At 53.0% G+C, this 53750-nt stretch carries 58 protein-coding genes; 22 read left to right on the top strand and 36 right to left on the bottom strand.

The features are described from left to right. Window positions 1–80 precede the first annotated feature (80 nt). The 4 genes from ACT3RU_RS08630 to ACT3RU_RS08645 form a co-directional block, all read right to left on the bottom strand. Entirely contained in the window at window positions 81–311 is a 231-nt protein-coding gene (locus tag ACT3RU_RS08630; RefSeq protein ID WP_087111569.1) for a hypothetical protein, read from the bottom strand. 10 nt (window positions 312–321) lie between these two features. Next, on the bottom strand, window positions 322–1506 hold the full coding sequence (locus ACT3RU_RS08635) for a Na/Pi symporter (protein ID WP_225733826.1): 1185 nt from the start codon (window positions 1504–1506) through the stop codon (window positions 322–324). A gap of 181 nt (window positions 1507–1687) precedes the next feature. After that, window positions 1688–2308, bottom strand: a complete 621-nt coding sequence (locus ACT3RU_RS08640; RefSeq protein WP_192527707.1) for a histidine phosphatase family protein — start codon at window positions 2306–2308, stop codon at window positions 1688–1690. A gap of 110 nt (window positions 2309–2418) precedes the next feature. Next, on the bottom strand, window positions 2419–2886 hold the full coding sequence (locus tag ACT3RU_RS08645) for a hypothetical protein (RefSeq protein WP_192527708.1): 468 nt from the start codon (window positions 2884–2886) through the stop codon (window positions 2419–2421). 84 nt (window positions 2887–2970) lie between these two features. On the opposite strand from ACT3RU_RS08645, the gene ACT3RU_RS08650 reads away from it, so the two are divergent. Further along, window positions 2971–3282, top strand: a complete 312-nt coding sequence (locus tag ACT3RU_RS08650; RefSeq protein ID WP_192527709.1) for a winged helix-turn-helix domain-containing protein — start codon at window positions 2971–2973, stop codon at window positions 3280–3282. A 21-nt stretch (window positions 3283–3303) separates the two neighbouring features. Here the strand turns inward: ACT3RU_RS08650 and ACT3RU_RS08655 are convergent, their stop codons facing one another. The 4 genes from ACT3RU_RS08655 to coxB are packed head-to-tail and all read right to left on the bottom strand — an operon-like array spanning window position 3304 to window position 9454. Next, entirely contained in the window at window positions 3304–5481 is a 2178-nt protein-coding gene (locus ACT3RU_RS08655; protein ID WP_225733827.1) for a heavy metal translocating P-type ATPase, read from the bottom strand. A gap of 17 nt (window positions 5482–5498) precedes the next feature. Continuing rightward, entirely contained in the window at window positions 5499–5855 is a 357-nt protein-coding gene (locus ACT3RU_RS08660) for a hypothetical protein (protein WP_087111579.1), read from the bottom strand. 3 nt (window positions 5856–5858) lie between these two features. Then, window positions 5859–8387 carry a cytochrome c oxidase subunit I gene (gene ctaD, locus ACT3RU_RS08665; RefSeq protein ID WP_192527710.1) on the bottom strand — a complete coding sequence of 843 codons (2529 nt, stop codon included), beginning with the start codon at window positions 8385–8387 and terminating at the stop codon, window positions 5859–5861. Further along, window positions 8384–9454: a cytochrome c oxidase subunit II gene (gene coxB, locus ACT3RU_RS08670; protein ID WP_192527711.1), complete on the bottom strand. Its 1071-nt coding sequence runs from the start codon at window positions 9452–9454 to the stop codon at window positions 8384–8386. The genes ctaD and coxB overlap by 4 nt, the downstream gene beginning before the upstream one ends. A 35-nt stretch (window positions 9455–9489) precedes the next feature. Here coxB and ACT3RU_RS08675 point away from each other — a divergent pair, with 35 nt between their 5' ends. After that, a complete protein-coding gene (locus ACT3RU_RS08675) occupies window positions 9490–9951 on the top strand; it encodes a DUF2231 domain-containing protein (protein ID WP_087111585.1) in 462 nt (153 codons plus the stop codon). 21 nt (window positions 9952–9972) lie between these two features. Here ACT3RU_RS08675 and ACT3RU_RS08680 read toward each other — a convergent pair whose 3' ends face one another. The 8 genes from ACT3RU_RS08680 to ACT3RU_RS08715 form a co-directional block, all read right to left on the bottom strand. After that, entirely contained in the window at window positions 9973–10398 is a 426-nt protein-coding gene (locus ACT3RU_RS08680) for a CopD family protein (protein ID WP_192527712.1), read from the bottom strand. Window positions 10399–10481: 83 nt separating this feature from the next. Beyond that, complete coding sequence (locus tag ACT3RU_RS08685; protein WP_225733828.1) at window positions 10482–11327, bottom strand: DUF2797 domain-containing protein; 846 nt, start codon at window positions 11325–11327, stop codon at window positions 10482–10484. Then, window positions 11311–11595, bottom strand: coding sequence for a YeaC family protein (locus tag ACT3RU_RS08690; RefSeq protein ID WP_087111591.1), 285 nt, complete (start codon window positions 11593–11595; stop codon window positions 11311–11313). Before ACT3RU_RS08690 ends, ACT3RU_RS08685 begins: the two co-directional genes overlap by 17 nt. Before the next feature lie 10 nt (window positions 11596–11605). Then, window positions 11606–12457: a rhomboid family intramembrane serine protease gene (locus tag ACT3RU_RS08695; RefSeq protein WP_192527713.1), complete on the bottom strand. Its 852-nt coding sequence runs from the start codon at window positions 12455–12457 to the stop codon at window positions 11606–11608. 232 nt (window positions 12458–12689) lie between these two features. Continuing rightward, complete coding sequence (locus ACT3RU_RS08700; protein WP_192527714.1) at window positions 12690–13676, bottom strand: metallophosphoesterase; 987 nt, start codon at window positions 13674–13676, stop codon at window positions 12690–12692. A gap of 2 nt (window positions 13677–13678) precedes the next feature. Further along, window positions 13679–14611: an NAD(+) kinase gene (locus ACT3RU_RS08705; protein ID WP_192527715.1), complete on the bottom strand. Its 933-nt coding sequence runs from the start codon at window positions 14609–14611 to the stop codon at window positions 13679–13681. An 85-nt stretch (window positions 14612–14696) separates the two neighbouring features. Then, window positions 14697–15566, bottom strand: coding sequence for a carboxylate/amino acid/amine transporter (locus tag ACT3RU_RS08710; protein ID WP_087111599.1), 870 nt, complete (start codon window positions 15564–15566; stop codon window positions 14697–14699). An 89-nt stretch (window positions 15567–15655) separates the two neighbouring features. Then, window positions 15656–16240 carry a YqaE/Pmp3 family membrane protein gene (locus tag ACT3RU_RS08715; RefSeq protein WP_483392658.1) on the bottom strand — a complete coding sequence of 195 codons (585 nt, stop codon included), beginning with the start codon at window positions 16238–16240 and terminating at the stop codon, window positions 15656–15658. 218 nt (window positions 16241–16458) lie between these two features. On the opposite strand from ACT3RU_RS08715, the gene ACT3RU_RS08720 reads away from it, so the two are divergent. The 6 genes from ACT3RU_RS08720 (at window position 16459) to ACT3RU_RS08745 (ending at window position 24241) form a co-directional block, all read left to right on the top strand. Beyond that, window positions 16459–16866, top strand: a complete 408-nt coding sequence (locus ACT3RU_RS08720) for a CBS domain-containing protein (RefSeq protein WP_087111601.1) — start codon at window positions 16459–16461, stop codon at window positions 16864–16866. A 240-nt stretch (window positions 16867–17106) separates the two neighbouring features. Beyond that, the gene (locus ACT3RU_RS08725) at window positions 17107–17466 is read left to right on the top strand and encodes a hypothetical protein (RefSeq protein ID WP_192527717.1); all 360 of its coding nucleotides are present in this window, start codon (window positions 17107–17109) and stop codon (window positions 17464–17466) included. Window positions 17467–17497: 31 nt separating this feature from the next. Continuing rightward, window positions 17498–18331, top strand: coding sequence for an AraC family transcriptional regulator (locus ACT3RU_RS08730; RefSeq protein WP_087111605.1), 834 nt, complete (start codon window positions 17498–17500; stop codon window positions 18329–18331). Window positions 18332–18481: 150 nt separating this feature from the next. Beyond that, window positions 18482–21673, top strand: coding sequence for a bifunctional proline dehydrogenase/L-glutamate gamma-semialdehyde dehydrogenase PutA (gene putA, locus ACT3RU_RS08735; RefSeq protein ID WP_192527718.1), 3192 nt, complete (start codon window positions 18482–18484; stop codon window positions 21671–21673). A gap of 294 nt (window positions 21674–21967) precedes the next feature. Beyond that, entirely contained in the window at window positions 21968–23458 is a 1491-nt protein-coding gene (putP, locus tag ACT3RU_RS08740) for a sodium/proline symporter PutP (RefSeq protein ID WP_192527719.1), read from the top strand. Window positions 23459–23614: 156 nt separating this feature from the next. After that, window positions 23615–24241 carry an OmpW/AlkL family protein gene (locus tag ACT3RU_RS08745; protein ID WP_192527720.1) on the top strand — a complete coding sequence of 209 codons (627 nt, stop codon included), beginning with the start codon at window positions 23615–23617 and terminating at the stop codon, window positions 24239–24241. Window positions 24242–24307: 66 nt separating this feature from the next. Here ACT3RU_RS08745 and ACT3RU_RS08750 read toward each other — a convergent pair whose 3' ends face one another. Next, window positions 24308–24640 carry a YqcC family protein gene (locus ACT3RU_RS08750; RefSeq protein WP_087111680.1) on the bottom strand — a complete coding sequence of 111 codons (333 nt, stop codon included), beginning with the start codon at window positions 24638–24640 and terminating at the stop codon, window positions 24308–24310. A 286-nt stretch (window positions 24641–24926) separates the two neighbouring features. Between ACT3RU_RS08750 and ACT3RU_RS08755 the strand changes: the two genes are divergently transcribed. The 4 genes from ACT3RU_RS08755 (at window position 24927) to ACT3RU_RS08770 (ending at window position 27923) form a co-directional block, all read left to right on the top strand. Further along, window positions 24927–25961, top strand: a complete 1035-nt coding sequence (locus tag ACT3RU_RS08755; protein WP_192527721.1) for a DUF3549 family protein — start codon at window positions 24927–24929, stop codon at window positions 25959–25961. A 37-nt stretch (window positions 25962–25998) separates the two neighbouring features. Further along, window positions 25999–26439: an ATP-dependent zinc protease family protein gene (locus ACT3RU_RS08760; RefSeq protein ID WP_087111616.1), complete on the top strand. Its 441-nt coding sequence runs from the start codon at window positions 25999–26001 to the stop codon at window positions 26437–26439. A gap of 40 nt (window positions 26440–26479) precedes the next feature. Further along, the gene (rimK, locus tag ACT3RU_RS08765; RefSeq protein WP_087111618.1) at window positions 26480–27388 is read left to right on the top strand and encodes a 30S ribosomal protein S6--L-glutamate ligase; all 909 of its coding nucleotides are present in this window, start codon (window positions 26480–26482) and stop codon (window positions 27386–27388) included. A gap of 88 nt (window positions 27389–27476) precedes the next feature. Next, window positions 27477–27923, top strand: coding sequence for a hypothetical protein (locus ACT3RU_RS08770; RefSeq protein ID WP_087111620.1), 447 nt, complete (start codon window positions 27477–27479; stop codon window positions 27921–27923). A gap of 3 nt (window positions 27924–27926) precedes the next feature. Here the strand turns inward: ACT3RU_RS08770 and ACT3RU_RS08775 are convergent, their stop codons facing one another. The 12 genes from ACT3RU_RS08775 to ACT3RU_RS08830 all read right to left on the bottom strand — a co-directional run bounded on the left by ACT3RU_RS08775 (window position 27927) and on the right by ACT3RU_RS08830 (window position 37170). After that, a complete protein-coding gene (locus ACT3RU_RS08775; RefSeq protein WP_192527722.1) occupies window positions 27927–28649 on the bottom strand; it encodes a SanA/YdcF family protein in 723 nt (240 codons plus the stop codon). 18 nt (window positions 28650–28667) lie between these two features. Beyond that, window positions 28668–29237: a putative Fe-S cluster assembly protein SufT gene (gene sufT, locus ACT3RU_RS08780; RefSeq protein ID WP_087111625.1), complete on the bottom strand. Its 570-nt coding sequence runs from the start codon at window positions 29235–29237 to the stop codon at window positions 28668–28670. Between the two features lie 26 nt (window positions 29238–29263). Next, on the bottom strand, window positions 29264–30529 hold the full coding sequence (locus tag ACT3RU_RS08785) for a cysteine desulfurase (RefSeq protein WP_192527723.1): 1266 nt from the start codon (window positions 30527–30529) through the stop codon (window positions 29264–29266). 27 nt (window positions 30530–30556) lie between these two features. Continuing rightward, on the bottom strand, window positions 30557–31900 hold the full coding sequence (gene sufD / locus ACT3RU_RS08790; RefSeq protein WP_087111629.1) for a Fe-S cluster assembly protein SufD: 1344 nt from the start codon (window positions 31898–31900) through the stop codon (window positions 30557–30559). Continuing rightward, the gene (gene sufC / locus ACT3RU_RS08795; RefSeq protein ID WP_087111631.1) at window positions 31897–32646 is read right to left on the bottom strand and encodes a Fe-S cluster assembly ATPase SufC; all 750 of its coding nucleotides are present in this window, start codon (window positions 32644–32646) and stop codon (window positions 31897–31899) included. The genes sufD and sufC overlap by 4 nt, the downstream gene beginning before the upstream one ends. 79 nt (window positions 32647–32725) lie before the next feature. Beyond that, window positions 32726–34168 (bottom strand): Fe-S cluster assembly protein SufB, encoded by a 1443-nt coding sequence (gene sufB, locus ACT3RU_RS08800; protein ID WP_172118324.1) that lies wholly within the window; start codon window positions 34166–34168, stop codon window positions 32726–32728. Between the two features lie 96 nt (window positions 34169–34264). Then, window positions 34265–34729, bottom strand: coding sequence for an SUF system Fe-S cluster assembly regulator (locus ACT3RU_RS08805; RefSeq protein ID WP_172118325.1), 465 nt, complete (start codon window positions 34727–34729; stop codon window positions 34265–34267). Between the two features lie 254 nt (window positions 34730–34983). Further along, window positions 34984–35325: a zinc ribbon domain-containing protein YjdM gene (locus ACT3RU_RS08810; RefSeq protein ID WP_087111636.1), complete on the bottom strand. Its 342-nt coding sequence runs from the start codon at window positions 35323–35325 to the stop codon at window positions 34984–34986. A 77-nt stretch (window positions 35326–35402) separates the two neighbouring features. Next, the gene (locus ACT3RU_RS08815; RefSeq protein ID WP_192527724.1) at window positions 35403–35879 is read right to left on the bottom strand and encodes a YbhB/YbcL family Raf kinase inhibitor-like protein; all 477 of its coding nucleotides are present in this window, start codon (window positions 35877–35879) and stop codon (window positions 35403–35405) included. Window positions 35880–35945: 66 nt separating this feature from the next. After that, window positions 35946–36482 (bottom strand): hypothetical protein, encoded by a 537-nt coding sequence (locus ACT3RU_RS08820; RefSeq protein WP_192527725.1) that lies wholly within the window; start codon window positions 36480–36482, stop codon window positions 35946–35948. Window positions 36483–36522: 40 nt separating this feature from the next. Continuing rightward, a complete protein-coding gene (locus ACT3RU_RS08825) occupies window positions 36523–36894 on the bottom strand; it encodes a thiol-disulfide oxidoreductase DCC family protein (protein WP_192527726.1) in 372 nt (123 codons plus the stop codon). A 60-nt stretch (window positions 36895–36954) separates the two neighbouring features. After that, window positions 36955–37170 (bottom strand): hypervirulence associated TUDOR domain-containing protein, encoded by a 216-nt coding sequence (locus ACT3RU_RS08830; protein ID WP_192527727.1) that lies wholly within the window; start codon window positions 37168–37170, stop codon window positions 36955–36957. A gap of 233 nt (window positions 37171–37403) precedes the next feature. On the opposite strand from ACT3RU_RS08830, the gene ACT3RU_RS08835 reads away from it, so the two are divergent. Continuing rightward, window positions 37404–37874, top strand: coding sequence for a flavodoxin family protein (locus ACT3RU_RS08835; protein WP_192527728.1), 471 nt, complete (start codon window positions 37404–37406; stop codon window positions 37872–37874). A 53-nt stretch (window positions 37875–37927) separates the two neighbouring features. On the opposite strand, the gene fadA is transcribed toward ACT3RU_RS08835, so the two are convergent. Continuing rightward, window positions 37928–39106: an acetyl-CoA C-acyltransferase FadA gene (gene fadA / locus ACT3RU_RS08840; RefSeq protein ID WP_192527729.1), complete on the bottom strand. Its 1179-nt coding sequence runs from the start codon at window positions 39104–39106 to the stop codon at window positions 37928–37930. A gap of 24 nt (window positions 39107–39130) precedes the next feature. Next, window positions 39131–41308 carry a fatty acid oxidation complex subunit alpha FadB gene (fadB, locus tag ACT3RU_RS08845; RefSeq protein WP_192527730.1) on the bottom strand — a complete coding sequence of 726 codons (2178 nt, stop codon included), beginning with the start codon at window positions 41306–41308 and terminating at the stop codon, window positions 39131–39133. Between the two features lie 273 nt (window positions 41309–41581). On the opposite strand from fadB, the gene ACT3RU_RS08850 reads away from it, so the two are divergent. Next, complete coding sequence (locus ACT3RU_RS08850; protein ID WP_192527739.1) at window positions 41582–42736, top strand: DUF5924 family protein; 1155 nt, start codon at window positions 41582–41584, stop codon at window positions 42734–42736. A 74-nt stretch (window positions 42737–42810) separates the two neighbouring features. Beyond that, on the top strand, window positions 42811–43263 hold the full coding sequence (gene slyA, locus ACT3RU_RS08855; protein WP_192527731.1) for a transcriptional regulator SlyA: 453 nt from the start codon (window positions 42811–42813) through the stop codon (window positions 43261–43263). A gap of 9 nt (window positions 43264–43272) precedes the next feature. Here slyA and ACT3RU_RS08860 read toward each other — a convergent pair whose 3' ends face one another. Further along, window positions 43273–43812, bottom strand: a complete 540-nt coding sequence (locus ACT3RU_RS08860; protein WP_192527732.1) for a preprotein translocase subunit YajC — start codon at window positions 43810–43812, stop codon at window positions 43273–43275. Between the two features lie 148 nt (window positions 43813–43960). On the opposite strand from ACT3RU_RS08860, the gene ACT3RU_RS08865 reads away from it, so the two are divergent. Beyond that, entirely contained in the window at window positions 43961–44413 is a 453-nt protein-coding gene (locus ACT3RU_RS08865; RefSeq protein WP_087111656.1) for a universal stress protein, read from the top strand. A 115-nt stretch (window positions 44414–44528) separates the two neighbouring features. Here the strand turns inward: ACT3RU_RS08865 and ACT3RU_RS08870 are convergent, their stop codons facing one another. Further along, window positions 44529–46448 (bottom strand): ATP-binding cassette domain-containing protein, encoded by a 1920-nt coding sequence (locus ACT3RU_RS08870; RefSeq protein ID WP_192527733.1) that lies wholly within the window; start codon window positions 46446–46448, stop codon window positions 44529–44531. Between the two features lie 133 nt (window positions 46449–46581). Here ACT3RU_RS08870 and ACT3RU_RS08875 point away from each other — a divergent pair, with 133 nt between their 5' ends. Together ACT3RU_RS08875 and ACT3RU_RS08880 are read left to right on the top strand one after the other, a co-directional pair. Continuing rightward, the gene (locus tag ACT3RU_RS08875; RefSeq protein WP_192527734.1) at window positions 46582–47433 is read left to right on the top strand and encodes a TatD family hydrolase; all 852 of its coding nucleotides are present in this window, start codon (window positions 46582–46584) and stop codon (window positions 47431–47433) included. Between the two features lie 13 nt (window positions 47434–47446). Further along, window positions 47447–47926, top strand: a complete 480-nt coding sequence (locus ACT3RU_RS08880) for a hypothetical protein (RefSeq protein WP_087111662.1) — start codon at window positions 47447–47449, stop codon at window positions 47924–47926. Here ACT3RU_RS08880 and ACT3RU_RS08885 read toward each other — a convergent pair. Beyond that, window positions 47923–48507, bottom strand: coding sequence for an elongation factor P hydroxylase (locus ACT3RU_RS08885; RefSeq protein WP_087111684.1), 585 nt, complete (start codon window positions 48505–48507; stop codon window positions 47923–47925). The two genes, ACT3RU_RS08880 and ACT3RU_RS08885, sit on opposite strands and share 4 nt — an antisense overlap. 139 nt (window positions 48508–48646) lie before the next feature. Here ACT3RU_RS08885 and ACT3RU_RS08890 point away from each other — a divergent pair, with 139 nt between their 5' ends. The 3 genes from ACT3RU_RS08890 (at window position 48647) to ACT3RU_RS08900 (ending at window position 51866) form a co-directional block, all read left to right on the top strand. Continuing rightward, on the top strand, window positions 48647–50065 hold the full coding sequence (locus ACT3RU_RS08890; RefSeq protein ID WP_087111664.1) for an MATE family efflux transporter: 1419 nt from the start codon (window positions 48647–48649) through the stop codon (window positions 50063–50065). Between the two features lie 3 nt (window positions 50066–50068). Beyond that, the gene (locus ACT3RU_RS08895) at window positions 50069–51061 is read left to right on the top strand and encodes a DUF3080 family protein (protein WP_318779697.1); all 993 of its coding nucleotides are present in this window, start codon (window positions 50069–50071) and stop codon (window positions 51059–51061) included. Between the two features lie 109 nt (window positions 51062–51170). Next, complete coding sequence (locus ACT3RU_RS08900) at window positions 51171–51866, top strand: hypothetical protein (protein ID WP_087111668.1); 696 nt, start codon at window positions 51171–51173, stop codon at window positions 51864–51866. Between the two features lie 88 nt (window positions 51867–51954). On the opposite strand, the gene tusA is transcribed toward ACT3RU_RS08900, so the two are convergent. After that, window positions 51955–52206, bottom strand: coding sequence for a sulfurtransferase TusA (gene tusA / locus ACT3RU_RS08905; protein ID WP_087111670.1), 252 nt, complete (start codon window positions 52204–52206; stop codon window positions 51955–51957). A gap of 29 nt (window positions 52207–52235) precedes the next feature. On the opposite strand from tusA, the gene ACT3RU_RS08910 reads away from it, so the two are divergent. Continuing rightward, window positions 52236–52523 (top strand): antibiotic biosynthesis monooxygenase family protein, encoded by a 288-nt coding sequence (locus ACT3RU_RS08910; protein ID WP_087111672.1) that lies wholly within the window; start codon window positions 52236–52238, stop codon window positions 52521–52523. A gap of 4 nt (window positions 52524–52527) precedes the next feature. Here ACT3RU_RS08910 and rlmM read toward each other — a convergent pair whose 3' ends face one another. Continuing rightward, the gene (gene rlmM / locus ACT3RU_RS08915) at window positions 52528–53598 is read right to left on the bottom strand and encodes a 23S rRNA (cytidine(2498)-2'-O)-methyltransferase RlmM (protein ID WP_176372250.1); all 1071 of its coding nucleotides are present in this window, start codon (window positions 53596–53598) and stop codon (window positions 52528–52530) included. Between the last annotated feature and the right edge of the window lie 152 nt (window positions 53599–53750).

Genomic DNA, 53750 nt, shown 5'->3' on the forward strand with positions numbered 1-53750 from the left:
GCTGACATACTCTCAGCTTACTGAAAGTGTCAAACAAATGCCTAAATGAGTAATCCTGTTGTTTTCGCTATTCGTAACGCTTATTTAGGCCGGTGGCGTAGCTCATTGAGCACTAACGTAAAGAAACTACGAATTTCGTTCATTTTGGGTCGTGCTTCTTTAATCAACGTGTCGAAAGGTTCCAGCTCTCGCTCTTGCGCTTCTCTTTGCGCTATCTCTTCTCTTATTTCTTCAATGAGCTCGGAAGAGTCATCCAGCATGGCCTTGAGTTCAGCGGTCGATGTTGACACTAGCTCGTGTTGATTGGTCATGGACGTTTCCTCAAAACAGCGTGGTGAGCGCAATCAGGATGGCTGGCACGGCAATAAATACGCCTAATACCCAAGCAGCGGCCAGTGCTTTTCTTTCTGAGGCGACACGACCTAGCCACTCGGCACCCTTAACAGGCAGTGGTCTTAAAAAAGGTAGGCCAAAAATCACCACAACCGCAAATAGATTAAAGAAGAGATGAACCAGCGCGATTTCCAGCGCCAGTATGGCAGTTGCCCCAGTAATTGCGGTGGCAGCAAGTAGCGCGGTAAACGTCGTGCCAATGTTGGTGCCTAATGTGAAAGGGTAAATCTGACGTAAAGAGAACGCGCCTGACCCAGCTAACGGCACCATTAAGCTTGTGGTGGTAGAGGAAGACTGGACTAAAAACGTCACCACAGCACCAGAAGCAATACCGGCGACGGGGCCACGTCCAATGGCGTTATGCATAATATTTTTTGCCTGCCCTACCATCAGTACTCTCAGCAGTGCGCCGATATAACGAATCGCTAAAAAGATCACGGCAATGCCAAAAATAATCATGGCAACGCCACCGGCAATCGTGGGCAGGTTCATGGCGACACTTTCAACCGAAGAGGTAATCGGCTTTGTTGCCATCCCGACAATATTAATACTGCCCATGGAAAGATCGGCATCGCCGTAAAACAGAAACGCCGTAGCGTTCGCCAGCTTTTCAAGCGGATGAAAAATAAGCTCAATGGGCAGAAAAATCGCCACGGCCAGCAAGTTAAAAAAGTCATGCACCGTTGCGGCAGAGAACGCGCGCCTAAACTCGGCTTTATCACGTACGTGGCCCAGACTTACCAATGTATTGGTGACAGTAGTACCAATATTGGCCCCCATGATCATAGGCACCGCCGTAGCGACAGGCAGGCCGCCCGCCACAAACGCCACGATAACGGAAGTAACGGTTGAAGATGACTGTATCAGGGCCGTCGCGACAATCCCAATCATCAAACCAACAAAGGGGTTGGTGGCAAATTCAAATAGCTGAGCAGCATGGTCGCCCGCAGCAATCTTAAAGCCATTACCTATGATGGATACGGCACAAATCAGGAAATACACCAGCAATGCAAGCGTGAGCCACTGCCTTAGTGTGCCCTTGCGCCGGACTTTTATCCTTCGACCCTGGCTTGGCAAGACCTCTTGCACAGCGCTATTAATATTCTCAGCCATTTGCCGCACCCTCCTCGCATGAAGAACGCCAGATACTCACTTACTCGAAGAATGACGGTTATTGGTGACACCGGTGTGACAACAGCGTGGCATTATGATGTTAGAGCCTTTTTTTGCTTTTATAAAAATTTAATAAATATTATTTAATAAGATATCCCACCAGCTTTTTCAATCAGGCTAATCATTTATAGTAAGCTTTAGAAGCTGACCGAAAGGTTATTCCCTGCACATCGCTGATTTCATAAATATCATCTAAAACTGTTAGCTTAAAATAAGCACAATCTCCTACTTTAACATGCTGAATATCAAACAATTCATTGAGTAGAAGGCGGATAATGCCGCCATGAGCCACAAGGATGGAAGGCGACTCCGTAAGATCGTGCTTTAGCTTATCAAGTGTGAATAAAACCCTTTTCTTAAAAGCCGAATATGTTTCTGATCCTTCGACGTTACTTTTTTCATCGTTAATTTTTTTAACTTCACCTGGAAAACAGCGTGCTGCTTCAGATCTAAGCAATCCGCTTAACACTCCATAGCGATTTCGCTCCTGAAAATCAGGAAGCGTTCGGCACGTAATGTTCGTGGCTTCGCTAATAGCAGCGGCGGTTTCTTGCGCCCTGATAAGTGGGCTTGCATATAATGATTCAGCGCCTATTAATTGAAGCGCCCTTGCAACCTCTTTACTTTGTTCTCGCCCGTGCGGCGTCAGGTGATCGTCATAGGAGCCACCGAAACGGTCTTCGATATCGCCGGTGGTTTGACCATGGCGAACCAGGTAGAGCACTTTATATATGGGTGTCATTGTAATCCTGCTTATTTTTACAAAAGCCGACTACTACAACACCTTAGAATGACAAAATGATTAATTGACCCAAAAAAAGTTGCACCCCAGAAAGGGCATTCTACTTACGGTTACCCGCGATTAAGCAGGCGAAAGTGCTTTTTTACCTGTTTGTATGGTAATTCCAGACAGATAACTATCCAGCGGGCGTCATCTAGACGAATGGCGAGGCAAAGTTCATCCTGCCAGCCGGTTCGCTGATAGAAGTTGCTGGCGTATTCGTTATGCCCGGCAGGCGGTACCACATCGGCCATACACAGCACGCCTTGCCGCGGGGCGCTGCCGAGCGGCACCAGAAACGGGTCCTGCTGGTAATCCTGTAGCAAGTAGCGCTGAAAAAGCAGCTCACGGCGCTCGGGAATGGAATCGAACAGGTAGATAGGGTGTTTGTCAGGCCGGTACCCAATGATCACCGCACAGTCAAAGTGGATAATGGTTTTGAGAAGCGCCGTCAGCTGTGAGGTGAAGCTCACCGTGTGCAGCGCATCAATCGTCTGCGTTAACGCATGCAACATGGCGTCTTTAAAGAGAGTAGGCATACGTATTAAACGGTGGCTGTGGCAGAGGACGTTCCGTATGCTTTAGTCCGCGCTCATTTATAAGACACTCACACAGTAGATTTTATGACCGACTCTCTCAGCAAGACAAAATCCAGCTTTTATCGACGTCTTTACGTGGCTTACCTGATCGACCAGGGCGTCGCTAGCGTACCTGCGCTCGTGAGCGCCTGTGGCATGCCGCGTCGTACGGCTCAGGATACGATTGCGTCACTTGCCGAACTGGACATTGAATGCCAGTTTCAACCAACCCAAGGCGAGCGCCATAACAGTGGTGAATACCGGATTATCAGTTGGGGGCCAATTGACCCTTCCTGGGTCAAAAACCAGGCAAAACGGCTGGCCGAGACACTGGATTATCCCGCATTCACATTTTGATTGCCTGCTGGTTCAGTATGCTCAGTCGCGCCAGGCAAGCCGGGCAGCATTCAGCGTAACGCTTAATGAACTGGCGACCATGGCCAGCACCGCCACCAGCGGGGGAATGGCCATCACGATCACCAAGCCCAGTGCTAGCGTGTTATAGACGGCCGACAGGGTTAAATTCTGCAACATGACACGCCGAGTTGCCTGAGCAGTGGCAAGCCCCTCAACCAGGCTAGAAATACCCGGTTTCAGTAAATGCGCAGCTGCACCTTCACGGGCGGCATCACTGGCGTTGAAAGGAGCTGCCCCAGTATCGGCAGCCACCAGGCCTAAGGTGTCATTAACCCCATCGCCCACAAACATCGTAGGCCCAGGCAGCCCCTGAACCAGACGGGCTTTCGCCTCTGGCGAACGCTCTGCAAAACATGCATTCGGCGCCAGCCCAAGGCGCTCAGCCACCGCCTCAACGGCGCTAGGCCTATCTCCACTCAGCATGACCACCCAGTAATCGGCTTGCAGTGATTGAATACTCGACGCGGCATCCTCATACGGCGTATCTTCAAGATAGAAGCTGCCTAGCCAGCCCAAGGCGTCCGCAAGTACCACTTCAGAGGCGGCAAGTGAGGTATCCGTTTCATATTCAGGCAGCTCAATACCCTGGCTACTTAAAAAGCGCTGGCTGCCGAGCCAAATATCGCCATGTTCTGGCAAGTGAAGGTGCACCCCTTGCCCAGGCACCTCTTCTATCAGCGGGGCTTGCCGCGGCACGTATGTCGGGTCAGAACCCGCCCAACGCTTGAGCGCTTGGGCCAAGGGATGCGGGCTGTTGGCTGCCACTTGATACAACGTGGCTTTAACCGCCTGTTCGGTCACCCCTTCGCGGCCTACCCAGTTTACTAGCACCGGTTCGCCCTGCGTTAACGTGCCGGTTTTATCCAGGGCAATGGTTTTAACTCTCGCCAGCGTTTCAAGCGCTGCTGGGTCGCGTAAGGCGATCCCTTGGTTTAACAGTCGTCCGCTCCCCGCCAGGCTTGCCAATGGCACGGCCAAACCTACGGCACAGGGGCATGCAACGACCAGAACTGAAAGCGCTCGAACGGCGGCATCTTCAAGGCCAAGCCCCAATAATAGCCCCACCGGCAGAGTAGCTAACCCCAGTATCAACGCCACGGGGCTTAGCCAGGCAGCAAAGCGGTCGGCAAGTTTTTGCAGCTCGCCCTTTTGCGTCTGATAGTGGCGCATTTGGTCGCGAAGACGGTCCAGACGCCGATCGCCCAAGGCATGAGTGACCGTCATACTGACATCATCGCTGCCTAGTAACCGACAGCCGGCATAAATTGGCTCGCCTTTAGGAAAGTGGCGAGGCGTGCTCTCCCCCGTCAGCGATGCGGTATCCACCCACGCGGCCTCTTCTAAAATGCCGTCCAGCGCAATAAGCTCACCCGGCGTGAGCATTACCCTGGCACTCGGTAGCACCTCAGCCAAGGGTTTCACCTGCCACTTGGCGCCCTCCCACACCAGCGCCTCACCCTTTGGTTGGGGCAGGACATCAAGGGCTTTTAACCCGCGATGACGACACAGCGTTTCCACTAGCCGCCCGCCTAGCAAAAGTACAATGAGCATGACGGCTGTATCGAAATACACCTCGGCAGAGCCGCGCCATAAAAGCCCGAATGACACCACGACCGCAGACCAAACGCCGAGGGTAACCAGCACGTCCATACCCGGACGTTTAGCACGCAGCGTGCGCAGGCCCGCCCGATAAAACGGCCACCCGGCAAAAGTCACAACGGGAATAGAAAATGCCCCCGACACCCAAGCGACGACCCATTCAATCGTTGGGTTGGGCAACGCTCCTGCGTAAATCAACAGGGATGCCAGCATGGTCCACATGCCAAACACGGCCCCCACCAGCAGGCGTAAACTCAAATAGCGGCTTTCCTGCTCAAGGCGCGCATGCGCGTCCGCACCAGCTTCCAGCTCGGTTAATCGGTAGCCCAGGCGCTTTACTCCAGGGGCCAACGTGTCGAGCGAGATAGCCTCAGCAGCTCCTTTTACCCATAGCGTGGCGGTTGGGTAGTGAACGCTGATGCTCTCAATCCCCTTTCGGTGGCTAAGCACGCCCTCCACGGCGAGCGCACAACTGGTGCACCACATGCCGTTTAGCGTGTACAGCGCTTCTTTGGCGCTTGGCTCCCCCTGCGCCTGCATCGGTGGCTCTTTACCGCTTACAGACAAGGCGGTAAGCCAACCATCGGCCCGGCGACAAACACCACGCCCAAGGCAGAAAACACGTATAGCCATGCGGACACAAAGGCATTAAAGTGCTGCCGCCCTTTATGCTGTTTAGCTTCCTGAAAACACCCCCAGGCAAGCCCGGCCAATAGCACGGCGGTTACCAGGCTCAGCAACAGCAGAGTGATATTAATATGGTTAAATGCCCCCTGGTCAGGCTCTGGCGGCACCACGGCGCAGGCAACCGATAGCCCGCCGTAAATGGCGACAAACCAGATGCTCCAAAGCGTCAACCCACCTACAAAATGGCCCGGATGAGTAAGATTTAATCGCTGCACGATTGCTTTCATCGCTTAGCCTCCAATCACGCGCGGTAGCACGGCCAGCGCAACAACCAATATCCAGAACACCACCACGTTATAGCGCCAGAAATAAGCGACGACTACCGGTTCAAACGGCGCATGCAATCCCACATAGCGGTAACCAACACGTAAGCCCTGGAGCAGGGAAAGTACGGCCCCCAAGGCGCTATGCAGCAGCGCGTAGTAGAGGCCTACCATCAGAATTGCATCATGCGACGTTTCAGTAACCGCCAGGTTAGCGCGTACCATTACCCATAAAATCAGCGCAAACTGAATGCCGCCCAATAGCGCGGCGCCGTAAAAGTTAAACGCCAAGCCACGCTCTTGTTGTTTACGCAGCCCGCGTACGCTTTTCTCCATTAACGCCGCGCCACCCAGCAATGCGAAGCCCGCGATGACAAGCGCTATTAAGGAAAGCGGCGATGTCTCGGGCATCCGCCATTCAGGCGATATCGTCCATAGATAGAACCAGCCAAATAGATAAGATAGGAAAAAAGATCCATTGGCGATCATTGCGGTTGTCATGGCCCATACACCGGGGCCATCCATGGTTCGGGAGTGCAGCGGTGGGTCGCCAGGCGTAACATTAGCGTTAGGCGCCGCTTTAGGATGGGCCCCGTTCTCCCACGACCAGCGCAGCAGGAAAACGACCGCCACCGCTGCCCCCAAACCGGCCAACGGGTACCAGCGCAATAACAGGCTGATACACACTATCGCCAGCGCCATAGCAGCAAAAAGCGGCCACCAGGAGTTACTGGGCACATGAATAACTTCACGCACTTTACCGGTTAGCGGGTCGGTGCCCCACATCTCGCGGCGGCCGTGGTCTGCTGAGGCCAGGCCGTGCTTACCTTCTTCCATCTCCTGCGGCAACTTAGGATGCTCCCAAAGCGGGTGGCGTGTTTCAATAGGAGGCAAGCTGACAAAGTTATAGGGAGTCGGTGGCAGTTTATTGGCCCACTCCAGTGTATCCGCATTCCATGGATTGGTTTTGGCGGGTTTGCCGTAGCGAAAGTGCAGCGCGATATCAATCAGCACCATGGCGAACCCTGCCGACATCACAAACCCGCCGATGGAAGACAACAAGTTAAAAACATCCCAGCCCAATCCTGTGTCATAGGTATAAACCCGCCGGGGCATTCCCAGAAGACCCGTCCAGTGCATAATCAAAAAAGTGGCATTGAAGCCAATAAACACCAGCCAGAAGCCCCATTTGCCAATCGTTTCAGAGGGCATCCGCCCTGAAAAGAGCGGCAACCAGTAGTAAAGCCCGGCCATTAACGGGAAAAGCATGCCGCCTACCAGTACATAGTGCATATGCGCCACGACAAAGTGCGTGTCATGTACCTGCCAGTTAAAGGGCACTAGCGCCAACATAACGCCGGTTAAACCACCGCACACAAAAATGACCAAAAATCCGACGATCCATAACATCGGGAGTTTCATTTTGGGTTTACCAAGCCATAGTGTGGCCAACCAGACAAAGATTTGAATACCGGTAGGTATCGCCACCAGCATACTGGCAGCTGAGAAAAATGCCTGAGCCAGCTGGGGGATGCCCACCGTAAACATGTGGTGGACCCATAGCCCAAAGCTAATAAATCCCATCACGGTAATGGCGAATACAACCCAGCCGTAGCCTACGATAGGCCGACCGGCGAAGACGGGAATCAGCGTCGAGACAATACCAGCAGCCGGCAGAAAGATGATGTAAACCTCTGGGTGGCCAAATAGCCAGAACAGGTGCTGCCAGAGTACCGGGTCGCCGCCGCCTGCGATGTCGAAAAATGGCATGCCTACAGCACGCTCAAGCTCCAGCAAGATACTGCCCAGAATAAGGGGTGGAAAACCCACCACAATCATCAGCGCCATGGCCAAAATGTACCACGCAAACAGCGGCATCTTGTGCAGCGCCATCCCTTGAGTACGGGTTCGTAGAATGGAAACTACCAACTCTACCCCGGCTGAAAGCGCCGAAATCTCAACGAAGGTGATCCCCAACAGCCAGAAATCGGAGCCGAGGCCTGGCGAATACTCGCTACTGCTAAGCGGCGTGTACATAAACCAGCCGCTATCCGGCGCCATTTCCAGCACCATGCTGAAAGAAAGAATGATGCCGCCAAATAGATAACACCAGTAGCCCAGCGCGGTTAACCGCGGGCACACCAGGTCACGCGCGCCAATCATCTTGGGGATCATATAGATCGCCAAGCCTTCCAAAATGGGGATGGCGAACAAAAACATCATCACCGTGCCGTGCATGGTGGTGACTTGACTATAGATTTCGGGTGTTAAAAAGCCTTGATCGGGTGTCGCAATCTGCGTGCGAATCAGCATCGCCAAAATGCCACCAATCAGAAAAAAGGCCATCCCGGTGACCATAAATCTAAGGCCAAGCGTGGTGTGGTTAACAATGGTTAACGCTTTTAAGCCAGCAGGGTTTGCCCATACCTCTGCAAGGTCATTGTGTAACTTTTGAAGGTCTTCAGGGCCACTTGCGTCGCGATCAATCGTTGTCATGGGGTCAAGGTCTCCAGCCAAGCACCCAGGGACTCCAAGGTGGCAGTATCCATATAGTTATGAGATGGCATTTTGTTACTCGGCTTGAGCGTTTGGTGATTTTCCAACCAGTAGTGAATAGCCCCCTCCTCCATGGGGAGCGTGCCCGCGCCCAAGGTATAGCGCGCACCAATATCAGAAAGATCAGGCCCAATAGTGGAGGCAGAGAGTCCAGCAACGCTATGGCAGCTGGCACAGGTAGATGCAAACTCATCCCGCGCTTGGGCAAAGTCATCATTTGCAAGTGCCCGTTCGGCCAAGCGCTCTTCCTGCCGTTCAGCGAGCCACGCGTCATACTCTTCACGTTCTACGGCTTCAACGTAAAACTCCATATTCGCATGCTGAGTACCGCAAAATTCCGCGCACTGACCACCAAAGACGCCCGGCGCATCGGCCTCAAGGCGAATAACATTGGTGCGCCCGGGTAACATATCGATCTTGCCACCTAGTCTGGGTATCCAAAAGGAGTGAATAACATCGGCGGAGGTAACGTGAAAATCTACAGGCTCCCCCGCAGGCATGATGAGCTGGTTCGCGGTAACGACTTCTCCACCTTCTGCTCCCGGGTAGCGAACTTCCCACCACCATTGGTGGCCGATCACCTCAATTACTTCCGGGGGCTGGCTCAACGGTAGCGGCAACATTCGCTTGCCAGTCGGCACCCCAAAAATAAGTAACGCTGTAACGCTCAAAACAGGAAGTAAAATGCCCCCACCAATAATCCAACAGCGAGCAATTTTGCGCTCCTCTTGAGGCGTACGTTCTTGGTATTTACGTTTGAAGGTATAAAGCCATAACGCCACCACGCCAATCAGCACCACCGTGGCAAATGTCAGCATTATCCACCAGATTAGGACCACATCGCGTGCAGCTTGCCCAGCGGGGTCTAGAATAGATAGATCACCCGCGCAGCCTGTAAGACCTAACGTCAGAGTGCCCAGCAGGGTGAGCATGCACCGGTTTACCCACTGCGGCACAGCACGTTGAATACACAGCAAGGCGACGTGATATAAGTAGCGTTCCCTCATTGTTTATTCCTTTTTTCTGCCCACAGGAAGTGATAATGGCAAACTCCAATAGGCGTAATATCAAAAGTCGCGCTTCTATTTCTGGCCACCCGCTGCATCCGCTGATGGTTCACTTTCCCGTGGCTGCACTGATGGCCCTGGTAGCCTGCGATTTGGGATACTGGTATACCGATGATCCTTTCTGGCTGCGCGTAGGTTTGTGGCTGGCGGGTATAGGGGCACTTGGGGGCTGGCTGGCGAGTATTGCGGGCACCATTGACCTGGTGAGCGTAGGCCAAATTCGCCGTCTTATTACCGGCTGGAGCCACGCTATTGTCGCTGTTGTCATGCTCTCGCTTGCTTCGCTTAACTGGCTGATCCGTTTTAGCGAACCGGAGTTGGTGCTGCCCTGGGGCATTGCCGTTTCTGTGGTAACCGCCGGACTGGTAGCGCTGGCTGGCTGGCTGGGCGGCCAACTCGTGTATGAACACGCAGTCGGTGTGGAAGTTGAAGAGTGAGGCGATAGCGGTCATGGCGGGCTAGCTCCAATCCAGCGGCTTGGCTAATACCAGCCCAAGCACACAAAGAATACCTGCCAGGGCCACCAAAAACGCGAGTATTGAAGCCGTTTTTACGCCTTTATAAACCCCCATTTCCAGACGTAAAATTAGCCAGCCATAGGCGCCGTGGGCAGCCACCATGGCAACGACAGCGCCCAACTTGAGCACCAGCCAGCCGCCCACCAAACCATGCAAGATAAAGAGAAGCGTGCCGGAAAATATGGCAATTAGCGCTGCCGGTGTTGCCACAGAAATATAAAAAAACCGTGGCATGGGAGGAGAGCCCTGCGCAAAGCCTGCGTCTTTACGCAGTTGCAACGTATAGCTGAGCAACGCAGGCAGATACAGCAGCGAGCCGCACCAGACAACAAGCGAGGCTATATGAAGAAGTTTTAGCCAAGGCATTGAGGCTTCCTTGCATTGCGTTAGGCTTAGTGAAAGAACACTCCACTAACCCTAGTCAACGCTCGCCACTCTGGCTAGCCGATTTACCTTAGGGTGATTTCGTAACCCGTGAATTTACGGAGATTAATCACTCCACTATCAAGGATGAGATACTGTCCTTTAATGCCTTGTAACACGCCTTCGACCAAGGGTTGTTTGTCAAAATTATGGGTAACCACTTTGCGTGGGAATGTCTCCACCGGGTAATCAAACGTGTAGGGCGTTTCATCCAACACCCGAATCGCGTCACTGCCATGTTGGTCGCGCAGCTGATTCAAACCGCCATCAAGCGTTTCCAACAGGCGATCACGTTCGGCAATTAAATCAAGCGTCTCCACCTCCCCTTTCAACATAGCCCGCCAATTGGTTCGGTCGCTTACCTGCTCTTTGAAAAGCACCTCGACGAACCCTGATTGCTGACGCGTGTCGACCTCAAGTATGGGGAGCGCCTGGATAGCGCCTTGGTCCATCCAACGAGTCGGCATCTGTGTTTTACGGGTGATGCCAACTTTTAAACCCGATGAGTTCGCCAAATAAACGATATGCGGTTGGAAACAATGCGTTTCGCCCCACTCAGGCTCGCGGCAAGTGCCTTGAAAAAAGTGGCACGTCTCAGGCTTCATGATGCAGGTATCGCACTGCGCCAAGCGCTTGAAGCACGGATAACAATGCCCTTGAGCAAAGCTTTTTTTAGTCGCTCGACCGCAGTGAGTACAAGCAATGGCGCCGCTCCAATGAAGCGATATCGGCTTGCCTACGCGCGAATTGAGGGGGATGTGTTGATCCCCAGCACGCAAATGGTAACTCACCTGGTCGCCCGGCCGGTCAGGCAATACGACCGACATCTTGCGTAAACATCCTTGCACTGCCTGTTCAACCACGCGTTGCATCCCGTCCCAAACCTGCCATTTCAGGCGTAACGCCTGCGCCAGAAGACGCCGCTCCACACGTACGCTGTTCCAGATAACCCACGCGCTTCTCTTCAGGCACGTTATTTTCAGCCTCAAAGCGCATTACCGCTTCCAGACACAGCTCTGTTTGCTCAGCGGTAAGAAAGCGACCGTCGGGCCACTTACGCAGCGACACCGCTTGCTTAAGGCTTTCATAAATCGCAGGTGTCATTTGGTTGATCATTTTATCGAACGTCATATCGCTCATTACGGATCTCTTAATCTGTTTTCAAACGGCGAGACGAATAATACACGCCGGTAATAAGTCCTACGAGGAGCCCACCTAAATGTGCTTCGTTAGCGACATTGCCAAAACCTACCCAACTGGCCATATCGGTCATGGTGAACACCATCCACCCCAACATAAACACAACCAGCATTTGAGGAACGAAAAAACCACGTTGTGGCGCACGTCGCGACATCACCCAAACATGCCCTAGTAGGGCATAAACCACGCCCGACATGCCGCCAAATAGCACGGTTCCGGTAAAATATTGAGCAAGATTAGCGCCGATACCCGCAACTAAAAGCAGAAGCAGCATGGTACGGCTGCCTTGTAGCACCTCCACTTGGCGCCCAAAGTACCATAACCACATAAGGTTGAAGATCAGGTGCATCCAGCCAAAGTGCAGAAATGCCGGTGAGAGCAGCCGCCATACCTGCCCGTTTATTAGCCCATCGGTTAAGCTGCGATATACAAACTGATTGCCTGAAATTTCTATCGGCACGATGGTTAACGCCATCACTACACCATTACCTAACCACCCTGTTAAAGCGAATATCACAAGGCTAATAGCCATCGCAGTGGCGGTCACAGGAACATGACGCAGGGTGGTTAGTATGCTGCCCGAGGCGTAGCGGCGATTGGCTGGCTTATCAACAATAAGTGCTTCGCCACGCTCCCAGCGCGCTACCAGGCTCTTGAGCTCTGCATGCTGGCGTGGGTCGGCTATCCAAAGCAGAGGCCCCTCGGCTTCTTCTGTAATGCGATGCCCAATTCGGTAGTGCCAAAGTGCTTTACGCAATTCCTGCGTATCAGCATCACTTGGTAAGTGCATTACGGGGTGCATAAATTCTCCCTGTTAAGGCCCTCGCCTTTAAAACCAACCTCTTCATCGACTATTTCTGCATGAAGACAAACACTATAAACAAAAAATCATGGCCAAAAAAAACCGGCGGAGGGGGCCGCCGGATAAAGCAAGGGATCATTCAAGGGAACACCTACTCTGATGGCCGACCGCACAGTTAGTTCAGCAGTTTTATAAAAAAAATGTAAAGCCTTGTATATTAAGACAACACAGGTTAATAAAAATCGTTCCCATATAAATTGGCATTGGAACGTTCTTCTTTAATCACTTGTACCCAAACGAAATTATCTGCATTCAGCTGTGTTTCGCCGTCCCATCGATAGGCGACCAAACGGCCATACTTGACGGCACTATAATCCAAACACGCAATATTGGGAGCAGGTAACGCAGGAATACCTTCACACCAGTAATGGCCGATAAACAGAGGCGGCTGTTCCGGCCCATAGTAACTCAAACGCTGGCGCTCGTTTTCGGTTAATAGACGTGTTTCCAGGTCGCCAGGCAAGTTATCGGGTTGAAAAACCACATCACCCCAACGGGTTGGATTAGCGGCCCAAAAATGCGCCCGAAAGCTTTGCCGTGTATAGCCATCGCCTGAATGAATCGCGATACCGCCAGGCAAGGGAATGTTAGCCCCACGGGTTAACCGGTCAATGATGCGATAGGCTTGCGTGCCAGGATCAGTAGATTCGATCAAAAAGCGCGTATCCATACGGCCATCAGGCAGGCGCTGTTTTAACTGCTCAATCAACCCATCGTCCCAACAGGCATGTACCACGCGAATACCGTCGATTTCTAAAAAAAGCGGCAGCGTTTTAAACCAGGCGAGCGTGTCATCCCACTCATTGGTGTAGTCCTGATACTGCGCCAACGTGTTTTCCATGATGCGATTATGGCGGGGCGTATGTTCACGCAGCCAACGCTTATGGCTACCGGGTGGCGCCGGGTGCATATAGGCGAGTGCATTGTGTTCGTGATTGCCCATCACAATATAGGCTTCGCCCTCCTCGACCATGCGTCGCGCAACGGTGACGGCAAGGCGAATACGTGGGCCACGGTCAATCAAGTCACCTAAAAAGATAACTTTACGCTGCGGATGGCGATAAACGCCACGCTGTTCGCGGTAACCCAGCGTTTCTAACAAGGTGACTAGCGTGGCACCGCAGCCGTGAACATCACCAATCAGGTCGTAGCCTGCCATGCTTAATCCCCTAACCGGTGACTCCAACCCAATTTACTGCGCAGCACATCATAGAAGTTATGTCCGATAGGGTGCACAAGCTGCACACGCTCGGCTTTGCGCTTTATCACGAGTACATCATCTGGTTTAGCAACCGCTCGGGTTTGTCCATCGCAGCTAATGTGCGGGTAGGTCTGGTTGGTTTCACCAATATGAATTCGAATCTCACTGGCGGCATCAATCACAATCGGTCGGCTGGAAAGCGTATGCGGAAACATGGGCACCAGCGTCACGACATCAAGCTTGGGATGCATGATGGGGCCACCGCCGGAAAGTGCATACGCGGTAGAGCCAGTAGGCGTTGCGATAATCAAGCCATCGCTGCGCTGGCTGTAAACAAACTGACCATCAATAAACAGTTCAAATTCAATCATGCGGACGGCTTTACCCGGATGCACGACGACTTCATTTAATGCATCACCATTGCCGACCGCAACGCCGTTACGATAAAGCACCGCTTCCAGCAAAAAGCGCTGCTCAATTTCAAATTCGCCCGCCAATACTTCGCCCACCCGGCTTTCGAGCTCGTCAGGCGAGATATCGGTAAGAAACCCTAAGCGGCCACGGTTAACGCCTAACATCAGTGTCCCGCTGCGGCACAATGTGCGGGCGGCGCCTAACAGGCTACCGTCCCCGCCGATCACAATAACAAGGTCGCAAAGCTCGCCCAGCATACGACGGCTGGCTTCCGGCTGCCCGTGCTGGGGAAGCACCGTTGCCGTACGGTCTTCAATCAAAACGCTGTAATCATGTTCGACCAGGTAGCTAATGAGCCGCTGCAACGAGTCGACGACTTTCTCGCTGCCCAAGCGTCCAATTAAGCCAATCGTTTTAAAGGGCCGTGAGCTTCCTTGGCCGGTTAACGGCGCTGAAGTGGGTAGTGACGTGTTAGGCATGGGCGGCTCTCGCTAGCATCAGCCTGACATTATGGGGATACCGGGAGTATCGGGCAAATAAGCCTAACCAAATCAAGAGAAACCCTTAGGCTGTCGCTGCTTTGCGTCGCTGGAGTAACCAGTGATTCAACCAGAGCGAGGCCGCCATGATCAGTGCGCCCAGCAGTAGTCGAACGATATCAGCCTCACGGCTCCAGATGACAAGATTAACTAATAACCCGGCTGGGATGAGTGCATTATTCATGACCGCCAAGGTGCCTGCATCAACGCGGGTAGCGCCTTGGTTCCAGGCAAAATACCCCACACCAGAGGCGGCCAGACCAAGCCAGGCAAGCACTCCCCACTGCAGCGGTGTGCTGGGTAACGCCGCATTATTGCCGAACAATAAATAAGCCGGTAGTGCAACGACCATGGCGCCAATGAAAAACCATCCAAAGACGTTATGCCACGCAAGGTCAGCCGGCAAGTCTGCGGCCAAGCGACGATACCCGACCTGGCCCAGCGCAAAGCAGAGATTGGCCCCCTGGACCACAAAAAAACCGAGCCAGAAGCCGCTGTCGATCCCGTCATAGCGAATGACAGCAGCCCCCACAACGGCCAATAGCGCGGTAAGTAAGTAGATAGGAGTGAAACGGCCAAACATCAGATCATCCAGTAAAGCGATATACACCGGCGTAAAAATGGTGAAGAGCAGCACTTCTGGCACTGAAAGCAGCAAAAACGACTGATAAAGAAAGGTGTACATCACCCCAAGTTGAATGGCGCCAAGCGCCATCAGCGTAATACGCTGTTTGCCGCGTAGCAGGCTGGGGCGCAAAAAGGGTAAAAAAACCAGCATCGCCAGGGTTACCCGTACAAGCACCGCGAAATAACTATCGACCTGCCCCGCTAGATAAACCCCGATTAAAGAAAAGGAAAACGCCCAAAGCGCTGTCACGCTAATTAAATAGCCCACCGTAAACCTCGTTTTTTAGAAATGGTTTACGCAAATTATACGGATTTCTTATGGCCTGCCAACAGGTAAACTATCAACCAAGCAATAAGTTAACGACGCTGGAGCCACACAAGTGCATAGATAACCCCAGGCAACCAACCCAGCAGCGTTAACACAATGCCAATAAGCAGGCGCGTGCCTCCGGCGCCGGTGAGCCCCAGTGCTAGCGGCGGGAACAAAACAGCCAAGGCGAGATAGGCTGCTTTGAGTGCGCCAGGCTCGCTATCCGCAGGCTTGGCCGAAGGTTGATCAGCACTTGAGTGAAGTTCGCTAAGCGTGATGCCCGGTCTTACAACTTGCGCATCAGGGTAGGCGACATGCGGATGGGGCGCCGACGATGGTGTGGGAGGCGTAAAGTGCTCTACCGCCACGTGCGCCTGCTCGCCAGGCGTTGCCTCAAGTTTCTCTTTTCGATGTGCCTGCTTATCAATTTTTTGCTCTAATGCGCTGGCATCTTTCGCTAGCTCGTCGTGATAGCGCTCCCAATCCTCCCAATCATGAGGGGTACCCGACTTGGGCCGTTGCTCCCCTGCCCCGCGGGCTCGCTCCCAGGATTTTTCCTCAAGGGTATTGGGGCGGTCAGATTCCCGCTCGACACCGACGCCTTTGCGGTTCAGGTATTCGCGTGCATCCATGTAAAGCTCCTTTGAGTCACGTTCAGCAAAGCGTTGAATAGGAGTGGCGTCCACCCACATCAACTACGCCTAAATCATCTACAGTGAGTAAATACGTTTAAGACGTTACTCGCCCTATTATCGAATAACATCATAAACGTTGCACTTAGCCACGATGCCTTCGCCAATTGCTGCACACACTAGTAAGGTAAATGAAAGTGTGCGTAAGGAGTGCCAAGATGAAACACCCAAGCCCGCATATTGTCCGCGATATCATGTCCAAGGATTGTTACCGCGTCTCGCCATCTACCTCAATTACCACGCTGGCACAGGGGCTGGCACTTCATCGCCTGCCAGGTGTGCCGGTAGTCGATATGGCAGATCGATTAATCGGCTATATTTCTGAGAAAGATGTACTAGGCCGTGTGCTTGACTGCTTATACCATGACCATGAGACGCCACTGGTGGGTGAGCTGATGCGCGAAGAGGTGCTTACCACAACACCTAACAAAAGCATCACAGACCTTGCCCAGGAAATGCTCGGAGACAAACCCAAGGTTTACCCGGTGGTTGAACAACAGCGACTCGTCGGCATCGTGACCCGGCGCGATATTCTTATGGCCTTGCTAACCATTCGCCGCCATTGATAGCGATGTACGTATGAAAACCATGACGCATAAAAAAACCGCTGCCCAAAAAGGCAGCGGAAGCAAGGGATCGAGAAACAATAGCTAGGACAACACTATTAGCGACTGCTATCGCTACGTTGTCGTACTACTTCAGACACCTTGCGCCGGAAAAGTTCGCCATCGTTTAAAATTTTTGTCTTTATGAGGTCGCGCGTATACTTAAGCATTCAATTCATGAAAGAGCACAGGAGTGGATGCATGGCACTGTACCTACTGGTACTCGGCGTCTGCCTGCTGGTGATAGGTGCTGTTTTATTAGCCCTGATGACGGTAGGTACGCCGCGCTACCGTACCGAACCTAAGGATTTGCTGGCGCTGTTTGACAAGGCCCTGAATAGCCAAGTGAGCGAAGCCGAGTGGGATACGATTATCGGCTATCCAATACGCCATAATGACTATCTGGACGGCATTCGACGCAGAGCGTCGCGCTTAATGGAGTTGCATGGGCGACGCTGGCAAATCGCCCAAGGCAAACCGCTACTAAATCAGGAAGGGCAAGCGGAGCTACAAGTATTACGAGATCATCTGGCGGCCCATACCGCCTTGCGTCAAACGTAGATGCGGTTGAAAGCGCCGAGGAGACAACCTGATGCCCAGTACTATTCGCAAAATACCGCTGGCGAGCGCAACCCATCATCACGCACATGACTTTCACCAAATTGTGATTACGTTGTGTGGTTCCTCGGAGTTTGAAATCGAGGGGCTCGGCGGGCGTGTAAATGCGTTCTCAGGCTGTATCGTGCCTGCCAATCACGAGCACTACTACTCAGGCCATGGGCATAACCGGCAGTTGATTATTGATCTGCCAGAAAATGCGCCCGCCCTGACAGGTGAACACCGCGAGTTGGTCGCACTGTTTGATGTGCCGCGCTTTTTTGCGTTAGATAACCCTTTACGCCACTACCTGGCGTTTATGGAAAGCGAGCTTGCCCAAGGGTTTGATACCTCTCCCGTCTCGTTTCAGCAAGACCGCTTGGCCGCCACACTACTGGGCTCGCTCAAAGCGCGCCTTGGGCACACCCCATCGGCTTCTCTGCGCAGAATTGATGTCTCACTTATCGACCGCTTTATTAACCGCCACTTGGCCGATGAGCTGCGGGTTGCTGACTTGGCCAGGCTTGCCTGCCTAAGTGAAGCCCACTTTTCAGAGTGCTTCCGTAATCAGACAGGACTTTCGCCTTGGCAATACGTTAAGCGCCGACGACTTCACGCGGCTCGTCAGCTGATTTTGCAAAGTCGGTTGCCGTTAACCGACATTGCCATTCAAACAGGATTTGCCAACCAAAGCGCACTCTCTCATGCGTTTCGGCGCAGCTACGGCATATCGCCCCGTGCTCTACGCCAAGAGGCGCCAGTTTCGCTAGCGACAGCATCCTCCACTATGCTCAAAAAACCACTAGCAGCATCAAGCACATACTACTAAGGTCTCAAAGCAGCCTTGCTTGCCGCGAAATTGACACGTTTTACCGAGAAAACGACATACACCAAATCACAGACCACTCTACATTCGAGCGCAGCTTGGGCGAAATGCCCTACCACCTACTCGTTTTTATGTAAATTTACGGGGGCCTCAATGCTCAACGCTAAAAACATGCGTGACTCTGCCACCTGGCAAACGGACCTTGATGTGCTGATGGCTCAGGTGAGCGACCACTATCTTGTGGACGAAGAAACCTACGTCGGCGAATTAATCAAGTTGCTGGATACGGATCACGAAGGCTTCTCCCGCATTGAGGCCAATACGGCAGCGCTCATCCACGATGTCCGTGAAATGGACACGGCGGTAGATACCATTGATGAGCTCCTACAGCAGTACAGCCTGGATACCCACGAAGGGCTGATGCTGATGTGCCTGGCTGAAGCGATGCTGCGTATTCCCGACAAAGCCACCGCCGATGCGCTGATTGAAGATAAGCTTGGCCCCGCTGACTGGCAGTCTTATACGGGCAAAAGTGAGTCATGGATGGTGAACGCTTCCACATGGGGTCTGTTAATGACCGGCCGTGTTTTGAAGCTTGATCATCCCAAAGATGGCCAGCCTGCGACGTTTATTAACCGCATGGTTAATCGTATGGGTGAGCCTGTGATTCGTCGCGCGATGGTTGAAGCGATGAAAATCATGGGTAAGCAGTTCGTATTGGGCCGTGATATTAACGAAGCGTTAAAACGCTCCAAGCCGCTATTCAATAAAGGTTACACCTACTCCTACGACATGCTGGGTGAAGCCGCACGCACCCGCGATGATGCCAAACGCTACTTTGACGACTACGCCCGCGCTATTGAGCAAGTGGGTAAAACATCCCAGCACTTAAGCGATAAAACGCCCAAACCATCGGTATCGATCAAGCTCTCAGCGCTGCATCCCCGCTACGAGTTTGGCCGCCGCGAACAAGTGCTGGCAGAGCTGGTTGATACAGTTATCAAGCTGGTCACCAAAGCTCGCGAGCTGGATGTAGCGGTCACCATTGATGCCGAAGAAGTCGACCGCTTGGAGCTTTCGTTGGAAGTTTTCCGCGACGTTTATTCAAGCGATGCGGTAAAAGGCTGGGGACATTTTGGGCTGGTCGTGCAGGCGTACTCCAAGCGCGCCCTGCCGGTACTGCACTACATTAACCGCTTAGCGGATGAGCAAGGTGATGAAATTCCGCTGCGTTTGGTGAAAGGCGCTTACTGGGATAGCGAAATCAAGGAGTCTCAGCAGTTGGGCGTCGATGGCTACCCGGTCTATACCCGCAAGGCGTGTACGGATGTTGCCTACCTGGCCTGTGCTCAGTTCCTGTTGTCAAACGACACCCTCGGGCGCATTTTTCCGCAGTTTGCGACCCATAATGCTCATACGGTTACGACTATTCTTGAATTAGCCAATCACGATAGTCGTCCGTTTGAGTTCCAGCGTTTGCACGGCATGGGCGAAGCCCTTTATGAAGCTGCCCTGAAGCGCGCTCCCAAAGGTACGTACTGCCGCATCTACGCGCCGGTAGGCGCACATAAAGACCTGCTGCCCTATCTGGTTCGCCGCTTGCTGGAAAACGGCGCGAATTCGTCGTTTGTTCACCAACTGGTCGACCCCGAAGTGCCGGTTGAATGGCTTTGCCAGCACCCCATAGAGGCTCTGCGTCAGCAGAAATCCTTAGCCAATACGCAGATTCCGCTACCCAAGGATATTTATGGGTCCAAGCGTCGCAACTCGCGAGGCGTAAACCTGAATATCCGCAGCCACTTCTATCCGTTAATGGATAAGATGGCCGTCTTTATGGATAAGCAGTACCTGGCCAAACCACTGCTGGCATTCGATGTGGCGGACGATGCTGCCAATACCCACAGCGTGACCTGCCCCTTTGATCGCCGTCAAAGCGTGGGCAGCGTTCAGTGGACAACCAAAGAACAGGCCACCAAGGCGCTTGACGCTGCCTGGAATGCCTTCCCGCGTTGGGAAACCACGCCGGTTACCGAACGTGCAGCCGTACTGCGCCGTTTGGCTGACCTGATGGAAGAGAATATGCCGGAGCTTATGACCCTTTGCTCACGCGAAGGCGGCAAGCTCTTAACGGACGGTGTGGACGAGATCAAAGAAGCCGTCGATTTCTGCCGCTATTACGCCATGCGTGCGGAAGACTCCTTCGGCGAGCCCATTGAGCTGCCTGGTCCGACCGGTGAATCCAACCAGCTAATCATGGGCGGTAAGGGCGTGTTTGCCGCGATCAGTCCGTGGAACTTCCCGGTGGCAATTTTCTGCGGTCAAATTGTTGCGGCGGCGGTTGCGGGCAATACCGTGCTTGCCAAGCCTGCCGAGCAAACGTCAATTGTCGCCCACCGGGTGATCGAGCTGCTTTATGAAGCAGGCTTGCCACGCGATGTGGTTCAGTTGCTGCCAGGCGATGGCCCGACCGTGGGCAGCGTGCTGACCTCTGACCCGCGCATTACTGGCGTGGTATTTACCGGCGGCACCGACACGGCGCAGATCATCAACCGTGCCTTGGCTGCGCGTGAAAATGCGCCGCTGCCCACGCTGATTGCTGAAACCGGCGGTATGAACGCCATGATCGTCGACTCTACCGCGCTTCCCGAGCAGGTCGTGGTGGATGTTATCCAGTCTGCGTTCCAAAGCGCTGGCCAACGCTGCTCGGCATTGCGGGTTCTTTACCTGCAAGACGACGTTGCCGACCGCGTCATCACGATTTTAAAAGGCGCAATGAACGAGCTGCGTATCGGTGATCCGCGCGATTTGGGTACTGACGTTGGCCCGGTGATCGACGAGGAGGCGCGTAACGGTCTGCTTGAGCATATCGAAAAGCTGAAAGGAGAAGATCGCTTGGTCGCCGAAACGCCCATGTCAGCCGAGCAAACCCAAAATGGTACCTTCGTGGCCCCTGTGGCCTTTACCATCGACAGTATCAATGCATTAACCCGCGAACAATTCGGCCCTGTACTGCACATTGTGCGCTATAAGGCTAGCGAGCTTGACCAGGTGATCAACGATATCAATAGCCGGGGCTACGGACTTACGTTTGGTGTCCATAGCCGTAATGAATCCTTTGCCGCTGGCATCGCACAGAAAATTCGTGCGGGCAATGTGTACATTAATCGTAATATCATTGGGGCCGTAGTAGGCGTTCAACCCTTTGGTGGACAAGGGCTTTCAGGTACAGGCCCTAAAGCAGGCGGGCCGAATTACCTGCAGCGCTTTATCACTGAAAAGACGGTTACTAACAATACGGCCGCTTTAGGCGGTAATGCGTCCTTGCTGGCGCTAGGCGATGAGTAAATAGCTCATCTAAATGGAAAACCTGAACTCCTCAAAAAGGATCTCTCATGGTTGAAAATAAAAGCGTAATGGCCTTTACATGCCCCCTCTACAGAAGGGGGGCATTAGGCACAGGGAACATAACAAATAAACGCCTGAAACCTCTTTTTGACGGTACCTTCGCCAAATGTTTGCAGGTCACAGCGTGAACAAGAGGCAGGGTTAACAACAATAAGTCTGTGCTATTACCAAGCATGGCTCGGTAAGCGCACTCACCGGTCGGTGCTATCCGACTTGATAAACGGGAGAACTTCAATGGCTATTGGCGTTTGGATCAGCCTTTTTGCTTACTTTGCGCTGATGATCGGCATCGGGCTTTATGCGATGCGAACATCAACATCAACCTCTGAAGATTACGTGTTAGGCGGTCGTACCTTAAGCCCTAAAGTGGCCGCTCTTTCAGCGGGCGCCTCAGACATGAGCGGCTGGCTGCTACTGGGTTTACCTGGCGCGATGTTTGTATCGGGCCTGGGCTCTGCCTGGATCGGCATCGGCCTTTTCGTCGGGGCCTTCTTCAACTGGCTTCTGGTCGCACCCCGTCTTCGTGAACAGACCGTTCATTATGGCAATGCGATCACCATTCCTGCCTTTTTAGCTAACCGATTCCCGACCCGGGCCATGTCACTGAAAACGGTCTCGGCGATTGTCATCGTCATTTTCTTCGCGGTCTACACCGCGTCAGGCCTGGTGGCTGGCGGTAAGCTATTCGAGAGTGCGTTTTCTGGTTTGGTGAATTTTGGTGGCCTAAGCGATTATGCAACCGGCATCATCATCACGCTAGGCGTGGTACTTGTCTACACCGTAGTGGGCGGCTTTTTGGCCGTGAGCCTGACGGACTTTGTACAAGGCTGCATTATGATGCTGGCGCTAATTATCATGCCCGCAGTGGTGCTCTTTGGCGAAGGCGGTGGGGGCTTCAGCCAGGCAACCCAGACCCTTAATGAAGTCGATCCAACGCTACTGTCGTGGACAGATGGCTTGACCTTTATCGGCTGGCTCTCGGCGGTGACCTGGGGGCTGGGTTATTTCGGTCAGCCGCATATTATCGTGCGCTTTATGGCTATCCGGCATCTGAAAGATGTGCCTACCGCCCGTAATATTGGTATGGGTTGGATGGCCATTTCCCTGATTGGCGCCATCTCGCTCGGTATTTTTGGCCGGGCTTACGCTATTCGTAATGGTCTGGAAATTCAGGATCCCGAAACTATCTTTATTGTCCTGGCAGAGCTTTTATTCCATCCGCTGGTGACCGGCTTCCTTTTTGCAGCCCTTCTAGCGGCAGTGATGAGTACCATTTCCAGCCAGCTTCTGGTGGCATCTTCATCACTGACAGAGGATATCTACCGGCTGTTCCTGAACAAACAAGCATCGGAAAAGCAGACCGTTACCGTTGGCCGGATTTGTGTCGTGCTGGTAGGCCTGATAGCCGCCATTATCGCCTCTGATCCAGAATCTCAGGTACTCGGCCTGGTGAGTAACGCGTGGGCAGGTTTTGGTGCTGCTTTCGGTCCCTTAATCATTCTGTCGCTAATGTGGCCACGCACCAACGGAGCGGGCGCCATTGCAGGCATGGTAGTAGGTGCTCTCACCGTTATTATCTGGATCGCACTGGGTTGGAACGGCGAGTTTATGGGTGGCCCCGGCATCTATGAAATCATCCCTGGCTTCATCGCTTCTTTCATCGCCATCCTGGTGGTAAGCAGCATGACAGCCGATGCCGGTGAATATCAGCGTATTGATCATTAAATGACGCGCATTTAAGCAAGCCTTGAGGCCACCTTCGGGTGGCCTTTTTCATGGGCACATTGCCTTGGGTCAATAACCGCAACCTGTCATAGCGGTACTCTTTATCCATGGTTCACAACCACTTATCGAGTAACCTGAACGACAAGGAGCACCGTTATGCGCCATTTATCTTTTCCTGCTCTGCTCACGGCCGGGCTTGCCGTCACCGCCTTGACGGCAAGCACACAGGTGCTTGCCTACGGCGCAGGTGATTTCTTTACCCGCGTAGGGGTCGCTAAAGTAGCGCCTAAAAGTAACAACGGCTCGCTTGCCGATGGAACAATTGCGGTAGATGTAAAAGACAAGACAGGCGTCGCTTTTACACTAGGCTATCGTTTTCATGACAAGCTAGGCATTGAGCTGTTAGCCGCACGTCCGTTTGAGCATGAGATTGCACTTAATGGGGATAACCTCGCATCAACCAAGCACCTACCTCCCACACTAACACTTCAATACTATCCTTTAGGCGGCACACAATCGCGTGTTCAGCCCTACGTGGGTGCGGGTATTAACTATACGCATTTCTCCAAAGAGCACTTGGACATTGGCGAGCTAAACCTGAAGCACTCATGGGGTGCAGCAGGTCAGGTGGGCGTTGATCTATTGATAGACGAGCACTGGGCACTTAACGCGGCAGCCTGGTATCTGGACATTAGTACCGATGCCACCATTAATGGCGAAGCGGCAGGATCTGTGGATATCGACCCGGTGGTCGTTATGGGCGGGCTTAGCTATCGCTTTTAAATAGACGCACGAATGCTGTTGTATTCTGGCAAGCCCGCCTTACGCAGGCTTGCCGAGCGATAACGGCTAATTATCGGTAACGAGCTGGTCAACTTTCTCAAAAGCACGTACGACCAGCCATTGGTCGCTGGGGCGTACTTTTTCCTGGATAAGATAGGCGGCCATTGCCGGGGCTACCTCACATTTCGCAGGCATTGGCGCTTTCGCTTCAGCGAGCGCATTCAGCCGTGCCACGAATACAAAACGCACCCATTGGGGCAGCGACATCGTATCAATACAGAAGGGTTCATGGCTTGCGAACGCCGTTGCATCCGGCGTGGGGACTCGCCATAAATTGGCGGCCTTCATGGCGGCTTCAAGCTCAAGAAGCGCGGTTTGAAGCTGTTGATGGACGCTCATATACACCTTGGTCAAATCAGTTTGGTTAATGTCCATTATCCCAACTCTGTCCACGAGTTACCACTTTATCCCCCGCCAACTTAGGTTATTCACCGATTCACAGAAAACCTGCAAGAGACTGTGGATAAACTATGGAAAGGTCTCGCTAACGCTACTCTCAAGAGGCTTACAGGAAGTTGTTCATTTTTTGATCATTCGTATAAAAAAGCACCGATTTATCGACCGTTACGGCTGACACTGTGCAGCGGTCAAGGTAGAGTGCAGGCTTGCAAAGCGGAAGGACATCATGCAACCGATTCAGACCATTGATGATTTTTTTACACGTAGTGGCGCCGAGGTTTCGCTCTATTATATGGGCCGACGCGTTAGTGCCTGCTCGCGTGACACGTTTAGTCGCTTTGAGCGTGGCCAATGTGCCTGGCCCGAGCCTTGGCAAGGTCAGGCACGCTTCGCGGCCGTATTTCGGCTAGGCGACATGCCCGAACCGGCTATATGGTTTTTAGCGCTTCCTCTTGACGAGCAGGGGCTGCTCTCCCCCGCTCAGCGCGATGGATTTTTAAATCGCCTGATGGAAACCCTGGGGAAAAATGTTGCATACGTAGGCCAAAACGCTAAAGACGTGGATCATTTAATGAAGGATAATCCGCTCGCCTTTACGCCTAACGTAACCTTCCAGGCAGTGCTCAACGCCCTTGCAACGCAAGAGCGTGGACTGCCCGCCAGCCAACATTTCGAGCCTGTTGAAGCCTACCTGACCGGCCAGCAAACCATTGACTGGCAAGCACTGGGGCTTCAAGGAATAGCCGATTTCACGGCACGTATGGATGATTCCCTGGCCAACACTCTGGCCTCCCGGCTCGCCACCCTACCCACTAGCGTTGTGCACTCACTCTGCTACTGTTTAGAGCATCGGCCTCTCGCTGCGTCGATAGTGTTGGCGCTGCGTGAGATCGGTGAAAAAGCGGCGAGTGAAGGCGATGTTGAAACGCTCTGCGCCTGTATTCGTGCGGTCGGTAGCACGTGCCAGCCAAGCGTAGGCGACTGGTATACAAGCTTGCTGGAAGACGCTCATGCGTGTGGACCAGATGTACTGGCTGCGATGGCTGGCCGCGGTTGGCTCTTGCTGGAAGACGCGCATCGTTTACCGCTTTTCCTGAGCCGCTTGGCGGAGGATGAACGGACCAACTTTTCCGCGGTCGTGCGAGACCTTGCTTTAATACCGCGTTTACGGCTACCAATAATGGTAGCGTTACGAGATGCCCCTAAAGGCTCGGCTATACAGCGTCGTATGGCGGCCATGACATCAGCGGCTAGCCGTTAAATGGGTAGCGCTATTAACGAATTTCAAGGAGTCAGCCGTGAAGGAACTACCCTACCAGGCTAAAGCGGTTATTGGCCGCCGCGAGATGGTGACGTTGCCTGAGCTGGGGCTTCACCTATGCTGTAAGGCAGATACCGGGGCACGTACATCAGCACTGCATGCCGAGGAAATTGAAACACATGAAGATGAGCATGGGCAGCTATGGGTTAGCTTTATCACCCATAGCGGAGGGCCAGAAACGCCCGCCCATCGCCTTAAAATGCATCTGCATGATAGACGCCGGGTGACTAGCTCAAATGGGCATAGCGAATGGCGATATGTTGTTCGTACGATGATGGAAATGGGCCAACTGAACTTTCCTGTGGAATTGACACTGACAGATCGCAGCAATATGCGTCACGCCATGCTATTAGGGCGCCGCGCCATGCGCCGCCTGCTAGTGGCCCCGGGCGCTGCATTTTTACATGGCGAGCCTTAAATTAATGACGATTAGCCCTTTATTTGGCCCGGAGTCCTGAATGCACATCGCTCTACTGTCACGTAATCGCAACTTGTACTCTACGCGTCGCCTCATCGAGGCTGCTGAGCAGCGTGGGCACTCGGCCCGCGTTGTTGATACGTTGCGCTGCTACATGAGTATTGCATCTCACCACCCTTCTATTCACTACAAGGGTCAGGAAATTGAGCCATTCGATGCTGTCATTCCGCGCATTGGCGCCTCAGTAACGTTCTATGGCTGTGCGGTACTGCGTCAGTTTGAAATGATGGGTACCTACGTTATTAATGACTCCGTTGCGATTACTCGTTCCCGTGACAAGCTGCGCTCGCTCCAGCTGCTTTCGCGCAAGGGACTTGGGCTGCCGATTACCGGCTTTGCCCATTCTCCGGATGATATTCCGGACCTGATTACCATGGTTAAAGGCGCCCCACTGGTCATCAAACTGCTGGAAGGCACCCAAGGCATCGGCGTTGTGTTGGCTGAAACCAACCAGGCCGCTGAATCGGTGATTCAAGCGTTCATGGGCATGAAGGCCAATATCATGGTTCAGGAGTACATCAAGGAAGCTCGCGGCGCGGATATTCGCTGCTTTGTTATTGGTGATAAAGTCGTCGCTTCCATGAAGCGCCAGGCAGCAGAAGGCGAGTTCCGTTCTAATTTGCACCGGGGCGGCACGGCCAGTGTTATTCGCATTACGCCGGAAGAGCGCTCAACGGCCATTCGGGCAGCCAAAGCCATGGGCCTACGCGTTGCGGGGGTCGATCTTTTACGCTCTAACCACGGGCCGGTCATTATGGAAGTCAATTCCTCACCAGGCCTTCAGGGCATCGAGAACTCAACCGGCAAAGATATTGCAGGCTTGATCATTGAACATATTGAAAAAAATGCCTCTCCAAATCGTAAAGCGCCTCCCAAGCCTAAAGGCTAAGGAAAAAAACCAAAAATAATCCGTATGAGGGGTGGCAAATATTCGCCGCCCCCCCCACAATCTGCGTCACCGAAGGAGGTAGACGCTCATGTTTCTCGACAATCGCCAAGTGGCGATGGACAGTGTGTTAGAAGCGCTGGCCGACAGCATTGATTATTTCCAGGACAATATCGAACGCCTGCGTCCCTCGCTGCGCGAGGCGCTGAAGCCGCACTATACCGCGCGCTTAAAGCAGATGCGCTCTCTCCAGGAGCTTGCACGGGCACATTTAAAGATGCTGCCGCGAGATGCTGACGTTGAACGCGATGATTTTTTATGGCTGTGGAGCCGTCTAAAAAGCTTTGTGGGCAACGATAGCCAGGTACTAATCAATGAGCTGTTAGAGCAAGAGCGTGTTTTGATGCAGGCACTATCTACCCTGTTTACCCATCCACTACCCGACCCCATTGAGCCGGTGGTGGATGAGTGCATGCAGGAGTGCCGTAAGCTCATTCGCGAGCTTTACACGCTGCAAAAACGTAAAGCAAAGCGCTAAGCTTTATAAGACTTGCTCTGGTTCCAGCCTATCAAGCGTCGGCGCAGTGAATGGCACGACGTTTTGAAGCTCAATGGGTTCGGGTGGGCCTAAAAAGTAAGGCTGCCGATTCCATATATAGATATCGCCCAGCGTCGCTACTCGCGCCAACCATTCGCGTGCCCTCAAACGCCACTCATCGGCTGCAGGACTCTCTTCTGCAACGCATCCGGTCACATCCAACCCAAGTGCACGACCAATAAATATCGCGCGCGGTAAATGCCAGCTTTGGGTCACCAAAAGCGCCTGCTCCAGCTGAAAAACATCGCGGGCTCGCGCCAGCGTGTCGTAGGTGCTAAACCCCGCAAAATCCATGGTGAGCTGCTCAGCAGGCACGCCGCGTCGATGCAGATCACGCCACATGGCACGCGGCTCGTTATATGCTTGGGTACGATTATCCCCCGACAGCAACAAATGAGACACGCGCTGCTCGTTGGCAAGCAGGGCCGACGTACGCATGCGGGCATGAAAATGCGGGTTACGCAGGCCGCTGCGAGTCCAGTGGGAGGTACCAAATACAATTCCCACATCCGCAGGGCGACACTCAAGCACCTGGTTTTCAATGTAGCGTTCTGTGCTACCCACTACCCATAAATTACCACCTACAAATACCAATGTCGCCAGCAGCAATAAAGCTCCTAGCGACATTAGCAGGCGTTTGATCCACCTTAGCAACACGCTGTGCACCCGGCGATCCTGATGCGCCTAGAACATACCAAGCTCAAGTTTCGCCTCGTCGCTCATCATGTCACGGCTCCAGGAAGGGCTGAATACAATCTCGGTATGAACCTTGCTAATCTGGGGTGCTCCGAGAATTTTATTACGTGCATCCGCCGCAATGACATCCCCCATCCCACAGCCAGGAGCGGTCAGCGTCATACGGATCGTCACGACCTGCTCGCCCGTAATCAGTCGCTCAATACGGCACCCATACACTAGCCCGAGATCCACGATATTCACCGGAATTTCTGGATCAAAGCAGGTGCGTAGCTGGTCCCACACAAACTGCTCTATTTCTTCTTCGCTGGCATTTTCGTGCAGGGTCGGTCGCGGTAACGCCTCAAGCCCCAAGGCATCTAAATTGCGCCCTTCTATGAGATAGAGACGCCCCTCAAAGCCAACACTGACCGAGCTGCCCTTGGCTTGCATCACGCTAACAACGCTATCTTCCGCCAGGATATCCGTTTTCCCAAAGGGAATCGCAATAGCTTCCACGTCACGCTGAAGTGGCAGTTTCTGGCCCCGCTCAAGGCTCGCGATTTGCTCGATGTCCATAGCTTTCTCGTTACTCATAGATTGCCTTAACGCACCATACCAATAACGCGATTGAGAGCGGCAATAAATACATCCACTTCTTCGAGAGTATTATACGCCGCAAACGATGCTCGGCACGTAGCATCCACGCCAAAGTGTTGAAGTAGCGGCTGCGCGCAGTGATTGCCGGTACGAATGGCGACGCCTAACTGATCGATCAACAGGCCAATATCCTGAGAGTGTGCACCGTCAACGACAAACGATAGCACCCCAGCCTTGTGCGGCGCGGTTCCCAAAATCCGCAGTCCATCAATGCGTTTTACGCCTTGGGTGGCATGCTCAAGCAATACTCCCTCCCACTCACCAATTGCCGCGACGCCAATACCTTCGACCCACTCAAGTGCGCGGTCCAAGGCGATGACTTCAGCAATGGCGGGTGTGCCCGCCTCAAACTTATGCGGAATATCCGCAAAGGTAGTGCCAACGTCAAAGGAGACCGTCTTGATCATCTCACCACCGCCTTGCCAGGGCGGCATGGCTTCAAGCAACGCCTGCTTACCGTACAGTACGCCGACGCCTGTTGGCCCGTAAACCTTGTGGCCAGAGAAGGCGTAAAAGTCGGCATCAATCGCTTGCACATCCACTTTCTGATGGGGTACCGCCTGTGCGCCATCAATCAGAATGACCGCACCGTGCTGGTGGGCAAGCGCCGCCATCTCTTTAACCGGATTAATGGTTCCCAGTGCGTTAGACACATGGTTAACGGCGACCAGTTTAGTGCGCTCGCTTAATAGCGCACGGTAAGCCGCCATATCCAGTGCACCCGTTTCATCAACCGGAATCACCTTAATGGTAAAACCACGCTCAGCAGCCAATAGCTGCCACGGTACAATATTGGAGTGATGCTCAAGCAGTGAGATTAATACCTCATCACCTGCTGCGAGGTGGGTGCGACCCCAGGATTGAGCCACCAGATTAATGGCTTCCGTCGTGCCACGCGTGAAGATAATCTGACGCGCCTCTTCAGCATTGAGAAACGCTTTAACGCGCTGGCGTGTGCCTTCATACGCCACCGTCGCCTCATCGGCCAGCGTATGCAGGCCGCGGTGAATATTCGCGTTATAGCGAGAGTAGTAATCGCTAAACACGTCTATCACCTGCTGAGGCGTCTGGCTGGTGGCAGCGTTATCCAAATAGACCAGCGGCTTACCATGCACTTCCCGACGAAGGATCGGGAAATCATTGCGTAGTGCCATGACGTCAAAAGGTGCCTGGCCGTTCGCTGTCGCTTTCTCAAGTACCGTAGACGACATTCATCACTCCTTATTAGGCCGTAAAGCTTAGTCGTTGAGCGCGACGGCCGTTTCTACCAGGCCAGCCAGGTTAAAGCGTTCCGGCAATTTACCGGCAACCGCAAGCTCTACACGCTCAGCGATTTCATCCAGCGCCACTTTATCCAGCACTTCACCAGCAAAGGCCAAGGTCAACAGCCCCCGCGCCGTTGCCTCATCGATACCGCGCGTACGCAGCGCGTAAATAGCCTCTTCATCCAGCTGACCGGTCGTCGTGCCGTGAGAGCACTTCACATCGTCGGCATAAATTTCAAGTTCAGGCTTGGCATCAATCTGGGCGCGATCAGACAGCAGCAAGTTCTGATTGCTCTGAAAACCTTCAATCTTCTGGCTATCGCGCTTAACGTACACCTTGCCGTTAAACACGCCATGCGCACGGTCATCCAGAATGCCTTTGTAGTTCTCGTTGGAGAACGTCAAGGGCGCGTTATGATTGACCTTGGTGTGGTTGTCCACATGTTGGCGACCCTGACCGAAGAAAAGACCAAAGAAGTTGGTTTCAGCACCCTGACCATTAAGGTCACTGATCAGGTCGTTACGCACCAGCGCGCCACCCAGATTCAGGTTATACGAGGTGTAACGGCTATCACGCCCCTGCTCAACGTGCATACTGGCAACATGCATGTCGTTAAGCGGTGCTTCCTGAAGCTTGTAGTGGTTCAGAATAGCGCCGCGGTCCAACATAAACTCGCCCACGACGTTGGTGAAGTTAGCCGCGTCCTGATCACCGCAGTAGTGTTCAATCAGGGTGGCTTCACTGCGACCACCTGCCTCGACCAGAATACGCGGATGGCTCATCACCGGCGCACTGTTCGCCTTGGAGAGAAACTGCAGCAAGATAGGCTTATCGACCACCGTACCTGGCGCGATGCGAACCACAGCGCCCTCTTCCATAAACGCGGCATTCAGTGCCGCGAAGGGAGAAAAATCCACGCTAGTTAAGCGACCAAGCGGGCCGCCCACGGCTTCGTGATTTTCAGCAAGCGCTTTTGACAGCGGCACGACATGAATGCTCTGGGGCAGTGCATCGACATCCGACAGCGCCGGGGCGTAAACGCCATCAACAAACGTTAACCGATAAGCCGCGACAGGTAGCGTTAACGCTGCTGCCTGAGCGGGTGAGTAGTCGGCATTATCGGCCAGCGCAAAGTTACCCTGAGCGATGGTGCGAACATCGGTATATTTCCACTCTTCATCACGGCGTGTAGGAAAGCCCAGCGCTTCAAAGCGAGCAGCGCCCGCCTGGCGACGCGCGGCAATCCAAGATGGCTCCGCTTCGCGCTGCTGGCTACGCGCTTTTAGCGTGTCCAGAAAGGTTTGCGTATCGCTCATGCCACAGACTCCTCAATACCTTCGTATCCATTGGCCTCTAGCTCTTTGGCAAGCTCGGCATCACCGGTTTTAACAATACGGCCGTCAACCAGGACGTGGACTTTATCAGGAACGATATAGTCAAGCAGGCGCTGATAGTGGGTTACCAACAGAATCGCGCGCTCTTTGGCACGCAGGCTGTTAACACCGTCGGCGACCACTTTCATGGCGTCGATATCAAGGCCGGAGTCGATCTCATCCAGCATGGCGAGTTTAGGCTGAAGCACCAGCATTTGGAGAATTTCATTGCGCTTTTTCTCGCCGCCAGAGAAGCCTTCGTTAACCGCGCGCTGCAGGAAGCTTGCGTCCATTTTCATAGAGCCAAGCTTCTCTTTCACCAACTTCATAAACTCAGGTGCCGGCATATCTTCTTCACCGCGCGCCTTGCGCTGGGCGTTCAGCGCTGACTTCAGCAGGTAAATATTCTTTACCCCGGGGATCTCAACCGGGTACTGGAAACCCAACAGCAGGCCTGCCTGGGCGCGCTCTTCAATTTCCATCTCAAGTACGTCTTTACCTTCAAAGGTGATGCTGCCCTGGGTGACTTCATAGCCATCTTTACCTGCAATCACCGCTGACAGGGTTGATTTACCCGCGCCGTTAGGCCCCATGATGGCGTGTACTTCACCGGCGTTGATGGTCAGGGTAAGTCCTTTAAGAATCTGCTTGTCTTCAACGGTGACGTGTAAATCAGTTACTTGCAACATAGTCATAAACCTTCTAATTCTGGCGAGTCGCTGGCGCGACGCGTATCAAAGTAATGTGTACGGCAATCCGGCTAAACGATTAGCCTACCGCGCCTTCCAATGTCACGTTCAAGAGCGCTTCAGCCTCTACCGCGAACTCCATCGGTAGCTCCTGGAAAACATCTTTACAGAAACCGTTAACAATCATACTGACCGCATCTTCCTCGGAAATACCCCGGCTCCGGCAGTAGAACAGCTGGTCTTCACCAATTTTTGAGGTGGTGGCTTCATGCTCAATCGTTGCCGTGCTATTACCGATTTCCTGATACGGGAAGGTGTGAGCGCCACACTTGTCGCCAATCAACAGTGAGTCACACTGCGTGAAGTTACGCGCCCCTTTGGCACGCGGGCCAATTTTCACCAGGCCACGATAGGACTGGTCGCTCTTACCTGCCGAAATACCTTTGGCCACGATATAGGAGCGCGTGCCTTCACCAATATGGATCATCTTGGTGCCGGTATCGGCCTGCTGACGCCCGTTAGTAACGGCAACGGAGTAGAACTCGCCAATGCTGTCTTTACCGCGCAGCACGCAGGAAGGATATTTCCAGGTAATGGCCGAGCCGGTTTCGACTTGGGTCCAGCTAATACGTGAACGTGCGCCACGGCAGTCGCCACGTTTGGTCACGAAGTTATAGATGCCGCCCTTACCGTTCTCATCACCAGGGTACCAGTTCTGAACGGTAGAGTATTTGATGTACGCATCATCTAATGCGACAAGCTCAACAACGGCCGCGTGCAGTTGGTTCTCATCACGCATCGGCGCGGTGCAACCTTCCAGATAAGAGACTTGAGCACGGTTTTCGCAAATGATCAGCGTACGCTCAAACTGACCGGTATTGGCCGCATTGATACGGAAGTACGTCGATAGTTCCATAGGGCAGGTAACGCCTTCAGGAACAAATACGAACGAGCCGTCGGTAAACACGGCTGAGTTAAGCGCGGCAAAGTAGTTATCGGCCACCGGCACGACGGTACCCAAATACTGCTTGATCAGCTCGGGGTAATCGCGGATTGCCTCAGAAATGGAGCAGAAGATAACACCGGCTTCAGCCAGTTCCTTTTTAAAGGTCGTCGTTACGGATACTGAATCGAAAACCGCATCGACTGCAACGCCAGCAAGCGCCGCCCGCTCGTGTAGCGGAATCCCCAGTTTTTCATAGGTTTCCAGCAGCTTGGGGTCGACCTCGTCGAGGCTTTGCGGGCCATCTTCGGGGCGTTTGGGCGCGCTGAAGTAGGAAATCGCTTGGTAGTCGATAGGCGGATAATCAAGGTGCGCCCAGGAAGGCTCTTTCATGGCCAACCACTGGCGGTAAGCGTCAAGACGCCATTCAAGCATCCACTCCGGCTCGCCCTTCTTCTTGGAGATAAACGCGATAGTGTTTTCGTCCAGACCAGGTGGAAGCGTGTCGCTTTCAATATCGGTTACAAAGCCATCTTTGTATTCGCGACGAACCAACTGTTCCATTTCTTCGGTTGCCATGGTGTTACCCTCCGGGCAGTTGGTGGCGAGCACCGCTCGCCGTCAATTATAAATAAATGCGTATCAACGCTTATCGGGATTTGCGTATGTTCAGATTTATGCAGATACCGCCGATAGATTGATACTTTGAATTGGTAATTGTACGGGTAGCTTGAGAGGCGATGATGCCGCCAAATGAGCTAACGTTACGCTTTCAAGCAGGGTACGAATCGCGAGCGATACACGCTGCCAATTGTCGGCCACACCACACGTTGCGACTAACTCGCACTCTCCCTGGGCATGACTACACTCGGTCATCGCGACAGGGCCTTCAATCGCCGCAATAATATCCGCTGCGGTAATTTGTGACGCGGGTCTGGCAAGCCGGTAACCGCCTTGCGCCCCTCGCTGTGACGCTAAAAGCCCCGCGCGGACCAACATCTTAAGCGTTTTGCTTACCGTTGGGTGCGGTAGCTGTACGTCTTCCGCCAAGTCAGCTGCCGTATGCGATGCCTCTGGGTGACGCGCAATTTGTGCCATCACAACAGCGGCGTAATCTGTCAGCCGAGAAAGCTTGAGCATAGCGACTCCCGTTAGCCAGAAAATCATCAGGCTGGCTTGCGTGTTAATTGGGTACCATTTTAGTCCTGTATAAAATCGATGTGAAGCCCTATTGCCCAATCCTTGGAAAATTGCGTCAATTTCTGGCACGTTCGCTGCCGTTACCATCAAAAACAGCAATCATTATCATTTAAAAAATTTATGGGCTACTCCCACAAAAAAGCCCATCCACCAGGGATAGGCTCGTTATGGATAAGCACTCGATTAACTGAGCATCAGGCTTTTTTAACAAATTCAGATTTAAGCTTCATGGGGCCAATGCCATCAACTTTACAGTCGATATCATGATCACCTTCAACAATACGAATACTTTTGACCTTCGTGCCGACCTTAACGACCAACGAGCTACCTTTGACCTTTAAATCTTTAATAACGGTCACACTATCGCCGTCAAAAAGGGGATTGCCGTTCGCATCACGTACGCTGGGAGTATCGTCAGTGGCATCAGCATCCACCGTTTTCGACCACTCATTACCACATTCCGGGCAGACGTACTGCAAGCCGTCATCGTAGGTAAACGTTGAGGCGCAAGCAGGACAATTAGGTAATTCGTTCATCAATGGCTCCATCACAAAAACCAGCAAAGCGATGGAGCCTACACCGGTTAGGCAAAATGCTCCAGTCCAAGGGGGCATTAGCCCCGCTGGTAGGTGCCTACAAGCCGGTCAATTCCCAATACGTGCGGCTCTACCTTCTCAAATAGCGCCGCGACACTTAGACCTTTTGGCAGATCCATTGACTGATCCAAAGCAAGCACTAAAAAGTAGTAAAGGTGCTTACCATGCCCTTCTGGGGGCATAGGACCGCCGTAGCCCTGCTTGTCGAAGTCGTTATTGCCACAAGTGCCCAGTTGAGTGTTTTCATCCAGCCCGGCAATATCGCCGGGCAGGTTATAAAGAGTCCAGTGAACAAACCCGTAGCGGCCATCTTTTACCAGCGGCGCATCGGGGTCGTGGCAAATAACCGCAAACCCTTTTGTACCTTCAGGTACGTTATGCCACTCAAGAGGAGGCGATATATCATCGCCCTCCCCGGTATAGCGGGCAGGAATCGCCTGATGCTGCTCAAAAGCGGTGCTGGTGACTTCCATTGATGACAGAGCAAATGCCATAAGTTTCTCCCTGGTTAGCCAATCACTATGTCTACAGAGTGGTAGTAAATATCCAAGGCATCAACGTTAATTCAGATAACTCGCGTTGCGTTGCCACCACTGCTGCGCAATTACCACATTTTCTGCGTTGCTCTCGGGGCTCAGCACGGAGGGTAGCTGCACATAATTCCCACCGGTTTTAGACGTTAACAGCGGATCTTGTGTTGCCAGTTGAAGCGCGTAAAGCACCAGCATTTGTTCGTACTCATCCTGGGTATTCAAGCGCGCATACAAAAGTGGCACTGCGGGTAATCCAATATCACCTAACCGCTCAGCGGCAATATAAAAGGTCCGGCGGTTATCCTGGTCGCCGTAATAGGAAACGAAGCGGCGATCAGAAAGCCGGCTCACATAGTAAGCGGCCTCTTCTTCAGGGCTCATGTACAGCGGCGGCACCCAGTCAGTCGCCGATACACTGCTGGTACTTGCAACGGGTGCTGCCTGAACAGGCTCATCATTCGCTTGAGGTGCGGTCGATGTCGCCCTGTGTTGCTTGCCTGCACACCCTGCCAATAGCACACTCCCAAGTAGCAGGACACATAACATGTTTTGCTTTATTTTCATGTTTCCTATGGGCTCCCCATGCAAATTACCACCATCATTTTTAAGACCAGCGACCCTGCTGCTTTAAGCGTCGTTTTACCCAGCCATCATAGAGCTTCCTTAACCCTGGTTTAATCACCGGCAGGCCGATCAACCACGCAACCGGGCGTAAAAAGACAACCCGAGCCATTAACAGGCGATAGGCATCAATGCCTTCTACTATATCCCCATCAGCCTGCTCAACATGCAGCGACTTTAACGCAGTGTCAGGTTCTATACCCTTCTCTTGCAGTGTATGCCGGTGCTCACTGACATCACACCAACGAATATCGCTTGCCCCCTCTCCTGCCCAATGCTCATAACGCTGCCTGTCTTTGCGGCAGCGGGGACAAACCGCATCGTAATAGACCTTAATTGTGTTGTCAGTGGGCATATAATACTCGGAGCGGACATTGAGGGGGTAAGTGTGGCACGTCGGTGGCACGACGCAATGCTAGTGATCCATCAGAGTAAGCGCGGCGTCTTTATGCATCGCAACATGATCGGTTTTGTCGCTTTTGATTTCATACTGCGGCTCCTCCTCACTGGCATAACGGTGATGACCTTTGTAGGTCGTATCCTGCGTATGTACGCGAGAGATATGCCCGCTTACATAGCCAGCCTCTGAGTTCCATTTTATGTGATCGCCAACCTTGAAGCGCTTAGCCATTCTTCACTCCTATTGTTCTCCACCTCTATCGTTCTCCCCCCTATCATTCCCCATCCCTATCAGAATTTGGTTCACTGAACCTTAAGTGTAGATGTACTCACTCATAGCGCTAAGTATTCACCTGAGACGACACACGGGAGACAGGTTGCTACCCTACCATCAGGTAGACGCGCCGCTCTAAAGAATGGCTGCTTGCCTTTGCGTGTCCTTACTTCATCAGATAAGAGGCAGCCATGGCGGAATGCAAAAAACTGCTGATCATTGCGCACGCACCTTCCGAGAACACACAAAAGATGCTGAAGGCTGTGGTACACGGCGCGTCCCATCCTGACGTGGAAAAGGTGGTGGTAACATCGCTCACCCCGCTTGAAACACAACCGGACGATATTCTTTCAGCCGATGCGATTATTCTCGGCACCACTGAAAATCTGGGCTATATGGCAGGGCTAGTGAAGGACGTATTTGATCGATGCTACTACGCCTGCCTTGATAAAACCGAAGGTTTACCGTTCGCGTTTTATGTTCGGGCAGGCCACGATGGCACCGGCACTCAGCGTGGCATTGAGAGTATTACCACCGGGCTGCGCTGGCGACTCATACAAGAGCCGCTTATTTGCCGGGGCGACTTTCAGGCAGGCTTTATCGAGCAATGCGAGGAGCTGGGACTATCCGTGGCTGCCAGCCTGGAGGCTGGGATTATTTAAGGCGAAAAAAAACGACACCTTGATAGGTGCCGTTTATCAGTGCATAAGGCTGGTTACTTCAAGCGCTCAAATACCGTCGCAACCCCTTGCCCCATACCAATACACATGGTGGCCAGGCCCAACGTGGTGTCGCGCTGTTGCATAACGTTAAGCAGCGTGGTGCTGATGCGTGAGCCGGAACAACCCAGTGGGTGGCCCAGGGCAATCGCGCCACCGTTTAAGTTAACCTTTTCGTCCATGGCATCCAAAAAGCCCAGGTCTTTTAATACCGGCAGACTTTGCGCTGCAAAGGCTTCGTTAAGCTCGACAGTCTGGATATCATCCGACGAAAGGCCTGCGGCTTTCAGCGCCTTTTTAGAAGCCGGCACCGGGCCATAGCCCATAATCGATGCATCACAACCTGCCACACCGGTGGAAAGCACTTTAGCGATAGGCTCAAGCCCCAATGCTTGGGCACGCTCGTAGCTCATGATCGCCATGGCGGAAGCGCCCACGGAAAGCGCTGACGACGTGCCTGCCGACACGGTGCCGCTACGCGGATCAAACACCGGCTTAAGTTGGGCCATGGACTCAAGGCTTGCATCAGAGCGGATCACTTCATCGCTCTTGAACAGCACTTTAAAGCCGCGCTGGTCATGGCCTTCAACACCGACAATCTCGTTATCGAAGTAGCCTTTTTCCATTGCTGCCTGAGCACGCTGGTGCGAACGCACGCCAAACCGGTCCTGATCTTCCCGCGTAATACCGTACATCTTACCTAGTAGCTCGGCGGTCAGCCCCATCATCATGGAGGCTTTAGCGGCGTATTTGCTAATCGCAGGATTTACATCAACCCCATGCGCCATGGGCACATGTTCCATGTGTTCTACACCACCAATGATGTAGAAATCACCCATGCCCGCTTTGATATTCGCCGCCGCAATATGCAGCGCCGTCATGGAGGAGCCACATAGACGGTTAACGGTTTGAGCCGGTACCGAGCGTGGAATGCCGGTCATGATCGCCGCGTTGCGAGCAATGTTCATGGCTTGTTCAAGGGTCTGGTTAACGCAGCCCCAAATCACATCATCTACTTCTGAAGGGTCTAGATTGGGATTACGGGTAAACAACGCCTGCATGACAGCAGCGGACAGGTTTTCCGCACGAACGTTACGAAATGCGCCATGCTTGGCTTTTGCCATGGCGGTACGTACACCATCGACCACCACGATATCTCTGGGATTCAAACTCATCTTATTTCTCCTGTTCGCGGTGACTTAAGCCTGACCGGGGGCGGGATAAAACTGCTCATTGTTCGTCGCCATCTGGCGCAACTTCTCAGTCGGCGCATATAGCGGGCCGAGCTCTTCAGCCAGCTCTTCCGCCAGTTTGACGAACTCAGCCACGCCCATGGCGTCGATATAGCGCAGCGCGCCACCGCGGAAAGGCGGGAAACCAATACCGTAGATCAACGCCATATCCGCTTCGGCAGGCGTATCAACGATATTGTCTTCCAGACAACGAGCCGTCTCCATGCAGAGCGGCACCATCATGCGAGCAATAATATCCTCGTCGGAGAACTCTTTTTTGTCGCTAACCACTTCCTCGATTAACGCGTAGGCCTGCTCATCCGTTACTTTTTTGGGCTTGCCTTTTTTATCCTCTTCATAGGCATAAAAACCCTTGGCGTTTTTCTGGCCCAGACGCTCGTTTTCGTACATCACCTGGATTGCCGTTTTGCCTTCACGCGCCATGCGCACCGGGAAGCCTTCCGCCATGACGTCATTAGCGTGAACCGCCGTATCCATACCGACCACATCCAGCAGGTAAGCAGGCCCCATCGGCCAGCCAAACTTCTCCATGACCTTATCAACACGCTGGAAGTCGGCACCCTGCTCGACCAGGAAACTGAATCCGCCGAAATAGGGGAACAGCACACGGTTTACTAAAAAGCCGGGGCAGTCATTCACCACAATGGGCGTTTTCCCCATGGCGCGAGCGTAAGCCACCGTCGCCGCAACGGCTGCGTCAGAGGTTTTTTCACCACGAATAACTTCAACCAGCGGCATGCGATGTACAGGGTTAAAAAAGTGCATGCCACAGAAATTTTCAGGGCGCTTCAGGTTCTGAGCCAAGCGGTTAATCGAAATGGTCGATGTGTTGGAGGTCAGGATCGTATTCTCTCCTACCATCTCTTCGACTTCGCTGAGCACCGCACCTTTTACCTTGGGGTTTTCAACAACCGCTTCAACTACCAAATCAACATTGCCGAAGTCGCCGTAGGAGAGCGTTGGGCGAATATTGGTCAGCTTTTCTGCCATTTGCTCACTGGTGAGTTTTTTACGCTCAACCTGCTTGGCAAACAGCTTACGGGACTCTTTCAGGCCCAGCTCAATGGCTTCATCCTTGATGTCTTTCATCAAGATAGGCGTGCCTTTAGAGGCGCTTTGGTAAGCGATACCACCGCCCATTATACCGGCGCCCAACACGGCCGTTTGCTTAACAGGCTGCGCCAGCTTTTCATACTTGCTGGCTTTCTTTTTGACGACCTGATCGTTCATAAACAGACCGACCAGGTTAAACGCTACGCTGCTTAGCGCAAGCTTGGCAAAGGCTTTCGCCTCAATGGCCTGGGCGCGACTGCGCTCTTCACCCGCACCTTTTTGAATAACCTTGATAGCTTCAATAGGCGCTGGATAGTGAGGGCCCGCTTTGCCGGCGACATACCCTTTGGCCGTTTCAAACGCCATCATTTGTTCGATAGCATTGAGCTTTAAGGGGCCTTTTTTCTCTGCGCGGCGCGCCTGGTAATCAAGCTCGCCAGCGTTAGCGCGGTCGAGTATGTCTAGCGCCGCCTCCTCTAGCTGCTCGGGCGTGACCACTGCATCGACAGCACCTACTTTCAGTGCCGCATCGGCACGGTTTTCAGTGCCACCGGCAATCCATTCAATCGCGTTGTCAGCGCCAATCAAGCGTGGCAAGCGTACACAACCACCCCAGCCCGGCAAAATGCCCAGTTTGGTTTCCGGCAGGCCAATTTTAGCTTTTTCGCTCATCACGCGAAAATCAGTGGTGAGCAGCACTTCGCACCCGCCACCCAAGGCAAGGCCATTAATAGCGGCAACGGTTGGAAAAGGGAGATCTTCAATCGCATTGAATATCTCGTGCACCTTGAGGTTCATCTCTTCAAGGTACGCTTCACCCTTGGTAAACAGGCTGTGAAACTCGGTGATATCCGCCCCGACGATGAATGCATCTTTGCCGCTGCCAATCATCAGGCCCTGCAAGTCGCTTTCCGCCTGAAGAGCGCGAACGGCTTCTCCCAGTTCGGTAACAACAGCGCTGGAAAGCTTGTTTACGGACTCATCTTTTAAATCAAAAATGAGCCGTGCGATATGATGGCCACCCAGGGTGTCACGACGCTCCACCGTGATGGCATTGCCTTGATAGATCATCCGTGCTCTCTCCACAAGTTTGAACTGGCGCCCCTGTCAGCAGTTTCTCAGCAGGCTCGCCGATATTTCATACGGTCGTTTGATAGCGTTAGCTTGGTTGAGTAATCGAACAACGTCAAGCCCTGACTTTTGGCTAATCCCTGCCAGGAAGTACACTTTCTCATCGACAAAATATTCCGTTATTAAGGACACATTAAGACGATTACCTACTGGGCATCGACTTTTTTCAGAAACCCATGGATCATGATTTTTTTCACTATGGGTCATATATTCATGGGCGCCCTGTTAACACCGACGCGCATAACAGCCATTCAGAACTTTACCGAGCGCCTGGTTGAGCGCATTAAACCCTGGAGCTGGCTATGGCCGCCCATGGCATTTTCGGCGGGAGTAGGCAGTTTTTTTCTGGTCGACCGTCAGCAGTGGCTAGGCGCGGCGCTAGCGCTGGGGCTGCTATTTACCTGGGCGCTTCTGCTTTCTGAAAGTTTAATTGGCCGCTGGCTGGCCAAGCGCGGCCACCCTACCCTGCACCGTGGCGCCACTACGTTTATTGCCCAAATGATTCACCAGGAGACACTGTTTTTTACCCTTCCGTTCATTTTAATTACTACGGTATGGAATAGCGGACAAACGCTGTTTGCTCTACTGGTCATTGGCATGTCGCTGTTATCAATTATCGACCCGCTTTATTACAAGGTAGCTGGCCGCTGGCGCAGCCTCTATTTTATTTTCCATGCGCTGTGCGTTTTTTTGGTGATGCTGGTAACGCTACCGATCATGCTCCATCTCACGACCGGACAAAGCCTTTTTTTAGCGATGTCTTTGATGGTACTGGTAGCGCTTCCCAGCTTTTGGCATTTACTCAAGCAGCGCTCGTTAAAACGCTGGTGCCTGTTTCTAGGGCTAGCACTTGCGCTTGCATATGCTGCCTGGATAGGCCGTATTTGGGTGCCGCCCGCAAGCCTTTGGTTGACCAGTAGTGCGCTTTCCCCTTCGCTTGATATTCAGCAGCGAGAACCGCAGGGTTCCATTGCGCTGACGCCGGACGCCATCCGTGAAAACGGCCTTTACGTGTATACCGCGATTCGCGCCCCACGAGGATTAAGCGAAACTATTTATCACGCTTGGCGTCACAACGGTGAACCGTTAGACACCGTCCGGCTGGACATTAGTGGTGGGCGTGAACAGGGTTATCGGGCATGGAGTCATAAGCTTAACTTTCCTGCTGACCCATCAGGTGACTGGCGAGTAGATATCATGACCGATAGTGGTCAACGCTTGGGGCTGATTCGTTTTACGGTATCGGAAGACTTACAAAAGGCCTCTAAAGCCGATAGCGCTATTCGCGCCAGCGGTTTAAGCAGACTTAATTTGCGTCGTTTTGTGCCAGGAAGCCGTGAACGTTCTGACACGCCGACAAGTGACTAAGTCCGCCTATGGCTTGCAATCCAAGCCATAGCTAATGACAATCTATCCTCCCACTTTTTGGTAGCGAGTTGCCCATGGCTTCATCGATTGGTTTTCGTCTTGCACGCTTGCCGCATTTGTGGCGCTCAATTTTGGATCGTAGGCTCGCTCCTTTGGGGCTTACCCAAACGCGCTGGGTCACGCTTTATCATATCTGGCGCTTGGGTGAGGGACATCCCCAGTGCGACCTGGCGCGTGTGATTGGTGTTGAGGCCCCTTCACTTGTTCGTACACTGGGTCAACTTGAGGAGCAGGGTCTGGTTGAGCGACGCGCTTGTGATAGTGACCGGCGCAGCAAGCGTATTTACCTTACGCCAGCAGCAATGCCGCTTTTAGAAAAAATTGATGCGGTGGCCACCCAAGTCCGTGAAGAGTTCTTTGTCGGGCTTGGTGAGCGTGAGCTTGAACAGCTCAATGAATGGCTGTCAACAATTGAAGCAAACGGGTTAGCCATTCAAGCGCGCGAGCAAGAGCCCCCTACTGCTTAAATGCTCAACTTAGCGGTGATGCACACCGTTTTGACTATCCAACGGCTTGCCTACCGGCTGGTCCGACAAACCGCTTAGCGCGGCCTTTAATTGCTTAACGTCTGCAAGATAAGTGGAAAAGCGCTCGGCGGTTTGCGACTCCCACCACCAAAGCGTTAGCGCATAAGGCGTCGATTCAATCACTAGTGCATCCTGAGGCAGCCGCTCCAGGAGTGCTTTTAACGGCGCACTGGCACTTTCAGGCAAATCGCGCAGTGGTGCAATACGCCAACGCCAGCCAGCATAATAGGGTTCAAGTGCGGCACTGGCATTGCTGTCCCGTAGCAGCACAAAATCCGGGCCCGGCGCATCCTGAGGATAGTGCCAACGATAAGCGGGCATGGTGCCTCTAAAATGATGCAGCGGGGGGGGCTCCATTTTAACGGTGACCCCTTGTTGCTTAGCACCGTTACGCAGCGCCATTTGCCTGACCTGGCGCGGACTTGGCTTGAGCCACATGACCGGCGCCATCACAAATAACAATACAAAAACGATAATTAACCATACCATCACTGCTTCCACCCTATTTCAGTCTTACGCTGTTAACACGTTAAAAAAACCATGACGCAGATCGTTGTTAAGATTGTCCATGCAGCTTAAAGTAAAGGTTATCTAACAAAGTTTGCTTCTTTGTTAATTATCGCCAAGGAGATAAGCCATGAGCTATCACCATATTCTGGTTGCCGTTGACCTAACAAAAGATTCTCACAAGGTACTAGAGCGCGCGATCGTCATCGCTGAGCGCAACAATGGTGCCAAAATCTCCATTATGCATACCCTTGAGCCTTTGGGTTTCGCCTATGGAGGTGATATTCCGATGGACCTCACCAGCATTCAAGACCAACTGGATGAGCATGCAAAGCAGCGCCTGGCTGAAATTGCGACTCCCCATATCGACAAGGCCGACCAGCACGTGGTGGTGGGTATGCCCGACACGGAAATTCATCGCTTCGCGGATGAACATAACGTTGATTTGATTGTGGTTGGCTCCCACGGAAGACACGGATTTGCCCTGCTACTGGGTTCAACGTCAACAGGCGTGCTGCACGGCGCGCAGTGCGACGTACTCGCCGTACGGGTTGGCAAAAAGGGCGAGAGCAGCGACGAATAAGTATACGCGCTCACTCTCCTGCGCCTTACTTGCATATCGAACGCTTCTGTTCAAAAAGTTACTATCCCCAAAGGCACCGACCAGGCGCCTTTGGGATCATGCACTTGAGTTTTCGCTATTCGCCGTTGGCCATGGCTTCAAGCTCCATCCAGCGTTCCATGGCGGCTTCAAGCGCCTGCTGAGCATGCTCTAGCTCTTGTAGTTTCGCTGTTACCGCGCTGGCCTCCTGCTGATAAAACGCGGGATCGCCTACCACTTGCTCCAGTGCTTCGACACTGGCTTCAAGCCGCTCGATGTCGGCAGGCAATGCATCCAGTTCGCGCTGAAACTTATAGGAGAGCTTGACGGTTTTTTTAGCGGGCTCTTCAGGTGCCTTCTCGGGTGTTTTTTCTACCGCCGCGCTGGTGGGCTCGGTTTGTTGACGCGCCGCGCCTTCCCAAGGGGCAGGCGGTAGCTTACCGCCCTGACGTATCCAGTCGGTGTAACCGCCCACGTATTCACGGACAACGCCTTCGCCTTCAAAGGCCAGCATGCTGGTTACTACGTTGTCCATAAAGGTTCGGTCGTGGGAAACCAGTAACAGCGTACCGTCAAAGTCCAGCAACAGCTCTTCAAGCAGTTCCAGGGTTTCCATATCCAGGTCGTTGGTCGGCTCATCAAGCACCAACACATTGGCAGGCTGGGTAAACAGCTTGGCCAAGAGCAGACGATTAGACTCCCCGCCCGACAGTGCTTTTACAGGCTGACGCACGCGGTCAGGCGTAAACAGGAAATCCTGCAGATAGCTCATGACATGGCGATCCTTGCCACCGACGCTGACTCGGTCACTGCCTTGAGCCACGTTGTCATAAACCGTTTTTTCCAGTTCAAGTCCTGCGCGCAGCTGGTCAAAATAGGCCACTTTAAGGTTCGTGCCTAGCTGTACACTGCCGTCGGTCGGTGCTAGCTCACCCAACAGAATTTTAAGTAGTGTTGTTTTGCCCGCGCCATTGCGCCCGAGAAAACCGATACGGTCGCCGCGCACGACTTCCAGATTCACATTCCGCAGAATAACGTCGTTACCAAAGCGCTGAGTCACCCCTTTAAGCTCAACTACCCGCTTACCGGTACGCTCACCACTATCAACGGTCAGGTTAGCAGTGCCTTGGCGCTCACGGCGCTGACTGCGCTCGTCGCGCATAGCTTCAAGAGCACGTACCCGCCCCTCATTACGGGTACGGCGCGCTTTAACCCCTTGGCGTATCCAAGTCTCTTCCTGCGCCAGCTTTTTGTCGAACTCGGCATTTTCCCGCGCTTCAACTTCAAGCTCGTGCTGCTTGCGCGCCTGAAACTCTTCGTATTTGCCCGGGTAGCGGCCCAGTTTGCCACGATCAAGCTCAAGAATATTAGTCGCCAGCCTGGAAAGAAACGCCCGGTCGTGGGTAATCAACAGCACCGCACCATTAAAAGCCAGAAGCTGCTCTTCAAGCCATGCAATGGTGTCCAGGTCCAAATGGTTGGTCGGCTCATCAAGTAGAAGTAAATCAGGCTCAGACACCAGCGCTCGCGCTAACGCGACCCGGCGACGCCAGCCGCCTGAAAGAGAACTCATCTCAGTTTCAGGAGGAAGCCCCAGCCGCGTTAGCACAACATCAATACGCTGATGGAACGACCAGCCATCAATCGCTTCGATGCGGGTTTGCAACGTCGCCATGCGATTCATGTCCGGGTCGGGATCGTTGATCAAGTGCTGATATTCAGACAGCAGCTCGCCCGCTTCAGGCAGACCCTGTGCGACCATGTCGAAAATAGTCATGCCCGATGACTCAGGTAACTCCTGAGCCAACACCCCAATTTTCAAGCCAGGCGCTCGCCAAACCGAGCCGTCATCTGCCTGAATATCACCCGCCACTAATTTTAAAAGCGTAGATTTACCGGTGCCGTTGCGCCCGACCAGCGCCAGCCGCTCGCCTTTTTCGACCGTAAGGTCAGCGCGGTTCAACAGTACTTGGGTGCCGTAGGCAAGTTGCAGCTGTTCGAGTCGTAACAAGGTCACGCAGTATCCTCCATCGTCGTGAGGCGCACAGTGTAACGCATGGACAGCAGTAGAGGGGAAGCTTCGCGCATTAGTCGATACGTGCGCTTAGCGTTACAATACTGGTTTGCTATTTTCGACGAAGGAGTAACGCTTGGCTTCATCGGCAGTCGATAACGTTTTACCTGAAGCGCTTCAATTTCGTCCTACGTCTCCGTTGGTCGATATTGGCGCTAATTTGACGCACGAAAGCTTTGATCGTGATCTTGATGACGTCATCGCGCGGGCCCATGCTGCTCATGTTAATACAATGATTGTCACGGGCACGGACCTGGCGCACGCCGAGCAGGCGATAGCCCTTTCCGGACAATATCCCGGCCTTTTCGCAACGGCGGGCATTCACCCACATGATGCCAGTTGCTGGAATGCAGAACTGGCAAACAAGATGAAAGCCTTGCACGCACATCCGAAGGTAGTCGCCGTTGGCGAATGCGGGCTGGATTTCAATCGCAATTTTTCGACGCCTGCCGAGCAAGAGCATGCGTTTGAAGCGCAGTTGGCACTAGCTGTTGAAAGCGGCCTACCGCTTTTTCTACATGAGCGCGATGCAGGCGTACGAATGCGCGAAATACTGGCCGCTTGGCGCGGTGATATCAGCGACGCGGTTGTGCACTGCTTTACCGCTGACCGCGATACGCTGCACGGCTATCTGGACCTGGATATACATATTGGCCTGACCGGCTGGATTTGCGATGAGCGTCGCGGCCATCACTTGCGTCCGCTGGTTAACGATATTCCGCTGGAGCGCTTGATGGTGGAGACCGACTGCCCTTACCTGCTGCCCCGCAATCTACCCGCTAAACTCAAAGGGCGCCGCCATGAGCCAGCGCTTCTGCCGTGGATCGTAAAAGAAATTGCCCAGTGGCGCGGTATCAGCGAAGCTGAACTAGGTAGCGCCACGACGCAAACTGCACAGCGTTTTTTCCGCCTGCCTACAGAATCTTGAAAGGAGTACGAGCGTGGCCGATTACCCAGGATTTATTGCCATTGAAACGGGCGAAGAAGATGGCCTCCCCCTTGCCATTGCCTGGTCCTTGCCCGATGGGCGCGTTAAGGAAACCTTGATCCAGCCTGACGATAGCTGGATCAAGGAAGATACCAATGCCATGGGCGCTTACAGCATTGAGGAGCTTGAGAGCTTGGGCGTTAGCCCACTTGAGGTGATTCGCGAACTGGAAAACGATCACTTCTCCGCCACCCTATACACCAGCGACAATGGTGAGGACGAGGCGGCGCTGGCGCGTCTATTTGATACGTATGGGTTGGACCCCTTCGTAGAGCTGGCGCCGGCATCGGTGCTCTACCCTTCTATCACGCCGGGTGAATGGCACCGCCAGCGACGTGAGACATTCAGCGAGCTGGGTCTGGAGCCCATGCGCCCCGAACATGAGCTTGAGGTCATGCTGTCCTTGCACCAGCGCTTAACCGAAACGGATTAAGCATTAGCAGCCACAGGCGCTTGACCCAAGACTGCCTGGCCTTGGGTAATCGCAACGGCTAGTGGCTCTTTGCGCTGATAAAACGACGTCAACGCTACGTAAAGGGCGTTGGCGCGCGTGGGCAGGCCTTCTTGTAAATAGCGCTGCTTTCGGGCGTTTACCTTCTCCGCAAATGCGTCACGATCGACGTCAACATCGCCCCCCAGATTGTCCACGCTGACATGAAAGATGCGTCCACACGCGTCGGCAAACAGTGATTCCAACGCCTGAGGGGAAATTTCGGCTTGCTCAAAAGCGCTCTGCTCCTGGGCATTGCGCCCATCGGGCAAATACCAGTAGCCATAGTCTTCCAACTGACGGCGCTTGGCACCGGCAATACACCAGTGGCTAATTTCATGCAGGGCGCTGGCATAAAACCCACGGGCAAAGATAATCTGATGATAAGGCGCTTCCTCGCTTGCAGGTCGATAAAGCGGCTCATCTTCACCTCGCACTAATCGGGTTTGATAGCGCGGCATAAAAATGCCATCAAAGAGTGCCGTAATATCCTCAAGTAACCATTTGTCATCTGCGTGAACCACAATATCCTCGTTATTTAAGACCTTTTTGCCTAGTATAACGGCCCTCGCCAAGTAGGCTGAAGTCTAAACGGCAAAAACCAGCGACTCCTGCTAATCTAGCGGCGTTTTACAGATTTCTTTACTAACGGAGAGCCTTTCCTTGGCCCGCTTTGCTGACGATATCAAAACCACCTACTGGCCAGAAACCCGCGCCTTAATTTTATTGGCGCTGCCTATTTGTGGCGCGCAGCTTGCCCAGGCAGGTATGGGGGTAGTCGATGTCATGATGACGGGACGCTTTAACGCTACGTCGCTGGCAGCGGTCTCAGTAGGTACCAGTTTATGGGCACCCTTGATGCTCTTTATGACGGGCACGCTCATGGGGCTTACCCCTATTGTTGCGTACCACCTCGGCGGGCAGCGAAGCGATGCCATTCGCCCTGCGGTTCATCAAGGGTTATGGGTGGCCTTGGTGCTAGGCATTATCGCCGCGATTCTGCTTAGAACCAGCGTCATGCCCATTTTCGAATTAATGGATGTACCGGCTCAAGTCGCTCAAGAATCAGCCGCTTATCTTTCAGCGGTGGCGTTCGGCATGCCCGGTATCGCACTCTTTCAAGCATTACGCGCGTTTTCGGATGGTATGAACCATACGCGGCCATCGTTGTGGATCAGTGTAATCGGTTTGCTAGTGAATATTCCGGCTAACTACCTGCTGATCTACGGCGGCGACGGGCTGGTCAGTTTGTTGGGTAGTGGCGTTCCCAACATCCTTCAGCAAATTCCGGCCATGGGTGCCTTTGGCTGCGGTATCGCGACGGCTATTTCCATGTGGACCATGATGTTAATCATGCTGCTGTACACTCGCCGAGGGCGTGCTTACCAAAACGTGTCGCTGTGGCACCGTTTTACGCCTCCACAGCTGGCGGGTATTAAAGAGCTGATTTTTGTAGGCATGCCGATTGGCGTGGCCATTTTTGTTGAGGTGACCCTGTTCACCTTGATCGCCCTGTTTGTTGCTAGCCTAGGCGAGATAACCGTAGGTGCTCACCAAATCGCGCTCAGTTTTACCTCTATTCTGTTTATGCTGCCGCTTTCATTGAGCATGGCATTAACGGTACGCGTGGGTAATACCCTCGGCCAACATCGCCTTACACTGGCTCGCCAGGTCGCATGGAATGGTGTGGTGGTGAGCATACTGATTGCGGCGTTTAACAGCCTCTTTTTGTGGCTAACTGCCAAGCCGGTGATTGCCTTGTATACCTCGAACCCTGAGATACAGGCGCTGACCCTTACCCTCATTGCCCTTGCGGTCATCTTCCAGCTCTCTGATTCGCTTCAGGTGAACCTGGCAGGCGCGCTACGCGGGTATAAGGACACCCGCATCGTCATGGTCATTACAGTGCTGTCCTACTGGCTTGTAGGCCTTGGAGGCGGTTACTGGTTAGGTGTGCATGGTGCAAGCGGTTTAACCGAGCCTTTAGGTGTTCATGGGTACTGGATAGGCTTGATTGCAGGGCTTAGCACCGCCGCACTGTTGTTGGCCTGGCGTTTAAAATGGATTAGCCGACAGGGGTGAAAAGTGACAAACCAGTGGCTTCTCTTCGTTATGTTCACGGCAATGTCGATTTTGGCAGGTTGCAGCGATCATGAGGCAGAGCAGCCATGGGTCGCCTATCATCAGCAATTAGCCGAAGACCTTTCCTCGCCTCCGCTCGAGCGCACAGAGGTATCCAACATAGGGGTATTTCCAGAACGCCAAGAAAGGCTGATTGAGGTAGCTGAAACCCGCGATGGCATACTCAATATTTACGCGTTGCGCGAGTGTCAAATCACGTCGCTGATTGCAGCACGCAACAATCAGCTTGGCCGCGTTGCGCCACCCAGCCAGCACTGGCTTTACGAGCGTGAGTTATGGCAACGCTTAGCGGCATGCCAGGAAAGCGATGTCCCTGAGCGTTTAAGCGAGCGCGATAAAGAGCGCCTTGAACAGCTTACTGCTCTGAAAACAGCCCAACTACCCGCTGTTAGCTGGAATGCTATTTTCGATTCTGATGAGTGGATAAAAAGCTTCTCTCGGGCAAGCCAACCGCTAGCGATGGGCGATTTTCCAGCGATTACGCAGCAGCTTACCGCTCTCGATTATTTGCAGCAGATGATAGATAGCCAGTTTAGCCAAGCATGGCAGCAAAGCTCTTCTCGGCTTGAAAACCACCTCAAGCACCTTCAAGAACGCCCCTTAACTGCCGAGATACTGCGCACATTGCTACTTTCCGAACAACGTTTGCAAGACGCCAGCGAGTACTTAAGCCAGCATGATCCTCACCATGAAGCGTGTTTAACAGCGTGGGACACTGAAGTCCTGAACCTCCTTGAAGCTAACGCGCAACAGTGGCTGCTCGCTATCAACAGGCTGATAAACAGCCAAAGCGTTGCCTTGCCAGAAGCGGTACGTGTTTATCAAACGCAATGGCTCTCGCTTGATAACGCACAAGCGCCTTGGCAGCAGTATCAGCAGGCCAAAACGCACCACTTATCGCTTAGAGAAATGCACTCAGTCTGTTTAAGCGATTAAATATTCGCCTCCCTCTTAACCTTATGGGCAACCTGTGCTATTGGTGAAGGATGCGGTAAGCATTTCTTGTTTACCAATGTCGTGGCCACGCAGCATTAGGAGGGACATCATGGGCGTATCCCAGTCACCCCGCTCTGCCCAGGTCATCGACCTGGATACCGTGCGGCTGCGTCAGCAGGCGCAGAAAAGTTTGGTTCGTTTAGCGCCCGAGTTAGACGGGTTGGAAATGGTATACCAGCTCGCTGCGAGCCCCGATTCCTATTTTGGCATGCCCATTCTGGCCTGGGGCTTAAGAGCCGATGGCCATGTTGTTGGGTTGGTGCCCTGGATGGAAACACTGACCTCCTGCCAAGAGGTGGATAGCCAGGAAAACGGCTATTTTGTTGGCTATCGCGATCCAGAAACAGAAGAGATCTTTGAGTCACCGCCCGATCACAAATATTACGAGCTAACGGCTGCCGCTGACTATTTTGAGTATGAAGCGTCGGGAGACGTTACGCTCATACAGCAAATTCCCGATACCCTGGGCACTCATGCATTGTGCATGAATCACCCCAATGCACCGTGGCATATGAAACCCGTTTACGGATGGCGCTTGTACAGCGATGGCTCTATTGATGCCTTACTTGCTGATGAAGAAAAGGCCACAATGACGCCAATTCTGTTGGGTGATAAGTGCCTCTACAGCGCACGCTCCTGTCACCCGAGCGTTTATTACTTTCAGCGCCATATCGCTAACCGTATTCTTGAAGAAGATCCCGCTACCCTTGAGACGTTAGCCATGATGGTCGTGCCAGGCGATTAACGTGCGAGGCGGTACACCTGTTTAATTATGCGCACCGTGCGAGGCTATTCACCATTAGTCGATGTTTGCCGCGCACGGCTGCACATCTTTACGCTAAGCGTATAAAGTAAACGTAGCTTTCTGCTGATTCACTGCGGTCGACAAGCTCATGGCCCAAAAATTGACAAAATTTAGGTACATCACGCGTGGTCGCAGGATCTGTTGCCACAACTTTAAGCACTTGACCTGAACTCATATCACGCACTTTGTTGTGCATCAGCATAATAGGTTCAGGACAATAAAGCCCTGTGGTGTCCAGAACGGTGTCGTAGTGGGGTGAGGCATCAGTCGTGTCAGCCATTCATATCCTCGGTTTAGGAACTAGATAGCATGATTAAAGTTATCATCGAACGACGTATTATGCCTGGCCTTGAAGATGAGTATGAACAGGCAGCACGCGAAGTCATGCGTGTTTCGCTCGGTGTCAGAGGCTTTGTCAGCGGTGAAACGCTGGCACAACAAGGCCATACAGATCGACGCTTGATGATTACCAAATGGCGCGATTTACGCGCTTGGAAAGAATGGCACGCCAGCGATGCGCGCGCCACTGCGATGCAACGTATTTTACCGCTATTAACAGAAGACGAGACGATCCGTATCTATGAAGCGGGCTATTAACACCTTAGTGGGTTAGCCTTACGTGCACCGTTACTTCTTCCCGGTCGTGATAAAGGTGCCTACAGTTTATTTGGGCACCAACACCCGCGCTTTTAAGCGCTTCTTCCAATGTTACCAGACAGCGCGTTACTTCATCCCAACGTTTCTTCATAGGTAGCTTGAGGTTAAAAATAGCTTCTCTACACCATTTACGCGTTAGCCAGCGCTCGACCATCGCCAGCACCCGTACGGGCTTATCCACGATGTCACATACCAACCAATCCAAACGCTGAGGCGGCTCCCAGGTAAAGCCATCTTCTTTAAGATGATCAATTTGCCCAGTGGCCATTAGCTGCTTATCCATTGGCCCGTTATCAATGGCATAAACGTACATGCCCCGCTGCACCAACTGCCATGTCCATCCACCGGGCGCGGCACCTAAATCTGCTGCCTGCATATGCGCGCTCAAGCGCTCCTCCCACTCTTCACGTGGAATAAACTCATGCCATGCTTCTTCCAGTTTAAGCGTAGAACGGCTTGGTGCACGCGAAGGGAAGCGCAACCGACGAATACCGTTAAGCAACTCGCTACGATTACCGGGAAAACTCATGCCCAGCTGGACACGATCACCATCGGTCCAAAAAATATGTAACCGACGCCCTCCGGCTTTGCCGCGTAGCGCACCGCGTTTTTTCAACATGCTTTGCAACGGCTTGGTAAGGGCTTTGATCAAGCCAGCCAGCGCCTTCCCATCATTAGTATCGGGCGTTTCATGCCAGATTTCTTCAAAACTCCAGCCACTAGCCTTAACCTGCTCTAAAATAGCGGTTAATCGGTCATCTCGTGACAAGGTGAGTGCAGGTAAGGCCGCCAGGCTTTGACGAGCAAAAATAAGCTTTTTAAAAGCTGCCTGCCGGTGCAAGTCATTAACGGGCTCATCGTCTGTTCGCGTTAGACTGACCCACCCTTCCCCATAAGCAGGTTCGCAGGGCACCCCCTGGTGCTTTGCATGGTGCTGCATTTCTGACAGCGCATCATGTTCAAAACCAGGGCGGCAGTAAACTAACCACGATGTCGGTACCGTTTCACTCACCACTTCACCTCAAATTGCGTCTATCACCCAAAGTGACAGCCGGTTGATATAGTCGTTGATATAGTCATTGGGGACGCATCATAGCATTAACACGTGTGCTTTATTTTCTTCCACGCATACAAAAAACCCAGCCGATTGGCTGGGTTTTTTGTTAA

Origin of the sequence: Halomonas sp. TP35 (assembly GCF_052375975.1) — a bacterium.
GTDB lineage: Bacteria > Pseudomonadota > Gammaproteobacteria > Pseudomonadales > Halomonadaceae > Vreelandella > Vreelandella citrativorans.

Coding starts and splice junctions, on each gene's coding strand:
- ACT3RU_RS08675 (WP_087111585.1), top strand. CDS start 9,490: ATGGCAAACTCCAATAGGCGTAATATCAAAAGTCGCGCTTCTATTTCT.
- ACT3RU_RS08860 (WP_192527732.1), bottom strand. CDS start 43,812: ATGGTATGGTTAATTATCGTTTTTGTATTGTTATTTGTGATGGCGCCG.
- sufC (WP_087111631.1), bottom strand. CDS start 32,646: ATGTTGCAAGTAACTGATTTACACGTCACCGTTGAAGACAAGCAGATT.
- fadB (WP_192527730.1), bottom strand. CDS start 41,308: ATGATCTATCAAGGCAATGCCATCACGGTGGAGCGTCGTGACACCCTG.
- ACT3RU_RS08635 (WP_225733826.1), bottom strand. CDS start 1,506: ATGGCTGAGAATATTAATAGCGCTGTGCAAGAGGTCTTGCCAAGCCAG.
- sufD (WP_087111629.1), bottom strand. CDS start 31,900: ATGAGCGATACGCAAACCTTTCTGGACACGCTAAAAGCGCGTAGCCAG.
- ACT3RU_RS08695 (WP_192527713.1), bottom strand. CDS start 12,457: ATGCACCCCGTAATGCACTTACCAAGTGATGCTGATACGCAGGAATTG.
- ACT3RU_RS08645 (WP_192527708.1), bottom strand. CDS start 2,886: ATGCCTACTCTCTTTAAAGACGCCATGTTGCATGCGTTAACGCAGACG.
- sufB (WP_172118324.1), bottom strand. CDS start 34,168: ATGGCAACCGAAGAAATGGAACAGTTGGTTCGTCGCGAATACAAAGAT.
- ACT3RU_RS08785 (WP_192527723.1), bottom strand. CDS start 30,529: ATGTCGTCTACGGTACTTGAGAAAGCGACAGCGAACGGCCAGGCACCT.
- ACT3RU_RS08820 (WP_192527725.1), bottom strand. CDS start 36,482: ATGAAAATAAAGCAAAACATGTTATGTGTCCTGCTACTTGGGAGTGTG.
- ACT3RU_RS08910 (WP_087111672.1), top strand. CDS start 52,236: ATGATTAAAGTTATCATCGAACGACGTATTATGCCTGGCCTTGAAGAT.
- ACT3RU_RS08655 (WP_225733827.1), bottom strand. CDS start 5,481: ATGCAGGCGCAGGGGGAGCCAAGCGCCAAAGAAGCGCTGTACACGCTA.
- fadA (WP_192527729.1), bottom strand. CDS start 39,106: ATGAGTTTGAATCCCAGAGATATCGTGGTGGTCGATGGTGTACGTACC.
- ctaD (WP_192527710.1), bottom strand. CDS start 8,387: ATGACAACGATTGATCGCGACGCAAGTGGCCCTGAAGACCTTCAAAAG.
- ACT3RU_RS08815 (WP_192527724.1), bottom strand. CDS start 35,879: ATGGCATTTGCTCTGTCATCAATGGAAGTCACCAGCACCGCTTTTGAG.
- ACT3RU_RS08700 (WP_192527714.1), bottom strand. CDS start 13,676: ATGGCAGGCTACGACCTGATTGGTGATGTTCACGGCTGCGGTGCCACG.
- rimK (WP_087111618.1), top strand. CDS start 26,480: ATGCACATCGCTCTACTGTCACGTAATCGCAACTTGTACTCTACGCGT.
- slyA (WP_192527731.1), top strand. CDS start 42,811: ATGGCTTCATCGATTGGTTTTCGTCTTGCACGCTTGCCGCATTTGTGG.
- ACT3RU_RS08750 (WP_087111680.1), bottom strand. CDS start 24,640: ATGAGCGTCCATCAACAGCTTCAAACCGCGCTTCTTGAGCTTGAAGCC.
- ACT3RU_RS08660 (WP_087111579.1), bottom strand. CDS start 5,855: ATGAAAGCAATCGTGCAGCGATTAAATCTTACTCATCCGGGCCATTTT.
- ACT3RU_RS08730 (WP_087111605.1), top strand. CDS start 17,498: ATGCCCAGTACTATTCGCAAAATACCGCTGGCGAGCGCAACCCATCAT.
- putP (WP_192527719.1), top strand. CDS start 21,968: ATGGCTATTGGCGTTTGGATCAGCCTTTTTGCTTACTTTGCGCTGATG.
- ACT3RU_RS08630 (WP_087111569.1), bottom strand. CDS start 311: ATGACCAATCAACACGAGCTAGTGTCAACATCGACCGCTGAACTCAAG.
- ACT3RU_RS08705 (WP_192527715.1), bottom strand. CDS start 14,611: ATGCCTAACACGTCACTACCCACTTCAGCGCCGTTAACCGGCCAAGGA.
- ACT3RU_RS08685 (WP_225733828.1), bottom strand. CDS start 11,327: ATGCAACGCGTGGTTGAACAGGCAGTGCAAGGATGTTTACGCAAGATG.
- ACT3RU_RS08850 (WP_192527739.1), top strand. CDS start 41,582: ATGGGCGCCCTGTTAACACCGACGCGCATAACAGCCATTCAGAACTTT.
- ACT3RU_RS08810 (WP_087111636.1), bottom strand. CDS start 35,325: ATGAACGAATTACCTAATTGTCCTGCTTGCGCCTCAACGTTTACCTAC.
- ACT3RU_RS08770 (WP_087111620.1), top strand. CDS start 27,477: ATGTTTCTCGACAATCGCCAAGTGGCGATGGACAGTGTGTTAGAAGCG.
- ACT3RU_RS08865 (WP_087111656.1), top strand. CDS start 43,961: ATGAGCTATCACCATATTCTGGTTGCCGTTGACCTAACAAAAGATTCT.
- ACT3RU_RS08830 (WP_192527727.1), bottom strand. CDS start 37,170: ATGGCTAAGCGCTTCAAGGTTGGCGATCACATAAAATGGAACTCAGAG.
- ACT3RU_RS08835 (WP_192527728.1), top strand. CDS start 37,404: ATGGCGGAATGCAAAAAACTGCTGATCATTGCGCACGCACCTTCCGAG.
- ACT3RU_RS08680 (WP_192527712.1), bottom strand. CDS start 10,398: ATGCCTTGGCTAAAACTTCTTCATATAGCCTCGCTTGTTGTCTGGTGC.
- ACT3RU_RS08690 (WP_087111591.1), bottom strand. CDS start 11,595: ATGAGCGATATGACGTTCGATAAAATGATCAACCAAATGACACCTGCG.
- putA (WP_192527718.1), top strand. CDS start 18,482: ATGCTCAACGCTAAAAACATGCGTGACTCTGCCACCTGGCAAACGGAC.
- ACT3RU_RS08745 (WP_192527720.1), top strand. CDS start 23,615: ATGCGCCATTTATCTTTTCCTGCTCTGCTCACGGCCGGGCTTGCCGTC.
- tusA (WP_087111670.1), bottom strand. CDS start 52,206: ATGGCTGACACGACTGATGCCTCACCCCACTACGACACCGTTCTGGAC.
- ACT3RU_RS08805 (WP_172118325.1), bottom strand. CDS start 34,729: ATGCTCAAGCTTTCTCGGCTGACAGATTACGCCGCTGTTGTGATGGCA.
- coxB (WP_192527711.1), bottom strand. CDS start 9,454: ATGAGGGAACGCTACTTATATCACGTCGCCTTGCTGTGTATTCAACGT.
- ACT3RU_RS08715 (WP_483392658.1), bottom strand. CDS start 16,240: ATGGATGCACGCGAATACCTGAACCGCAAAGGCGTCGGTGTCGAGCGG.
- ACT3RU_RS08900 (WP_087111668.1), top strand. CDS start 51,171: ATGGGCGTATCCCAGTCACCCCGCTCTGCCCAGGTCATCGACCTGGAT.
- ACT3RU_RS08825 (WP_192527726.1), bottom strand. CDS start 36,894: ATGCCCACTGACAACACAATTAAGGTCTATTACGATGCGGTTTGTCCC.
- sufT (WP_087111625.1), bottom strand. CDS start 29,237: ATGGACATCGAGCAAATCGCGAGCCTTGAGCGGGGCCAGAAACTGCCA.
- ACT3RU_RS08725 (WP_192527717.1), top strand. CDS start 17,107: ATGGCACTGTACCTACTGGTACTCGGCGTCTGCCTGCTGGTGATAGGT.
- ACT3RU_RS08650 (WP_192527709.1), top strand. CDS start 2,971: ATGACCGACTCTCTCAGCAAGACAAAATCCAGCTTTTATCGACGTCTT.
- ACT3RU_RS08755 (WP_192527721.1), top strand. CDS start 24,927: ATGCAACCGATTCAGACCATTGATGATTTTTTTACACGTAGTGGCGCC.
- ACT3RU_RS08640 (WP_192527707.1), bottom strand. CDS start 2,308: ATGACACCCATATATAAAGTGCTCTACCTGGTTCGCCATGGTCAAACC.
- ACT3RU_RS08720 (WP_087111601.1), top strand. CDS start 16,459: ATGAAACACCCAAGCCCGCATATTGTCCGCGATATCATGTCCAAGGAT.